This is a genomic window from Bacillus sp. FJAT-26390 (assembly GCF_001682865.1).
GTDB lineage: Bacteria > Bacillota > Bacilli > Paenibacillales > Paenibacillaceae > Pristimantibacillus.
The window spans coordinates 865072-922742 of the sequence record NZ_MAQX01000022.1; the positions used below are offsets into that span (position 1 = coordinate 865072).

A 57671-nucleotide genomic window follows, 5' to 3' on the forward strand; every position below is an offset into this window, starting at 1 on the left:
AGCAGCTCGCTCTCGCAGCATTCGCCAAGCTATATGGTAGATGGATCGATGGATACGATGTGGTCGACCAGTGATACGGGCTGGCAAACAAGCCCGATTACGGATGAGTGGGCGATTGTGGATCTTGGCGAAAGCTACGCGATTTCAAGGTGGGTCGTCAAGAGCGGTGCCGACGGCGCGCTGATAACCAGTGACTATCAGCTGGAGTACAGCACGGATACGGATAACGGGCCATGGATAACCGCCGATGCGGTGACGGCAAATACGAACCGGTTCACAGACCGTTTACTGGATCAAGCTGTGAATGCAAGGTATGTTCGCCTCCATGTAACAAAAAAAACGTCGGATGGCGTAGACTGGCCGGCAGTCAGAATTGGCGAGTTCGAGCTGTATGAAGCAGCAGCCGCCGAAATTCCCGTATTAAGCGCGGCTCCGGCCTCCGGCACTGTAGCGAAAGGCACAAAGGTAACGCTAACCAGCTCGGTAGCGGCCGCTTCGATTTATTATACGACTGACGGCAGCGACCCAACATCCTCATCAAGCAGGCTGCTTTACAACGAGCCGCTTACGATTGACAGCGACATCACCATTAAAGCGGCAGCAATTGATGAATTAGGCAGCGGCATCAGCGACATACAAACGTTGACCTATCAAATACCGAAGGATGCTGTAAAGGGAAACCTAGCGCTAGGCAAGAGTGTATCGGCGAGCAGCTTCCTCCCGCAGCATTCGCCAAGCTACATGACAGATGGTTCCATGGATACGATGTGGTCGACCAGCGATACGGGCTGGCAATCAAGTCCGTATACCGATGAATGGGCGGTTGTAGACCTTGGCGAAAGCTATGCGATTTCCCGTTGGATCGTCAAGCATGCGGCGACTGGAAACCTCACGACGAGGGATTTCCAGCTGGAGTATAGCACGGGGAATGGGAACGGGCCTTGGCAAGCCGCGGATTCGGTTACGAACAATACGGCTCACATCACGGACCGAATGCTTGCCGATTCGATTCAAGCGAGGTATGTTCGCCTTCACGTCACGAAAAAGTCGGAGGAAGGATCGGATTGGCCGGCTGTCAGGATCGGCGAGCTGGAGCTTTACTCGGAATCGGCCATAGTACCGCAGTTAACGGCATCTCCAGGATCTGGCCAGGTGATCAAAGGCAAGAAGATTACGCTCAACAGCACGCTGGCTTCCGCCGCCATCTACTATACGGTTGACGGCAGCGACCCAACGACTTCGAATAGTAGATTGCGTTATTCAGAGCCGCTAACGATTAATAGCAATGTCAGCTTGAAGGTAGTAGCCATCGATGAGCTAGGCGGCGGAGTAAGCGACATACAATCGCTGACCTATACGCTTCCAACGGAAGATATATCGATGTATCCGAATTTAGCGCGCGGAGCGACGGCAACGATGACGGTTGAAGCCGGGTGGGGCAATGTAGCAGGGCGCGCCATTGACGGCAACTTTTCAACCTATGCCCAGCCCGAGAAAGCGGGCGTATGGGATCTGATCGTTGACCTTGGCAGCATTCAGGCTGTCAATTACGCGGTGCTTCGCAAAAATCCCGACCATCAAAATTATATTACGCAATTTACGATAGACGTTTCGGACAATGGCACCGATTGGTCGACGGTTGTCACCGAAAACAGCAATACGGACCAAGAGGATAAGTATTACAAATTCCCGGTACAAAATACACGGTTCGTGAGATTGCATCAGCTAGCTAACATAGGTCTCGCAGCTGCGGTTTGGGAGTTTGAGCTGTACAACACATCCAATGCGTATCCGGTTCAAGCAGACGTGTCCGCCAAAGCAGTAGCTGAAGGGACGCGGGTTGGCTTACATTCGGTGGAGCCTGGCGCTTCAATCTATTACACGACCGATGGCAGCGACCCATTAATCTCGGAAACGAAGCAGCTTTATACAGATAAGATTGCGCTTGCTGCTGCTTCTATCGATTCGATTCTCACGCTAAAAGCGTATGCGAAGGTTGAGGGGAAGGCGGATAGCTTAGTCCGATCATTCTCTTATCAGGTAATCGCGATAGCAGCCAGCCCTGAAGCTGGAATCGTAGATGAGCATACAGCCGTAGCCTTATCCAGCTCGGTTGCAGGCGCAGAAATCTATTATACAACCGATGGAACAGAGCCGATCGCCTCGGCATCGAAGCAGCTTTATTCGAATCCGATTATCATTACGAAGGATATGGTGATTAGAGCGTACGTCAGCGAAGGAGGAAAGCACAGCACAGTCATCAATTTCCCATACAGCATTGGCAATGCAGAGTCCAATGTTGCGATTGGGAAGGCGGCAACTGCTTCCTCTGAAGAGAGTGCAAATGGTGCTTCTAAGGCCGTTGATGGAAATGCGGAAACGGCATGGGCAGCGAATACGACAAGCAAAGGGCAATGGCTTCAGGTTGATTTAGGCGGAGATTATGAATTGACCGGCACAGCGGTAACTTGGAGAGACAACAAAAACTACAAGTACAAAATCGAAGTGTCATCGGATTCCATAAACTGGTATCCGGCTGTCGATCAAACGGCTGCAGAGGATCGGGAGCAAGTAAGAACGGATCGTTTTCTTGATGCAGCAAGGCGGTATGTTCGGATAACCATTACCGATTTTGAGCTTGGCAGCAAAGCGGCTATCGCAGAGTTTGAGGTGCTCGGTTATCCAAGCGAAGCGATGCCGACGGTACCTGTCGGGCCATCGACTAACGGATGGGCAAGGCCAGTAATCGCTCCTTTGCCTGACTCCGTCATAGGCGTACAGAATCCAATTATTAATCTCGGCGGGACATGGAATTTTACGCAAACGCCTGAACAGGGCTTTTGGAAAAACAGCGTAGAGCCGTCGGCTTGGCCGGATGCGAAAGTGCCTGCGAACCTAGAGGTCCTCGGCTTCGATATTCGCGGCAAGCAGGGCGGGGACTGGTTCCCTGACCGCAATATCGAGAATGTATACAAGAAATCCGTCCCGATCCCGCAGGACTATCAAGGCCAAAAGGTTATGCTGCGGTTCGAAGCGGCGTTTAATGTCGCTAGAATTTGGGTGAACGGACAGCTGGTTCGAGTGCATCGAGGCGGATTTACGACCTTTGATTGCGATATCACAGACTATGTGACGCCCGGCGAGAGCGCATGGGTAACAGTAGGCATTACCGCTGAGAAAGGTTTCGTCGAGTACCAGCATGTTCGCGGCTTAACTGGCGAAGTGAAGCTGTTCGCCCTTCCGGTCAATTACCTGACCCGCTTGCATGCGGAGACGCTCTTTGATGATTCGTATACCGATGCGATGTTGAAAGTTTCTGCCGGAATGATTTTTGGCAGCGACCTAGCGTCAGGTTCCCAAGTTGAACTTACCCTTATTGATCCGGATGGCGAGCTCGTGCCGATCGAGCCAGGCGGCATCAGCTTGGATGCAGAGCACCCTGATCATACGATCAGCATTCCGGTTAGCAGTCCCGAGAAGTGGGATGCGGAGCATCCGAACCTTTATAAGCTGATTGCCAATGTAAAGGTTGGCGGAGAGATCGTACAGACGGTTACCAGGAAGATCGGCTTCCGCTCGATTAAAATTGTTGGCAATAAGATGCTTGTAAACGGCAAGGAGGTTAAGCTTCGGGGAGTCAATTGGCATCAATCCTCGCCGAGCGTTGGCGTTGCTGCCGATCCTGAGCATGATAAGGAATCGCTGCGGAAGCTGAAGGACGCGAATGTCAACTATATCCGTACCTCCCACTGGCCGCAAGCTGAATATGTGCTGGATTATGCGGATGAGCTCGGCTTGTATGTGGAGCAAGAAAATTCCGTCATGTTCATCAATGATTCCCGTTTGAACGATGCCCATTATTTGAGTTATTTCATGGGCCAATTCTCGGAGACCATCGAGAAGGACCGCAGCCATCCAAGCATTGTCATTTGGTCGCTTGAGAACGAGAGCGGCTGGGGAAGCAACGTGGCAGCTACCCATGATTATGTAAAGGCGATTGATCCGACGCGCGTCGTCAAATCCAGTTTCGGGTACAACGCACCAAGCCAGTACAATGATCTGTTTAGCGTTCATTACGTCGATAACAGCTTAAAGCTTGGCGGTCTTGATAAGCCGGAAATCGTCGATGAATACGCCCATTTGTACGTGTATTACGAAGACTGGTTTAATGCGGATCCTTCGTTCGAGGATTTTTATGGCGAGGGAATCAAGCGCCTGTGGGATAATATCTATCACTCAGAGGGGGCGCTTGGAGGCGCGATCTGGCACTCGAGGGACCTGACCACCTATTGCGAGACGGCCGTATGCGGCTTCAGAGCCGAATGGGGAATTATGGATTCTTGGAATCGGGAGAAGCCGGAGTATTGGAACGTGAAGAAGGCGTATTCGCCGATCCGCATTAACGCCAGCTCCTTGCCGAATCCGGGGGCGAGAAATCCGCTCAGCATCGAGGTTGAGAACAGGTATAACCATACCAATTTAAATGAGATTAAGGTCGAGTGGACAGCAGGAAACCAATCGGGCACTTTAAGCGGCCCTTCTATTGAGCCGATGTCCAGCGGGCATTTGATGATCCCGGCTAGAGCATGGAAGCTTGGCGACATTGTAGGCTTGAAGTTTTATCAAAGCGATCGCAACAAGACCAATCGTTTGGTGGATGCGTATAATCTGACGATCGGCGAGAAGAGCTTCCACTTTACAGGCGCACAGGGCAATGCTCCGGCAATCAAGAGCGATAGCGATGCGCTCACGCTTACGGGGCAAGACTTCAAGCTGGTCTTCAGCAAAGCGACGGGCATGATTCAGGAAGGGACGTATAAAGGAGAAACGATTATTACCGGCGGACCTTATCTGAATATGGGCTTCACTTCCAAGCTTGGGCCATGGACGTTTTCGAGCATCAATAGTACATCTACCGATAGCGAGGCTAATGTAACTATCGCTGGCAGCTATGGGCAGACAGCCGTTGTATTCACGCTAGCCGTTGATGGCAGCGGGCTGATCTCGACAACATATTCCGTTACTCATTTGCCTTCGGCTTATGACACCATCGGCGTTGCCTTCGATATCGCAGCCAAAGCAGATCGGATCACATGGGACCGCAGCGGGCTTTGGTCGGCTTACCCAGAGGATCAGATTGGCAGAAACACGGGAACGGCGTACAAAGCAAGAGGCGAAGGCGATGAACAATACGGCGTGAAGCCGACATGGGCATGGTCGAAGGATGAGAAAAACTTCAGCAAATATGGCAAGGATGATCCCGGGCAGCGCGGGACGGCAGACTTTGTTGCCTCCAAAAACAATTTCAACTTTGCTTCGCTGATATTGGGAGATACGGGCAAACGGATTACCGCGCAGGGAGACGGCCATGGTTCGGTAAAAAGCTCGGTTAACGCCGATGGAACGATTCGTTTCGAAATCAATTCGATATGGTCGCATCCCGCAGCTTTCCCGGGCTGGGTGGAAGCCAACTCCATCAGCAAGCCGATCACTTTAGCAGCCGCGTATACGAACACCGTTACCGTGAAGCTGGATGACCAGGATGATTACACCGTTAGCTATGCCGATGCTCCAACCTATCTAACCGACCTGAACTGGGCATCCGCGACGACAGGCTGGGGATACCTTAAAAAAGATTCAAGCATTCAAGGGAATGTATTGACCTTATTCGACGGCATGGGAAGCAAGTCTTATAAGCATGGTCTAGGCACGCATTCGAATTCGGAATTCATTTACAACATCGATGGAAAGGGCTATGAAAGCTTTGAAGCCTTCGTAGGCGTCGATCAAGAAAGCGGCGCCGGCAAAGTGACCTTCGAAGTCTGGGCAGATGGGCAGAAGCTGTTTGACAGCGATATGATGGACAGCCGCACGGCAGCCAAGAAGGTTAACGTAAACATCGCCGGCAAGCGTGAGCTTAAGCTGATCGTAACGGATGGCGGAAACGGCACAGCTAACGATAATGCCGATTGGGCGGATGCCAAATTGTTTAAGCGGCCCGTCGTCGTGGCTCCTAGCTCAGAGGCCGCGCTTAGCAGCATAACGGTTAATAATCAAGCGCTTGCTGCTTTCGAAAGCAATAAGCTGTCGTACGATGTGGCGCTGCCGGCTGGAACGCAAACGGTGCCGCTCGTTACGGCTGTTGCGACGGATAGCGAGGCGACAGTCAAGGTCATTCCGGCAGCGTCGCTGCCTGGAACAACTTCGATTGAGGTGCTGGCTGAGGATGGGGTTACGAAGCTTGCTTATGCGATCCATTTCACCGTGACGCCGACCAAACCCGATCCAGGAACGGAAACGCCGACAAGCGGAGACAATGGATTAAGCGGCGGCAGCAAGGAACAGCAGATCGTATCTGCGCTTCAAGTCAGCAATGGCAAAGCTGTAATAGCCATGCAGACAGGTGTGAAGGAAGTGCTGATTCCGCTTCAGGTGAAGGAGCTTAACGATCTCGATAGGCTCATATTCAAAGGTGATGAGCTAACGCTAGAGCTGCCTAAAAAAGTAATTGGACAGCTGATTGAGTTAGCTGCTAGCCAGAAGCAGCCGTATATTTCCTTCGCATTTACGAAGCTGGCGCCAACAGAGGTTGATCGTTTGCTTAAGGAGGCTTCGAGCAAAGCACATGCTGTTATTACGTCAGCGGGTCAACTATTTGAATTGTCATTAGCCGTTACCGGTCTCGATCATGCGGCGCTTAAGCAGCTGACTGCCTTTGCCGAGCCAATTACGCTAAGTCTATCAGCGTCTGAAGGCGGCGACAGCCATCTGAACGCGATCTATAATGTGAAGGGAAATGGCGAGCTAGAGCATCAACGAAGCAAACGGATTAACGGTAAATTAGAGGCGCAAATCAATCATTTTAGTGTCTATGGCGTACTCTCGTATAAGAAATCGTTCATTGATGTTCCAAGCCATTATTGGGCAGCAAACGTCATTGAGAAAATGGTCGCCCAAGGTGTCGTCACCGGCGTGAATGCGACAGAGTTTGCTCCGCAAGCGAAAGTAACCCGTGCGCAGTTTATCACGATGCTGGTTCGCGCTTTAGGCTTGCAAACGACCGGAACCACGTCCTTTACGGATTTGGAGAAGGGCGCTTGGTACGAGTCGGCGGTAGTAACCGCTTACAACGCAGGAATTGCGACAGGCAGAAGCTCGACCCGCTTTGCCCCTCATGAGACGATAACGCGCGAAGAAATGGCCGTAATGATCGTTCGCGCTTACGAGGTGAAGACGGGCAGCAAAGCTTCAGCAGCAAAGCCAAATTCCTTTGCGGATGATAAGCTGATCCACGAATGGGCGAGGAGCTCCGTAAATGCGGCATTTGAACTAGGCATTCTTCAAGGCGCAGGCGGAAATCGGTTCCAGCCGCAAGGATTGGCTACGCGAGCTGAAAGTGTTCAGGCGATTGCCAAACTAGTCGATTAAAGCAGAGTCGGATGAATCAAACCGGAAGCGCTGGACCTCTTCTTTAAAGCGAAGATGAAGTCCAAGCGCTTTTGGATTTGACCGGTTAGCCGGGGGATTTATGATAAGCGGACAAAGTTGATCTTGACGTTTTTTCCAGTTAAAGAGTATATTCATCATGCGGCGATGGTTATTTTTAACGAATTATGTAAACGGTTACAAAAATAAAGGACAGGGATGATTCGATGTTGAAGCCTTTAAAGCAGCGCGGGAGTTTCTTAAGTCGAATAATCGTTGCAAACGTAGTTATTTTTGTTTTATCGATCATTGTGCTATCCGTTCTGAACTACGGTAACAATACCCGAATTATTGATCAGCATACCTCGCTGATGTACAAACGCTTGCTCACGCAAACCGACTATAACATTGAAGCCTTATACGAGCGCGTCTTTCAAATTGGGGAGCAGCTTCTGAATGATACGGAGGTAGTAAAAGGACTCTTCTCCAATGAGCTAAGCCCGGTCGACTCGATGAAGGTTGCAAGCAAGCTTAACGATGTCGTAAACGCGAACAAATACATTAATTCCGTGTATCTCTATAATGGCGAGAAGGAGCGGTTTATTCATACCATCCGCAGGGACGTATCCATTCAAACGATCGATAAAGAAGCGCCGGCCTTAATCGAGGTTCGGAAGCAAATGCAGAAAATGATCTTTTTACCGCATAAGCAAAGCTATGTCTATGAATCCAAAGCGTATGACAACAACATTCTTTCGTTAATTTTTACGTATTCCGGCGGCAATAATGGCTATGCCATCTTCATTAACTTAGAGCTGAACGCGATCTTGGATCTCTTTAATAAAATGGGCAACTCCGCATATTCAAACTTCATAATTGTAGATAAAAGTGGGTTGAATATTATTAACGGCTCGAAGCCGGATTTATTCCTGCACGATACAAGTGATCAAGACTATATCGACAAGGTTATCCATGCAGCTGCCAAATCAGACCACTTCATAGGTTCTGTTGATGGCGAAAAGTCGCTGGTCACCTACGTTTACAACGATAAATTGGAATGGTATCTCATCAATACGACAAGCTATTCGTATTTGGCGAAGGATAATCTTCAAGTGCTCCAAAACATCATTTTGATATCCGTCATCATTCTCGTATTAAGCATTGCGGCGACCGTCCTGCTTACGAACAAAATTTACACCCCCTTTGGCAGAGTCGTGAAAATGATCAAGTTCAGCCATCCCGCGGTCCCTGCTGAAGATAACTACGATGATGTTGAATATGTGAGCGATGTGTTCAAGGGGCTTATCCAGAAAGTAACGACGCTGGAGGATTCGGCCGTCAAGGACCGCAATCGGCTGCGGGATGCTTTTCTTCGAGATTGGCTGAATGGGGAAGGGCGGGTGGATGAAGCCGAGCTAGCTTTGAATTTCAGCAAGCTTAACGTTCAAATTAGGCCGAGTGATCTTCGGGTGCTCTTATTGGTCATGGAAGGGCAAACCGAGAGTGCCGAGCTTGAGGAGGAGCAGCCGGATCTTAGAATGAACTTCGTAGCGGATGCGATGGTTGAGCTTGCCCTGCGAATATTTACGGAGCATGGCGAACTGGAAAAAATAGATACGGGGAGCCATTCCTTCGTGTTCATTTTGAATGATTTTGATGGAAGCAACGTCGAGGCCAAAATAGGCGAGTTTGTGTATCAGGTAGAGAAATTAATGAGCTTTCGATTAAAAATCGGGGTTGGCATCCGGGCAAGCAGCATGCAAGAGCTGTCTAAGTCGTATGAGACGGCCAAAGATGCGCTTAATTACATGTTTGTCGTCAGCGACGAAAATGTGTATGACTACGAAAACATTCAAGCCCAAATTCGCAAGCAGGCACATTATCCTGTGAAGCTGGAGCAAACGTTAATCAACCAATTGAAGCTAAATGATAGAAGAGCCTCAGAAGAAACGGTAGAAGCTTTGTTCGGAGAGCTGAAGCATTATGCCATTAAGGACAGCTATGCGACTTTAAAGCAGCTCGGTTCGAGCATTGATCATGAGTTTAACGATATCGTAGACTTTGCTCCGCTATGCAAGCGTTATGAGCAGCAGTCCTTGGCTCGCGTTATTGAAGGCTTGATTTATTTTGAGCGCTTACATCGATTCTTTTTGGAGCTTGTTGATTACATTATTCAAGATTTGAAGAGCAATCGGTACAGGGACAGCAAAGAAATCGTTAAAAATGCTTGCGAATATATTCAGCAGCAGTACCGCAAGGGCGATCTCTCTGCCGATGCCGTGGCTGCTGCGCTTAACATTTCGGTTCCTTATTTCAGCAAACTGTTCAATGAGAACATGAGAATGACTTTCTCCGCTTATGTTACGAATCTCCGTCTGAGCGAGGCGGAGTCGCTGCTGCTGCACACGCCGCTTCGGATCAAGGAAATTAGCGAGAACATCGGGTTTTTGAATAGCACTTATTTTATTACGGTGTTTAAGAAGAAGCATGGCGTGTCTCCGAATCAGTACCGGCAGATGAAGCGGGCAAACTAAGCGAGTAAATGCTAGTGCCGAAGATATGCATACTTTTGCGGATCGAATGAGAAGTAAATAAGCTTCCCCCCCATTATGATAATGACAAGGCAAGATCACATATGTGGAGGGGATTATGATGGCAAACGCAACACTATCCGAGCAAGAGGTTCAATTTTATAAACAGAATGGATATGCGCTCCATAAGAAACAGTTATTCAGCCAAGAGAAAATGGCAGAGCTGTCCGCCATATTCGAAGAGCAATGGGAGCTTGTCGGCAGAAGGCTGAACAGCGAGCTGGATACGCCGCATTTCCGCGATGAGCGCCTGCTGAAGTTCCTCTTAAGCGATGAGGTGCTCGATATGGTTGAACCGCTGATTGGGCCTAATATCGGGCTTTGGTCAAGCCACTTCATTTGCAAGGAACCGCTGATCGGCAAGCAAACGCCTTGGCATGAGGATTCCGCTTATTGGAACGGCCGCCTCAGCAACTTTGACAACATCGTGACCGTATGGCTGGCAATCGATCGCAGCTCGAAGGAAAATGGCTGCATGCGCGTCATTCCCGGCACGCATAATAACGGGTTTTCCGAATACGAAGAGGTTGACGGAAACCAGAACATTTTTAATACCGAAATTAAAAACACGGATGAATCAAAAGCCGTTTACTTCGAGCTTGAGCCGGGCGAGTGCTCCTTGCATGATTCCCGCATTATCCACGGGGCAGCAGCCAATACGAGTCCATTCCGCCGCTGCGGCTATACGATGCGCTATTTCTCGACAGAAGCACAAGTATATACCGAGAAAAACCAAAATCATAAAATATGGCTCGCAAGAGGCAAGGATATAGCAGGCAATCCATTCACAAATGTATAATGAATAAAGGCTAGAAGGAGCTGCACTTCATGGAACTAAGGCAAATAAAAGCGTTATGGGGAATGGAAGGCATGTATGAAGAGCAATTATCCCGCGCAGCAGCGGCAGGATACTTCGGCATTGAAGCTCCGCTGCCTTCCTTATCCGATGAACAATCCTTTAAAGAAGCGCTTGGGCGGCATAACCTAGCTTTTATTGCGCAGGTCTGCACGCAGGGCGACCATCTTGCCAGCTTCGAGGAGCAGATGGTCCGCGCCGCAAGCTTTAAGCCGCTCTTTATTGTGTCGCAAAGCGCAAGAGACAGCATGACGGAAGCGGAGCAGGATCGTTTCTATGAGAGTGCTTTAGCAGTTGAGAAAAAAATCAATATCGCGGTTGGGCACGAAACGCATCGAAGCCGCGCGATGTTTACGCCTTGGACAACGGCTAGATTGCTGAAGCAATTTCCGGATCTGCGCCTTACGGCTGACTTCAGCCACTGGGTAAACGTATGCGAATCGCATCTCGATAATCATGAGGAAGAGCTTGCGCTTGCGATCGATAGAACGATCCATGTACACGGCCGAGTAGGGTTTCCGCAGGGCCCGCAGGTTCCGCATCCGGCTGCTCCGGAGTATAAGGCTGAGCTTGTTCTCTTTACGAAGTGGTGGCAGCAAATATTTGATAACCAAGCGATGAAAGGCAAAGCATTCGCTACCTTTACAGCTGAATTTGGACCTCCAGGCTACATGCCGACAGTGCCATTCACCAATAAGCCGGTCGCTGATTTATGGGAAGTGAATCAATGGATGTCCGATTATATTTCCGCCAACTATGCAGAGTGGTTTAACGAATAATCAATAATCAAGGGGGGAGCAAGGCTGGAACATTACAAAACGCCGGAGCGGCTGCTTAGCAAAAACTTTTTAACCTTGTCCTCCCCCTTCCGTATTTACAAGCATGTGCTCGATCACAAAATTCAGACGCATTGGCATGAATTTTTTGAAATGGCTTTTGTCGTGTCAGGGAAAGGAACGCATGTGCTTAACGGCGAGCCATTTCCTTTGGAGAGAGGAATGGCTTTTCTGCTGACAACCGCCGATTTCCATGAGATCATACCGGATGAAGGCGAAACGATCCATTTATATGATTTTATATTTGAGGATTCGTTCATTCGGCCAGCGTTATCCGAAATGCTTTTTGAGCATGCCTCGCATTATGCGCATACTTTCGAAGGCGCTTTGGCTAACGGCATCGAAGCGGAGTTCGATCGCATATGGGAGGAAACGCAGCTTTGGCAGCTAGGCAGCGACATGGTCGTTCAAGGCAGCTTTGAGCGGATATTGATTGAGCTGTTCAGGCAAATCGGACGACAGAAGCTTGCAGCAGAGTCGGTTGCCATAACCGCAGTCCATCCCTCGATCCGAAAATCGGTCATCTATATCCAGCATCACTTCCGTGAACCGATTACGCTGCATAAAGTTGCAGAGCATGTGGGACTGTCCGCAAATTATTTTAGCGAATGCTTCCGCAAGCAGACAGGAACTTCCTTTCAAGAGCATTTGCAGGAGAAAAGGCTGCAGTTCGCGAGAGCGCTGCTTTGCAGCACGCCGCTGCCAATTACGGAAATCTGTTATGCCTCAGGCTTTAATACGATACCTAATTTCGAGCGATCGTTCAAAAGAAAGTTTGATCTCGCGCCCCGCGATTACCGAAAAATCAATAAAGGAACCCATAATTAAACCTTCCATCCACTTTTAAGTGTGTGGAAGGTTTTTTTGCGCATGCTAAGTTTTTAGACTCTTATTCATGGGACTTGTTTCTAAACTGTAAACTTTCGTTACGTTAGTTGTTAGTCAAATCGAGGCTGTGATACCATCAAGTTTGAATGGAGATGAACAGATGGAGCTAACGAAAATATTAATTATAGAAGACGAAGCGGCTATTGCGGATTTGCTGGCATACGGCTTGCAGAAAGAAGGCTTTCAAACGGCAGTTGCACATAACGGCAAAGACGGATTAAGGGAGATTGAGGAATTCAAACCGGATCTGCTGCTGCTCGACTGGATGCTCCCAGATCAAAGCGGCCTTGATATATGCAAAAAAATTATGGGGAAATATATGCTTCCGATCATTATGATTACAGCCAAATCGGATATATCAGACAAGGTGATCGGGATGGAGCTTGGTGCCGATGACTACATTACGAAACCATTCGATATGCGCGAAGTGATCGTCCGTATCCGTACGCTGCTGCGCAGAATTAATCCGGTATCGGCTGCAGCCGAGGAGCCGGTGCCTGCTTTGATCAAAATTAAAGCGATCGAAATTAATGTCATCGAAAGAATCGTCAAAAAAGACAACGAACCGGTCGAGCTGACGCCAAAAGAGTTTGACCTGCTAATGACTTTGACCAGCTCAAGAGGAAGAGTGTTTACCCGTTCGAACCTGCTGGATATCGTGTGGGGCTACAATTATTTTGGAGATACAAGAACCGTTGATATCCATATTCAGCGTTTGCGCAAAAAGCTAGATGCCAATGACATGATTACTACCGTATTTCGTGTTGGCTACAAATTCGAGAAAAATGTGGAATAAGCTATGATACAGTCAATCAAGGTTAAGTTTCTAATCGGGTTATTGGTCATTTTTGTCGCTTCGCTGCTGCTGCTGCACCATTTTGTGCTGCAAATTATCGAATCCAGCAACGAAACGACGATCACGCAGGATTTGAACAGCATAAAGAAAAATAGCAATGTTTATGTCAGACAGACGTTTATGATCAATCATTACAGCCATGATGAAATTTATTTTGAGCAAATGTCGAAGGAATTAGTAGCCGATTTGAATAAAATTACGTCCAGCAGCGTTGCCGTATATTCGGTTGACGGCGAGTTGCTTGCCGCATCGGACAAGGGTGCCTTCAAGAACCCTCCCGGAGACGACTTCAAGCACGCTTTAAAAGGAGAAACAGCCTACACCATCACCCATCAAGATAAAATATCGTCCATATACTTTGCGTATCCCGTAGTAATCGACGGCGATAAAATAGGCATTTTGCGATTCGCCAAGGATGCTTCCTTGCTCTACGGGCATAGCCAGCAAATTTTAAATGTCATTATGTATGTGACGATTGCGATTTTTGCGCTGGGCTTGCTGCTCTGCTTCGCGTTGTTTTGGAATATTACGCTTCCGATCGTCAAGATGACAAAGGTATCCACGGAAGTAATAGGCGGCAATCTAAATGTGCATATCGCATTGAACCGAAAGGACGAGCTAGGCAAGCTAGCCCACAATTTCAACCAAATGATCGAGAAAATTCGTTTGCAGATCGGCAAAATCGAAAAAGACAGGGATCAGCTTAAAGAGCTGAACAGGCATCGCAAGCAATTTTACGACAATGTCACCCATGAACTGAAAACGCCTCTGACCTCCATTATGGGTTATGCGCAGATGATCAAGGAGAACGGCCAGAGCGATGAGGTTTTTTTCGAAAAAGGCATCGACCATATTGCGGATGAAAGCGCGCGTCTTCACGAGATGGTGCTGCAATTATTAGAGCTGTCCAAGGAGACGGATTTTAAATCCGCTTTCGAAAGCATGGAGGCCGGAGCTATTTTGGAGAGCGTTTGCGAGGGTATGGCGTTTAAAGCCCAAAAATATAAAAAGAGTATTTTATGCGAGGTGGAAGGCCATCTCATGATTGAAGGGAGCGCAACGAAGCTAAGGCAGCTATTTATCAACCTTGTTGATAATGCCATTAAATATAGCGACACGTCCTCTGAAATTATCGTGAACGCGGCTCAGACATCGGAATTCGTACAGATTTCCGTTTTCAATCAGGGAGAGGTTATCCCGCCTGAACATTTGGAACGCATTTTTGAGCCTTTTTTTAGAGAGCACGGCTATCTTGTGAAGGAAATCGGCAGCCGAGGACTAGGACTAAGCATATGCAAAGCAATTGTAGAAGAACATCAGGGAACTATTCAAATCCGAAGCGAGAACGGGGAAACAAGCGTGCTCGTACAAATTCCTCGAATCGAAACCAAGCAGGTGAATGTATGATTACAAAATCTTTCTTTGTACTGCTGACCGTCGTTTTGTTGTCGGGCTGTTCATCGCTCGAATTCAAATCAAAAACGATTGTCATCCCGGAGACCGAGGCTGTACCGGAATTGGCGCACTCGAACGGCGAATTTGAAGTAAACAAAATATATCGCATGTTTGAGGACGAAGAGAGGTCGATGCAAATTTTTGGGTGGACAGATGACGAGCATCTTATTGGCAAGATCATGTCCATTGATATGGGTCAAACGATGAGAAAAATCGATTATCGGAAGCAAACCAGCGAAACGGTAACGAGCTTGAACATAAATGCCGAACCCAGCCAGCTATCTCCGGACAGACGGTATATAAGTCTTTACGCTTGGGATGAACACGAAGGCAAAACAACGAAGCTGTATGACCTGAAGAACGATGATACGACAACAATCGTTGATAATAATTTTCCATCGTCAGGCATGATCATGTGGTCTAACAACAGCCGTTATGTTGCTTTTTTTCTATGGGATGATCAGTGGCGAGAGGAGAAGCTGCACATTTACGATGTAACCACCAAGAAACTTAAGCAAGTGGAAATGCCATTGAGCGAGGAGAAGAGCTGGGTGAGGTATGCGAAAATGTCCGACGATGGGCAAACCGTTCTGATCGTCTACAATCAGTCGGTGCTGTTCGGTAAACTAGATGGCAACCAATTGGTAAAAATTTATGAGCATAAGCTTAGCAATGATGGGGCGGTAGATTACTTAAACAATGATCAAATTATGTTTGTCAGCGAAAATAATTTGTTGTTTGTGTTTGACCGCCGCAATAAGGCGACCTCGATTTTAAGCGAGCAAATCGGCGCTTTTCGTTTAACGGCGGATCGCAAGTATATTGCCTATTCCAAAGACGCTCAAAATACCTACGTTGCCAAGCTGCAAGGAAACAACCTTCTAAATGAACAGGAGGTCTTTAAAGGGATGAATCCGGCGCAGCTGGAGTGGAATCCGTCCGGCAAGAAGCTTTATGTGAATGGCTGGAAGTCATTTGATGCTCAAAGGAAAAGCAAAACGAGCGTGTTAAATGCGATGCAATACATCATTGAATTTAAATAATGTTATTTCTCAAAACTGCCCTTGCAGCCATTCGCTGTAAGGGCAGTTTTTTTGTTGCCGTTAAACGACGGGATTCGGCAAGTTTAGATACAAATTGTTTACAAGTCTGACATACGCTCGAAATGACGCTCAAGTATAACTAGAAGTAGCTGATAGACATTATATTTTTAGGAGGACAACATGCATTCGTACACGAAGAAACGAAAAGTTCGTCTCGCAAGATTTATCGTTATTTTATTCATACTATTGTTGATCGCCGTAACGATGATCGGCATTGCCGCTAACCGATTAGAGCAATCACAAGCATTGTCAGCAATTCCAACAGAAAAACCGTCGAATCAGCTTGTGGAGGTCGATCAATTAAAAAAGAAATATAAGGTAGTCATCGACGCGGGACACGGCGGCAAAGATCCGGGGGCTGAAGGGGTTAGCGGACAAAGGGAAAAGCTGTTTACGATGTCCTTATCCGCAAAGGTTTATGATCTGCTTAAGCTAGACGAAAGGTTTGAGCCTTATATGACTCGAAGTGACGACACGTTTATCGACTTGGACGAGCGTCCTGAAATAGCGAATCAGATGAATGCAGATGCATTTGTATCCATACATGCCAATACCTATACCGATCCATCCGTTGGCGGAACCGAAACCTTTTACCGCCATGACGACAGCATTCAGTTAGCCCAAGTTGTGCATGACAGTGTAGTAAAGGAATTGGGCTTTGATGACCGTGGCATCAAAAATGGGCAGCTGAAGGTTCTATCACTCAGCAAGGTGCCGGCGATTTTGCTTGAAGTTGGTTATTTGACGAACCCCGCACAAGAGGCTGCTCTCCTCAGTGAGGATGGACAAGATCGTACTGCGAGGGCCATTGTAGACGGATTGAAGCAATATTTTATGAACAAGCCGCAAGAAGCCATTATCCATTCCTAAACTTTGAATCTAGATAATCGACAAAGAGCGTCTCGAAAGGTCTGGAATGACCTTTGGGATCGCTCTTTTTTTATTGCAGATTGGCGCAAAGCCGTGTCGGTTCACGATACCCGGCAAATGGCAACCCTTTCACCATATGCCGAAAATAGAGCTGCAGCGTAGTTCTATTTCACCCAAACGAGCTGGAAATTCGTAAAGGGGCTGTCGGCACGGGCACGGTAATCGGCCATTGGCTCCCTTATTTCTGTTCGCGGATGTGCGTTAATTCTGCATTTAACTCAAACAGCCTTTTTTTGGTCAAATCATAAATCCAGTAAATCGAGACAAGCGCCACTAACGCGCCTAATGCGGGAACTACCGTAATAATGCTCTTGATTCCCGAAGCTACTTCTGCCGATTGTGAAGGCAAGCTGGAGTTATAGCCGACCGCAACCAAAGCAAACCCGCCTATCCCGCCTGCCGCAGCTTGCCCGATCTTCCTCACGAGCGAATAGACCGAGTACACCGTTCCTTCTTCACGATTGCCGGTAATTCTTTCTTGATTATCAATGCAATCGGACACGAGCGCCCAAACTAGAATATTCAAGAAAGCCATGCCGAAGCCGGAAATACAGTTTAATGCCATGTAGACATAAGGGCTAGTAATCGGAAGAAGGTACATGAGCACGTTAACGATAAAAGCGATGACCAAGCCGATAACGGCCGTTTCTTTTTTTCCATAACGCTTGGCAAGCGGAGAAATAATCGGCATTGCCACAAAGCTCGAAGCAAGTCCGATTAATCCGGACAATGCGATCAGCTGCGGAGCGTGGAAATAATCTTTAAACAAATACGGCGTAAGGGCATTAACCGTCATAAAAGAAGCTAAAAAGCCGAAGGAAGCGATCATAAGCCCAAGCAGCGCTCTATTTTTGAAGAAGCCTTTTAAGGAAGCGGCTAGATTTATTTTTCTCTGAGCGTTCCTTGCTGCCTGCACACGTTCAACGGTTAATTTGTAGGAAGAGAAGTAGAACAAATTGGCAAGCACCGCGCATATCGCAGCAATGGTTAGAAAGCCTTGGGCGGATGGCGATTTGCCCGACCCGAAAATAATGATAGGCGCTACGACCATAATGAAAACGTTTGCCAAAATAGCGCCGAGTGTTCGGAACGTAGACAAGGAGGTTCTCTCTACAGGGTCGGAGGTCATGACAGAAGCCAACGAGCCATAAGGAATGTTGATCGTTGAGTAAGCCAAACCCCAAATTATATAGGCGATGCTGGCTACGATCACCTTCCAGCTCTCATTCACGGGGAAATGCGTAAAGGTCAGCACTCCGAAAGCGGTTACAGGAATGGCGCTGAATAATAAATAAGGCCTAAATTTCCCTCTTGGCCCTACAGGCCTTGAATCGATAAACGCTCCCCAAACAACGTCGAAAATCGCATCCACCACTCGCGCCACCAGCAAGATCATGCCTGCTGCCGCAGCGGAAATCCCGTAAATATCCGTATAAAATAACATCAAATATCCGCCGATTAACGCAAAAAACATATCGTTTGCAATATCGCCGAACATATAGCCGATTTTATCCCTGCTGCCGAACTTTCTTTGTTTTATCTTTGAAGGAATAATGATTTCATTTGCGAGCTCTGCGTGTTGAAGCATATTTGTCCACCCCTATTACCGAATGATTCATGAAGGCCGGGAGACTAATAATCACTCCCGGCTGTAACGATAGCTGCATGCCAAAGCGTTTTACTTTTTATACCCGAAGTCTGGAATGGCAAGCCATCTCTTGCGCAGCTCGTGCGCCGCGTATTTAGGCTTTCGGTCCCTCGTGAAAATGCCCTTCTTATTGCCTTGCACGCGGATGAATCCTTGGCTCGTATTAAAATCAGCAAAGTTCCATACCTGTTCGCCAATGAAATGTTCAAACTCATCAAAAACCTCATGGTTAGCCTTTAAGTATTCGACTTGAAACTCCTCCGTAAACATGACAGGATCAACATCATGCAGGCCAGCTACCGTATCCGCGCCATATTCGGTCATCATAATCGGCTTACCGGGACAGCGCTCATACCAGCCATTAAATTCATTGCGCAGATTGAACTTCGCTATTTCCCAGTCGCCGCTATCCACGTACCAGCCATAGTAGCGATTGAGAGCAAGCACATCAACCAGCTCTGCTACTTTGCATGTGTCAGGCGTTGACATGAGATGTGTAACGATCGTTACAGGCCGATGCTGCGGATCATACGATTTGGCAAGCTCCACAAGCGGTTTGAAATATTCGTAGGCGCCTTCTTCTTCGGAAGCGGGCTCGTTGGCAATGGACCACATGACCACGCAGGCGTGGTTTTTATCGCGGTCGATCAGCTCGCGGATAATCTGCCCATGATACTCACCGGTCGTTAGCTCTTGCCATGTATTTCTTTTCTCGCCGCCTCCGAACATCGTGGCCATAAAGTTCAAATGAAGGCCGACAGCAGGCGTTTCGTCGATAACGACTAAACCCTCTTTGTCCGCTAATCGCATCAATTCCTCGGAGTAAGGGTAATGAGCCGTCCGGAAGGAGTTCGCTCCGATCCATTTCATCAACCGGAAATCAGTCACGTTGACCGCTTCATCAAAACCTCTGCCATGGATCGGCGAATCCTCATGCTTGCCGAAGCCTTTGAAATAAAAGGGCTTGTTGTTGATGAGGAATTGACCGTTCTTTACTTGTATCTCCCTGACGCCAAAGGGCTGTTCATACACGTCGATGATATTGCCATCCTTGATTAAAGTAATTTGAAGGCTGTACAAATACGCGTCCATCGGCTCCCAAAGCTGCGCCTCCTTGATGCTGACAACGCTTTGCGCCCCGGCCGCTTCTGCGATGACGGTTTGTTCCTGATCCAAGATGCGGGCATGCACCTCAGCGTCGCCAACGACAGCTGCTTCGTATTGTACAGTGGCGGATGCTCCTTGCAGCGTTGTAACGATGGTGACATCCTTGAGATAGGTTTGAGGTGTTGTGTAGATCTTCACTGGCCTATGAATACCGGCATAATTGAAGAAGTCGAAGTTAGGCTTGTTTCGGATGACCTTGCCAAGACCAGCAACTTCCTTCTCGCTATAATCGCCAATAGGAAGCGTCGTTTCGTCCAAAATATTGTTGACGGCCACCGTCAATCGGTTTTTGCCTTTTATCAAGAATGGATTGATTTCGGCTTCGAATGGCGTAAATCCGCCTTTATGCGTGACCGCTAGCTTACCGTTCACATAAACCTGCGCCGTATGCGTAGCAGAGCCAAACCGCAGCACGATACGCTGCGACAAGAGAAGGCTTGGAATCGTAAATTCTCGCTCGTACCAGACATAACCGACATGATTGCGAATGTCAGCAGTTACGCCTACATCATTGTAAGAAGCAGGCACCGCCATGTGCATCGTATCGGCAAGCTTCGTTTCGTTCCATTTGCGCTCAAAGCCTTCACCCTTATCCAGCTTGAAATTCCAAATGCCGTTCAATTCAATAATGCCACGTGAATCCGTTATGATCGGATATAACAAATGAAGTCCCCCTTGTCGTGTATATCACTTTGAAAATGCTTACAAAATGAGTATAATCAGATTCAAAGGACGAGAGAAGGATGGAATAAGCATATTCAGGACTGTATTAACGTTATGGAGGAATGGTGAACAATGGTGCAGCATGTACTACTGACATCGGCAAGCCAAACGATTTATCATTTGATCGATACGAATACGACCATTTTAGCGAAGGATGGGACTGTGCGGTTAGCGCATGAACGTGATTTGATTCCGGATTTTTTATTTGCGATGCAGCTTAAAGATTTCTTATTGCTAAGCAGGCAAACAAAGCAGGAGGGCAGCCGAAGCTGTTTGTATACCAATGAGATGGGACTGTCTTATTTATCAAAAATGATCGCGATCGAAGGGGATGAGGCGAGTATTTGGGTATTGGGGCCTTTTCTCATGCAAATGCCGGATCTGAATAAAATCGATTCAATCTTCCATACAGAGCCATATAAGCGAAATATCATGCAGGATTTTATGCGCGGCTTAAAACTGTTCAGCAGCTCCAGAATTCAGAGCGCCGTCAACTTGCTGGAACACGCGGGCATGGTCCGTCAGGCTCCCTATGACTGCGTTGACTTGCAAGACGAGGTTTCGGACCGGTTAGAGGGGAAGGAACTGCTGCATATTTTGCAGCAGCCGGATGAGCATGATTCGAAATTAATGGAGGTCAAATACGAGCTGGAGAAGGAAATTATGCAAGCGGTCGAAAATGGCGATAAACAAAAATTAAAAGAAACGATGTCACAGAGCAAAAATTGGTTCGATTTTTCTTCCAGATTTCCGAATCAGCCGATCAGGGCGATGAAAAACATGCTCATCGTATTTAATACGATTTTACGAATGGCAGCGGAGAGAGGGAAGGTTCATCCGTTTTTCCTTCATCACATCTCCGAGAAATTTTCAAAGCAAATCGAGCGTACGGAGAGCATTAATTCGCTTAATACTCTTCGTGAGGTGATGCAGGATGAATATTGCGATTTAGTGAAAAACAAGGCCGTTTCAGGGTATTCGCAAGTCGTGCAGAAAACGGCGCAACAGATTCGGATCTACTTCAGCAAACCGCTGAATCTGAAACGGCTGGCAGAGCATTGCCTTGTGCATCCTGCGCATTTGTCGAGGCAATTCAAAAAGGAAACTGGAATGACGCTTACTGATTTTCAAAACCGGATGCGGATAGACGAGGCTAAGCTCCTTCTCAAAGAGGGCAGCGCCTCGATCGACCGGATTGCCGGGTATGTCGGCTTTGAAGATGCCGGTTATTTTGCACGAATATTCAAAAGGCTGGAAGGCATGACGCCGACCGTTTACCGAAATACGATGTGATCGCTAGTAATAACGAAAAGAAATTAATTCATCTTGGATGTAGAAGAGCGAACGACAAGCTCGGGCTCTAGGTAAACGGTTTTGAGCGATTCCGGTTGATCTATAAGTTCAAGAATGGTTGCGGCGATCACCGAGGTTATCGTAGCGATGGCAACGCCAACTACGGTCATCGGGACGCCGAGGTCCTCCATCTGCGGCAGGTTGTCATAGCTGACGACGGATAAATCCTGCGGAACGGAAAGCCCGTGCTCGCCGATTGCCCGAAGGATGCCGCGGGTCAAATCGACGCCGCCGCTGATTACAGCCGTTGGGCGCGGCGATCTCTCCAGCATGGTTCGCGCGGCCATGTAGCCGTCGTGAAATTCTAGTCCGTTCATCAAAAGCACGGCATCGTGCGCGGCGGGGAGACCTAGAGCGTCCATCTCTTCCCGGAAAGCTTCGATCTTGACCGTCTGCAAAGGATCATGCGACTGCGGTTCCCCGATATAAGCGATATTAGTGTGGCCGAGTCCCGCCAAATGGCGAACGGCTAGGCGAACGGCTTGGCCCCGGTTAACGTCAACCGCTGAATAGGGCGTGTATCCGGCTGCGCCATAGGTGAGAATGGGGATTTGCAGCGGATTAAGCTGGTTGAAGCTGGAAAAGCTATCTTGGTCTCCGAAGACAAGGATGGCGTCGACTTGATATCTGCGGAAGATTTCGACGGCCGATTCTAAATTGCTGATCGATAGCAAGGTGACATAGCCCTGCATCTCGAGCTGCTCATTAATTTTGGTAATCAGGGAGGAAAGCGCGGCGCGTTCGATCGACGGCCATACGACGCCAATTGCCCCGCTTTTTCTGGAGACGAGGCTCCGTGCGGCAATGTTGGGCTGATAGCCCATTTCTTTGGCGATGGCAAGAATATGCTGCTTTGTTTTGTGCTGGACGAGCGGGCTGTCTCTTAGCGCCTTCGAGACAGTGGAGAAGCTGACGCCAGCGCGGTCTGCAATATCTTTAATGGTTACCATGGATTCCCTCCGGAAGGCACATATACCTGACTCTTTTATGTCGTTCACTTTATCACAGAACACCTATTTTGCAAATGAAAGCGGTATGTTTTTCGTATAGACAGCTAAGAAAGATTCGGCTATGATGAAAATAACAACGTTGTTAATTTGGAGTGGGAGTGATTCGCTGATGTTTAATTTACAGGATACCGTATCAGTCGTGATCGGCGGAAATGGCGTGCTGGGAAGCGCCATGGCAGGTGCGCTTGCCGAAGCGGGATCAAAGGTGGCTGTCGTTGGCCGGGATATGGAGAAGGCCGCATTGGTTTGCAAGCAAATCGAGCAAAGCGGCGGTACAGCAACATCCTTCCAAGCCGATGCGACTAAAAAGGATGAGCTGGAATCCGTGCTGGGCCAAGTATTGGAATGGGGAGGACGCGTGGATACGCTGGTGAATGCCTCCGGCACGAACAGCTCGACACCGTTTTTTGAACTCGAAATGGATGAATGGGACCGGATTATGGACGTTAACCTCAAGAGCGTCGTGCTGGCAAGCCAAGTTTTTGGGAAAAGAATGGTTGAACAGGGTACCGGCGGCTCCATTATTAATATTTCATCGGTATCATCCGCCCCTGCGCTATCCCGGGTGTTTACTTACTCGGCTTCAAAAGCGGGAGTCAACAGCGTAACGCAGTTTCTGGCCCGTGAACTTGCTCCGCATAACATAAGGGTTAATGCTATTATTCCAGGTTTCTTCCCTGCGGAGCAAAACAAAAAGATTTTATCGCCGGACCGAATTGAATCGATTATGCGGCATACGCCGATGGACCGGTTCGGCTCGCCGGAGGAGCTTAAGGGATCGGTTGTATACTTGGCCTCTCCGCAAGCATCGTCGTTTGTAACGGGCGCTTTTCTGCGGGTAGACGGCGGATTTGGAGCGATGACCATATGAGCGATATTTTATCACAGCTAGTTCAGGACATACCGATTCCAAAGCTTGTGAAGATTCGCCAATCATTTGACGACACGACTCTAGAGGATCCGATTGGACATCTAAGCGAGCGGCTGCGAACATCCGATTCGATGATCGGGATTATAACCGGAAGCAAGGTTGCGGTCGCCGTTGGCAGCCGGGGCATTTCCCGCATCGATGAGCTGACCAAGACAGTGATCGACGAGCTGAAGAGAATCGGCGCTGAGCCGTTCATTGTGCCGTGCATGGGAAGCCATGGGGGAGCGACAGCAGAAGGACAGACGGAGGTGCTTGCACACCTTGGCATAGACGAGCAGCGGATGGGTTGTCCTGTGCGTTCGTCGATGGAAGTTGTCCTGCTGGAACATTTGCCGAACGGCTTGCCGGTATATTGTGACAAAATCGCGGCGACGGAGGCGGATGCAATCGTCGTCATTAACCGCATTAAGCCGCATACCGCTTTTCGCGGGACGATTGAAAGCGGCATGTTTAAGATGATCTCCATCGGTCTTGGCAAGCAAAAGGGAGCGGAAGCCTGCCATCAGCTTGGCTTTAAATATATGGCTGAGAACGTGCCCGCAATGGCGAAGGTGATGATCGAGAAGCTTCCGATTAAATTCGGAGTGGCGGTTGTGGAGAACGCCTATGACCAGATCTGCCGGATCGAGGTTCTGGGCACCGATATTATGGAGGAAAGGGAGAAGGAGCTGCTCGTGGAAGCGAAAAGCCGGCTTCCCCAAATTCTTTTTACCGAGCTCGACGTGCTTGTGATCGATTACATCGGCAAGAACATTAGCGGAGACGGAGCCGATCCGAACATTACAGGCAGATACCCTACGCCGTACGCGCATGGCGGTCCTGAGGTCAATAAGATGGTCGTTCTTGACCTTACGCCAGAGTCGCAAGGAAATGCCAATGGAGTAGGCACGGCCGATTTCACGACGAGCCGGCTGGTTAGCAAGACGGATTGGCCGAGCACTTATGCCAATGGGCTGACCTCAACGGTCTGCGCGCCTACCAAACAAGCGACGACGCTTGCGAATGACCGGGATGCCATTAAAGCGGGCATCAAAACCTGCAACATTTTGGACTATACAACCTGCAAGCTGGTTCGCATCCGAGATACGCTTCACCTTGGGACGATTGAAATATCGGTAGCGCTGCTTGAGGAGGCAAAACGCAATCCGCGCATTGAAATTTTGGAAGGACCATACGACTGGACGTTTGACGAGGAAGGATATTTGCCAAAATGAATGCGGATAACCCAATTGTCATCGCCATTGATATCGGAACGACAAGCACGAAGACGCTGGCTGTCGACCTTGCAGGAAACATTCAAGGCAGCGAATCGATTGAATATCCGCTGCACACGCCAAGTCCGGGTTATGCTGAGCAGGACCCGGATGTCATCTACGAGGCTGTGCTGGACGGTGTAGCCAGCGTCATGAAGAAAGGCGGATATTCGGCTGAGCAAGTGGTATGCGTTACCTTTAGTTCAGCGAATCACAGCTTGATTCTTCTGGATGAAGGCGGACTCCCGCTTACTCCAAGCCTTACATGGGCAGATTTGCGCGCCGCTGCCCAAGCCGAGCGGCTGCTCGCCGACGGCACCGGCTTGCCGGTATACTTGCGGACGGGAACGCCGATCCACCCGATGTCGCCGCTCGTCAAGCTGATTTGGATGAGGGAAGAGCGACCGGGTTTGTTTTACGCTGCACATCAGTTCGTTGGCATAAAGGAATATATATTGAATAGGCTATTCGGGGTTGTCATTATGGATCATTCTATCGCAAGCGCAACCGGCCTATTTAACTTGGAAGCGTTGACATGGGATAGCGAAGCGCTGCTTCTGGCTGGTATCCGCGAGGAACAGCTGCCAACATTAGTTCCAACGACGGAACGGATCGATGGATTGAGGCGGGAAGCGGCCGCGCGAATGGGGCTTAATGAGCGTACGGCATTCATTGTCGGCGCACAAGACGGCGTGCTTGCCAATCTCGGAATCGGGGCTGTGGACGAAGGCGTGCTCGCAGTTACGATTGGCACAAGCGGCGCGGTGCGAACAGCGGTTAGCAGGCCTGCTTTCGATCCTGCAGGGCGGCTGTTTTGTTACGCGCTGACGGAGGAGCATTGGATTGTAGGCGGGCCTTCCAATAATGGCGCTATCGTTGCGAGGTGGATTACGGATCGCCTTTACCCAGGCAAGAGTGTTGAAGAGGTGCTTCCCCTTGCAGCAGCTGTGCCTGCGGGAGCTAACGGATTGCTCTTTCTGCCGCTCTTATCGGGTGAGAGGGCTCCCTTCTGGGACGCGCAGGCGAAAGGCGTCATGTTCGGTTTGACCCTCTCGCATAACGAGACAGATATGCTCCGTGCTGCAATGGAAGGCGTTATTTTCCAAATGACAGCGATTGTTTCTTTAATGAAGCAAGCCGGAGAAGCGCCAAAGGAAGTGCGGGCTTCAGGCGGATTTGCGCGTTCAACTATATGGTGCCAAATGATGGCGGATATGCTGGGCGTATCCGTAAGAGTGCCGGTATCGGTTGAAAGCTCGGGACTTGGAGCCGCTCAGCTTGGACTCTACGCGATGGAAGGCTGCCAAGGTCCGCTGCTCAGGTGGAAGGTCGAAGATGGAAGCGTCTATGAACCGAATGCAACGAACCATGAACAATATCAACGTTTACTTCCGCTATATTTAAGCTTATACGATCGATTGAAAGAACCGATGAGGGACATATCGAAGATTCAGCATACGTCTGTTGGATGAGTTGAGCAGTAGGAGGGAGCAGGACCATGCATGATAAATTTAACAAGCTGCAAGCGATTCTAATGGAAATGGAATCTGTCGTGGTCGCGTTTTCCGGAGGCGTCGACAGCACATTCCTGCTGGATGCCGCCATAAAAACGCTCGGAAGCGAGCGTGTCTTGGCGGTCACGGCTGACTCGGAAACGTACCCGACGGAAGAGCTTCAGGAAGCCATTCAGCTGGCGAAGAGTCTTGGCGCTGCGCACCGAGTGATCGAGACATCGGAACTTAATATTCCGGGTTACAAAGAGAATAATGCGAACCGCTGTTATTTTTGCAAAAAGAGTCTGTTCGAGCATTTGGAGCCGTTCATCAAGGACGGAGCTTACCGCCATATCGTCTATGGGCTGATCGCGGATGACATGAATGAGCATAGGCCGGGGGTTCAAGCAGCGAAGGAACGTGGCGTGCGCGGCCCGTTGCAGGAAGCGGGCCTTTATAAAGAAGAAATCCGTGACCTATCCCGCGAGCATGGGCTAGCCACTTGGAATAAGCCGTCCTTTGCTTGCCTTTCTTCGCGAATTGCATACGGAGAGACGATAACCATCGAGAAGCTTGGCCGCGTCGGAGAAGCCGAGCGCTATATCCGTTCGCTCGGATTTGGCCAAGTAAGGGTAAGAAGCCATGGCGATATCGCCAGAATCGAAGTCGAGCCCAAAGCGATGGAGCAGTTGATCGGCCATTCGTCAGCGATCTCAGAACGATTGAAAGAGCTTGGTTTTATTTATGTGGCGATGGATCTATCCGGTTACCGCAGCGGCAGCATGAACAAAGTGCTTGAACGTGGAGGGGCGGCGCTATGAATGAGTTTGAGGATTTAGGCTTTTGCAAGCTGGATATCGGGCGAAGCGAGCGAACCGGACATCCGGAGGTCGTTTTTGGACAGGGCAAAACAACGGACCAGGTTGAAACGATCTTCTCCCGGCTTGTTGAAGTCCATGGCAGGGCGCTTGTGACGCGGGCAACGGCTGAAATGGGCGAGCGAGTGGTCGCTAAATTTCCAGACGCGCATTATGACGAAGCATCTCGCCTTATTTCGTTAGGCCGCTCAGCGCGGAGGCTCCCAGGTAAGGTAGCCGTCGTGACCGGAGGCACATCCGATATTCCGGTAGCGGAGGAAGCGGCGGGAACTGCCGAGTGGATGGGCTGCGAGGTTGATCGCATTTATGACGTTGGCGTTGCCGGCATAGAGCGGCTACTAAGCCAGAAGGACAGGATCAGGGAAGCTTCAGTTGTCATAGGAGTCGCTGGCATGGAGGGCGCCTTGGTAAGCGTGGTCGGAGGACTCGTGCGAAGGCCGGTTATTGCCGTGCCAACCTCAGTGGGATACGGGGCGAATTTGCAAGGCATAACGACGCTTCTTGCCATGATGACTTCCTGCGCAGCCGGGGTAACGGTAGTCAATATCGATAACGGCTTTGGGGCAGGTTTTCAGGCGGCGATGATTTTACAATTGGTAGCGGAGGGCACTTAGCATGAGGACGGTTTATTTGGATTGCATTTCAGGCATCGCAGGGGATATGGCATTGTCCGCGCTCGTGGACCTTGGCGCAGACCCGAACTACATTATCAGCCATCTATCGAAGCTGCCGATCGATCCGTTTACGATGGAATTCGTCAAGGTGGATCGGAGGGGCATCACAGCGAAATGGCTGAAGCTAAGCTTTGATAGCAGCGGGCAAGAGGATAGCGTTGATGGGCATCACCATGCTCACGACCATAGCCACGACCATGATCACCATCATGCGCATGATCATAGCCATGATCATAAACACCATCATGCGCACGGTCATAGCCACGATCATGAACACCATCATGCACACGATCATAGCCAAGACCATGATCACCATCATGATCACGCTCATAGCCATGAGCACAGAAAAGCTTCCGATATTATGCGGATGATCGAAAAATCAAGCTTGCCGAACCGCGTTAAAGAGCGAAGCTTGTCTATCTTTCAATTAATTGCCGAAGCGGAGGGCAAAATTCATGGCATGGACCCGGCTGACGTGCACTTTCACGAAGTAGGAGCGATGGACTCCATTTTAGATGTCATTGGCGTATGTTTAGCATTCGAGAGCCTCGATGCCGGCAGCATCGTCGTTTCTCCCGTGCCGACAGGAACAGGCAAGCTCCGCATGGCACATGGCTTGTATCCGATTCCGGCTCCTGCGACGGCGGAGCTGCTTCGAGGAGTGCCGTTATCGGCGTTCACGGCGAAAGGTGAATTGACGACGCCGACAGGAGCCGGAATCGTCAAAGCGCTGGCCTCTAGCTTCGGTCCGCTGCCCGCGGGTACGATTGACCGGATTGGCTATGGGGCAGGAACCAAGGATTTTGAACATCCGAACGTTTTGCGCGCTGTTTTGTACGGGCAGGAGCATAAAGAAAACAAAGAGACGATCGTTGTACTCGAAGCCCAAGTGGACGATTCTACGGGGGAGACGCTTGGTTATGCGATGGAGCGGTTATTCGAGGCTGGGGCGCTCGACGTTTACCATACGCCGGTTTACATGAAAAAAAATCGTCCCGGTGTTCTCATCAGCGTATTGTGCCGTCCAGCGGATAGCGATCGCTGCGAGGATACGCTGCTTGCCGAGACATCCACCTTCGGCGTGCGCCGCAGCGAGTGGCAGCGCAAGGCGCTTGAGCGAAGATGGATTACGGTCGAAACCGAGTACGGCTCAGTCAGAGTGAAGCAGGCTATCGACGGCGAGAGGATCATTCGCCAATCTCCGGAATTTGAGGATGCGGCGCAAGCTGCCCGTGCATCCGGAATACCTCTTGAAACGGTTTATCGCGAAGTATATAAACGATTAAACGATTAAGAGGCCTCTAGCGAAGCGTGTTTATGGGTTGTTGGCCGCAAGTGCGTCCCGCAACCCAATGGGCGCTATTCTTTTACCTATCTATAACAACGTTGTTATAATGCGATCCTTGCTAGTAATGGATCAACTTAATAAGGGGGAAATGATAATGAATACACAATCGGTTATAAGCTTGGCAGATCTTCGTGTAACGGTAGAGAAACTGGCTAACAGCATGCCTGTCACGGATATGCATACCCATTTATATTCGCCTGGATTTGGAGAGCTGCTGCTATGGGGCATTGATGATCTGCTGACGTACCATTATTTGATTTCGGAATCATTCAGATGGTCCGAGGACGAATACGGCCATTTCTGGTCGATGTCTAAGCGCGAGCAAGCGGATTGGATATGGAAGCAATTGTTCATCGACCATTCCCCGGTAAGCGAGGCGGCCAGCGGTTTTATTACCATTTTGAAACGGCTCGGATTCGACGTGTCCTCTCGCAATCTGGACGATTACCGTCAAGCCTTGGCGAATCGCTCCGTTTATGAACAGGTTGATACAGTGATGCAGATTGCGGGAATTGAAAAAATCGTCATGACAAACGACCCTTTTGACGCTTTAGAGCGGCCGATCTGGTTGTCCGGCCAAGGAAATTCGGACCCTCGTTTTTTTGCGGCGCTTCGGGTGGATGCTCTGCTTAATGATTGGCCTCACGCCGTAAGCGAGCTGCAAAAGCTCGGATTTGACGTAACGGCGGAATGGACGGAGCGGACAAAGGAGGAAACGCGCCGTTTTCTATCGGAATGGATCATTCGGATGGATGCTCTTTACCTTGCGGTCTCCATGCCGGGTGATTTCAGGTATCCCGCTGAGGACCATAGAAGCAAAATGATGGATGAGGTCATGATTCCCGTATGCCAAGAGCAGCAGATCCCTTTTGCGCTCATGATCGGCGTTCGGAGAAGAGTGAACCCGGCGCTCGGATTAGCCGGCGATATGAGCATGCTGTCAGACGTGTCTGCCGTGGAAGCGCTATGCCGACGTTATCCGGAGCAAAAGTTTCTTGTTACGATGCTGGCAAGAGAGAATCAGCATGAATTGACGGTGCTTGCCCGCAAATTCCGCAATTTGATGATCTTCGGATGCTGGTGGTTTTTGCATATCGAATCTATGGTTGAGGAGATGACGAGGTTCCGTATTGAGCTTCTAGGCACCTCGGTCATTCCGCAGCACTCCGACTGCCGTGTCTTCGAGCAGCTGATCTATAAATGGGAGCATTCGCGGAAAATTATCGGTAGCGTGCTGGCGGACAAATATGAGAAGCTGCACCACAGCGGGTGGGAAGTGACCGAAGAGGAAATCAAAAGAGATTTGGATGATCTGCTAAACCGTAATTTCTGGCGTTTTCTGGGCAAGGATATTACCTAGCCGAATTAATAAGAAGATTGAAGCAAAAAAAGGCGATTCTTACCGGGTAGGCGGGGAATCGCCTTTTCTTTCATAGAGGAGATCTACCACTCCAACGAATGGCCAAATGCTCAATGCTCTGCGCTGTCCATTTTTCATTCTTTCATTCGGTTGCCTTCATTTGAGCATTGAGCATGGGAGTACTATAATAGAAGCAAGCAATGGCTAAGTTCATTTATAAAACTATTGGAGGTAAAATGACTATGACATATCCTACATATCAGCAATTAGAAAATTACGCAGCGCTGGCTGTTCAGGTTGGCGTCAACGTGCAGCAAGGGCAGACGGTTGTCGTTATGGCTCCGATTACCGCGGCTCCGCTGGTTCGGCTCATTGCCTCTAAGGCTTATGAAGCCGGTGCCAAAAACGTACACGTGGAATATAACGATGAGGAGCTTTCCCGCATTAAATACAAGCAAGCGCCAGAGGAAGCCTTCTCGGAATACCCGATGTGGCGTGCCAAGGCGTGGGAGGATTTCGTAGACAAGGGCGCGGCGTTTATTACGGTTTATTCCCCGAACCCCGACCTTCTGAACGATGTGGACCCGGCACGCGTTGCGACTGCGACTAAGACGGCATCTACTGCGATGAGCGGCTACCGCGGCTCTTTGATGAACCATACCAATGCATGGACACTTATCTCGTATGCCACGCCGGAATGGGCATCCAAAGTATTTCCGGATGTATCGACGGAAGAAGCGGTCCAGAAGCTGTGGGAGCGGATTGTGGATGCTACGCGCATCGGGTTGGAAGATCCGGTTAAAGCGTGGAAAGCTCATAACGCGAAGCTTCTCCAAATGGTTGAGCTGCTTAACGGCAAACGTTACAAGCAATTGCAATATGAAGCGCCAGGCACAAGCTTGACCGTAGACCTGCCGGAAGGCCATATTTGGCTGGGCGGAGCAAAAGCGAATGCCAAAGGGGTATTTTTTAATCCGAACATGCCGACAGAAGAAGTATTCACAATGCCGCATAGAGAGGGCGTGAATGGCGTCGTTCGCAGCACGAAGCCTTTAAATTACAATGGTCAAGTGATTAACGGCTTCTCCTTGACCTTCAAGGATGGCAAAGTAATCGATTATTCGGCGGAGCAAGGTTATGAGGCGCTCTCTAATTTGCTGAACACGGATGAAGGCGCAAGGCATTTGGGTGAAATCGCGCTTGTCCCTGATGACTCGCCTATATCCAATTCCAACGTGGTTTTTATTAATACCTTATATGATGAGAATGCCTCCTGTCACCTTGCACTAGGCCAGGCGTATCCGGTTAACCTTGCTGGCGGTACGAAAATGTCTCCTGAGGAGCTGCTCGCTCATGGTGCAAACCGCAGCCTTACGCATGAAGATTTTATGATCGGCTCTCCCGACATGAATATTGACGGCATAACGCAGGACGGCACGCGCGAACCCATCTTCCGTAATGGCAACTGGGCGATTTAGCTGTCATTAAATAAGTGGAATGGCTTGTTTACTCCTTCACTAAGAACACAAGATAACCAGTGATGGTTTCTTGTGCTCTCCGTGGAGGTTTTTTTGTTTATTAAGGTACAATTTATCCAGATTATAGTTGCTGATGCAAGCCTGCTTATATGCTTTAGTCGTTGATTTGCGATGAAAAGGAACAATTCCAAAAAAATTTAACATCAAACCAAAAAAAAACGTATCACGTCTACTGCCCTTACTACATGATAATTGTAAATAGGAAAGCGCATTATAAATTTTAGAATTGGGGGATAAAAAGATGAAGAAATTGATTTTGGTCATGGTAATGGCATTAGTAGCTGTAAGCTTAGCAGCTTGCGGCGGCAACAATGCAGCCACGGAAGAGAGCAGTAACCCGACTAACGGGAACGCGGGCAGCACCAAAAAAGAGGTCACGCTAAAGTTTCAAATTCATACGGCCGATGAATCTTCCGTTCAATTGAAAGCGCTTCGTCAAATTGTAAAGGATTACACAGAAGCTAACCCAAACATTAAAATCGATGTTGATGCGTTAAACAGCGACCAACAAAAATTGAAGCTGAAAACGCAAGCCGCTTCCAATGACATGCCGGATGTTACCGTAGTAAATCCGGGCGCTCAGATGAAGCCTTATGTAGATGGCGGCAAGCTTGCTCCGCTTGACGACATTTTAGACAAAGACGGTTTGCGCGACTCCTACCAAAAAGGAATTCTCGATTACTATACGTTTGATGGTAAAACGTACGGGTTGTCGGAGGCAAACGATATTGGCCTCATGTACTACAACACGGAGCTGTTCGAAAAAGCGGGTGTCGCGATTCCGACTACTTTCGAAGAGATCGTAGAAGCTTCCAAACAGCTTAAAGCTAAAGGGATCATCCCGATGACAATCGGTGAGAAAGAGCCGTGGACAGGATCATTCTTGTTTATGAATATCGTTCTTCGCCTTGGCGGACCTAGCTTCTTGCAGGATGTTATCGACAAGAAGAAGTCGTTTGATGACCCGGCATTCGTGAAAGCGATCGAAAAAATGCAAGACCTGATCCAAGCAGGCGCGTTCCAGGAAGGCGCTACGTCATTCGACTACGAGCAAGGCGAGAATTTGTTCCTGACCGGCAAAGCAGCAATGTATTATATGGGCTCATGGGTAACCGCTTCTATTGAAGGATCTGATATTCAGGACAAAGTTGTCGCGAAACCGTTCCCAACGGTAGACGGCAAAGGCGATCCGAATGAGTTTATGCTTGGGCCTGGTTCAGGTTACGTGATCTCTGCCAGCACGAAGCATATGGAAGAATCCAAACAATTTTTGCTTTACTACATGACTAATTATCCGAAAAAGATGTTCGAAATGAAAGGCGCAGTAGGTCTTGCGCAAATCGTTGACGGTGACTTCGTTAAAGCCGGTTACTCGAAAGCAGCAATTGATGTTCTCGATATTATCAAGACGGTAAAAGGCGGAACGATCGCGTTTGACAACTTGATTGATCCAAGCACGACGCAGTATCACTTGAACGCGCTTCAAGGCATGTTTATCCAGAAGGTTAAGCCTGAGGATATCGCTGCCGAGCATAAAAGCAATTTTGACATGAACAATCCTTGATTTTCAATTTTAGAACAAACTAAGGGAGCCTAAACGGTTCCCTTCCTTTATTCAATAACCAGGCCAACGCAGCCTATGGCAACACGGAGGGATTACAATGAATATTTTGAAAGTTTCGAAAACAACACTAGCGATCTTCGTTCTGCCGTGCCTGATTTTGTATGTGTTGATGGTGTTCGTACCTATTGTCATCTCGATGTTCTACTCGTTCTTCCAATGGGATGGGATGAGCTCAGCAAAATATGTAGGACTTCACAACTTTGTATCTATGCTCACGAAAGATCCATTATTTTGGCCGGCGGTTAACCGCGGATTGCTCTTTGCACTCATATCCGCTTGCGAAATTCCTGTAGCGCTGTTTGTAGCCATTTTGCTCACACGTTATCTTCGCAAACCCAATACGTTGGTTTCGATTTATTTTTTACCGGTTATTTTGTCTGTTGTCGTTATCGGGCAGCTATGGCGCTCGATTTACAACCCGGCTGAATTTGGCGGGATGCTGAATAAGCTTCTTATATCTGTAGGGCTGGAGAGCTGGACGCATACATGGCTCGCAGAACCTAAAATAGCGATTTACGCGATCTTTTTCGTCGCCTTATGGCAGTACCTAGGCTATCATGTCCTGATCCAGTTTACGGGACTACAGAATATTTCCAAGGAAATATATGAAGCATCACGAATCGATGGAGCAGAAGGCTTTAAAGCCGATCGTTATATTACGCTGCCGTTAATGGCGCCCGTTCTGAAAATTTCACTTATACTTGCAGTCATCGGTTCACTTAATGCTTTTGATATTGTTATGGTTATGACAGGCGGAGGGCCAGGCAACTCGACCGAAGTGATTTCCACTCTCATGTATAACAAAACGTTCATGTCCTTCCAATATGGCTACGGCAGCGCAATGTCCGTATTTTTGGTCGCAGAAGGATTGGTCGCAACCATATTGCTTAATTTTGCCTTCAAACGATCAGAGAATGCCGCATCTTAGTATGGCGGAATAGGAGGATGAAACAAGTGAAAATCAAAAAAACGATCGTTCGGGCATTTTTGGCCCTTCTAATATTAACACAGGTATATCCATTGCTTTGGCTGGTATTGTATTCATTTAAGACCAATGAGGAAATTTTGTCGAGCAGCTTCTTCGCTCTTCCAAAAATCATGAAGTGGGAAAACTACTCCAATGCATTTGTGAGCGGCCACTACTTGCAATATTTATGGAATAGCGTTATTGTGACAGGAATATCGATGGTGATCACATTGGTGCTTGGCGCCATGGTTTCCTACGCAATCGGACGTTTCAAATGGAGAGGCTCTAAAATTGTGATGCTTATTTTTCTAATCGGCATTATGATTCCGACGCAAGCGACGTTGATTCCGCTCGTCGTATTGTTTAATAAGCTGCACATTATGGATACGCATATTTCGCTTATTTTGCCTTATATCGCATTTTCGGTACCGATGGCTGTCTTTATTTTGTCCGAATTTTATAAGGGCATCCCGCATGAGCTTGAGGAATCGGCGGCGATGGATGGAGCATCTATTTTCCGGATTTTTGCAAGCATCATTTTTCCGATTACGATTCCGCCATTGATGACCGTATCGATCGTTACGTTCATCAGCATTTGGAATGAATACATTATGGCGGCAACTTTTATTTCGTCTGCCCATTTAAAAACTTTGCCATTCGGTATTTATAGCTTTGTTGGTAAATATACGACGAATTACGGCGCTATTGGCGCATACTTGATATTAGGCGTTATTCCAGTCCTGATCGTTTACTTCCTTCTTGCTGACAAAATTACTTCAGGCATGGTTGCCGGAGCCGTTAAGGGATAATCGATACAGGCCCGCATAAAAAAAGATTCAGGGGAGATAAAAGCATGAGGTGGGGCAAACAATGGTTTAATCGATTAGGTGTTCGTTTATTTCTATTGTTTGTTGGAAGCTCCATTATCCTCATGCTTGTATTGACCATGCTGTATTATCAGCGCTCTGCTGCGCAAGTTAATGACAAAGTAGGGGAAGTGGCCTTAAAGAGCATGTCGCAAGCAAGCGGACATGCGGAGCTGCTTCTGAAAGGTTATTCGATCTTGGCGAAATCGATTGTCAGCAGTCCAGAGATTCAAAGCTATGCTGCGCGTGAGCAAAAAGATATTCCTGCATTGCAAGCGATAAGAGAGCGTTCGATAACGAACGCATTAGGCGCTATTTTTTATTCATGGGATGACATCATTGGCATTTATGTGATAACGGATACAGGAAAAGTGTACAGCTATGGCAGCCGAAACGCGCAGGTCATTGACGTAGGTTATAAGGATTCGCTTTGGTACTATCAGATCAAGCATTCCAAAGGCGAGCCAATTTGGCTTGGCGTAAAGGAAAATTCAATCATTGATCAGATTGAGAAAAGATCCGTATTCGCCTTTGGCAGCCAGCTCGTGGATTTCACCAACCAGAAATCGATGGGAATCGTGCTGGTCGAGATGGAGCCTAAAGGGATGAATGACATCATGAAAAATTTAGAGCTGTCGAGCAATAGCGAATCCTTTCTTTTGAACAGCGAGAAGGCTATTTTAGCCCATAATAAGCCGGATCATTTTGCAACCACGACTGCTCGCGCGATCGCGGATGCTCATGATAATAAACCCGTCCAGCTCATAGACAATGATCGGTATTTAATCGTTAATGGCATGCTGAACAGCATGGATTTGCAGCTGCTAAGCCTAACGCCAAAATCGGATCTTGCCTTCGAGCTCAAGCAAACCAAGCAGTTTCTTCTGATGATTTTTATGCTGCTGATCTTCTTATCCATTATTTTGGCCTTGTTTGTATCGAGATCATTTTCCTTGCCGATCAGCCAAATGATTCGCCAAATGAAGCAGGTTGAACGCGGCGACTTTAATGGTATGATGGAAGTAAAGTCCTTCGAAGAAATCAGGGAGATGGCACAACGGTTTAACCGAATGGTCGACCGGATTAATGGTTTGATCGCACGTATTCGGGCAATTTCCGCAAGCGAGAAAAATGTGCAGCTTCAGGTGCTTCAAGCACAAGTGAATCCCCATTTTTTGTATAACACGTTGGACATGATTTATTGGATGCTGGAGGAGAAGGAAGAAGAAACCCTAAGCGAGGTTGTACTTTCCCTTTCCGAAATATTTAGATACAGCAGCAACTGGGAGCATTCATCAAGCGTGACACTGCTCGAAGAGCTTGAACAAATTAGAAACTATGCGCTTATTTGTCAAACCCGCATGAACCATAGATTAGAAATCAAAATAGAGATTGATCCCAAATGGCATGCGATAAAGCTTCCGAAGATGATTTTACAGCCCATTGTTGAGAACGCAATCGTACATGGACTGGACGAGAAGGATTCGAATGAGGCTGGGGTTGTTCTTATAACGGCCCACATTGATGCGGGTAATCTCTATATTCATATTAAGGATAATGGTGCGGGAATGGAGCCCGAAAAGCTCGCAGCGCTGTTAACCGCACTTCATACCAAATCGGAAAAGGAACGCACGTTTGAGAGGAAGGCGACAAGCAGTCTTGAAGAAGTTCCGAAGGGACAAGCAGAAGACTTAATCTCGACAGATATGCAGCGCGAATCCGATACAGGAATCGGGCTGTCTAACGTGCATCGACGGCTTTTGCTATGGTATGGGCCTGCATACGGCGTTCAAATCCATAGCACTTTCGGAGAAGGAACGCAGGTAACGATAGTCGTACCCGCTAATTTGGAGGAGGAGCGTGCATGAGAGTACTGATCGTTGATGACGAGAAACCGATATGTGACGGCGTGAAGCGAACGATTCTCTCCTCCTTTCCAGAGGCTTCGATCTTAGTAGCTGGAAATGGGAAAGATGCGCTGGACATCCTCTCCAAATCGCCGGTTGATATCGTTATATTAGACATCAAGATGCCGAAGATGAACGGATTAATGCTATTGGCGGCAGGCAAGGAATTGGATCAGCGCATAAAATGGATCATTATTTCGGCCCATGCCGATTTCTATTATGCGCAAGAAGCGCTCAGGCAAGGAGCTTCCGACTATATTCTTAAGCCGATTGGCAAACAAAAGCTGGTAGCACTAATTACGCGGCTGCGCGCTGAAATGGAAACGGAGCAACAAAAAAGGTCCGCGAGTGAACATATGGAGCTTGAAGAAAAGGCATTAAAGGCAACTCCGCCCGTTAATGATGCCGATAAAGCGTCAACCGGAATGATCGACACAGCCATTCAATACATTCATGAACATTTTCATGAGAATGTGTCGCTCGACAAAGTCGCGGCGGCCGTTTATTTGAATCCCACCTATTTCAGCTTACTGTTTAAACAGAAGGTAGGAGCGGGCTACAAGGAATACATTACGCAGCTCCGAATGGAAAAAGCGAAAGCGTTGCTGCGGGATACCCATCTTAAAGTATCAGATATCGCGGTGCAGGTCGGTTTTAACGATATGCGCCATTTCACGCAAGTGTTCCGCAAATCATGCCAGGAAACGCCAACCGAATATCGAATGTCCGAATCTCAGAAAACGGACCGCACATCTTCATAAAACTTTCGCCGTCCTATAGAAGGGCGGTTTTTTTGTTTAGCCGCAGTGGAGGTGTTCGTTGACGGAAAGAGGACTGACGATCAACGACCGCAAGTCCTCTTTTTGCTGCTCCGCTACTCTCCAATCATTCTAAAATCAATGTTGGCAGGCGGCGGGAACATCACCTTGGCTTCCGCTAGAAGAGCCTCGCTTAACGGCTCGTTTCTTGCCTTTGCCAGCTTCTTGGCCTTGTATTTGTACCAAAGCTCGATAACGAGCGTCTCTCCCTCTCGGATAACAGCAAACTCCTGAAGAAATAAGCGCTCCACAAACGCAAGCTCATCCAGCTCCAGAGCAGCGGCACCGACAATAATTCGAATGCGGTCGCTGCTTGCGAAAGCATCCGGCAAGCTATGATAGACACGCCATGCCTCAGCGTATCGCTCCATTCCTATAAGCAGGTTCAAATATTCTTCAGCAAGCGCTTGGTCAGGAAAGGAGTGTGTAAGCTGGAACGCGCGCTCCCAATAGCTCAGCGCTTGTTCGCTCAACCCTTTTCGATTCATCGCTTCAGCGAGATTTCGGTATACCCAGACCGATGGCTGAAGGCGGAGGGAGGTTTCCCATGCGGCAATCGCATCCGCTTCCTTGCCATTCTCATACAGCATCACTCCCAAATGCATATAAGCGTTCCAAGATTGGTTGCGCGCGGATTGCAGGCTCGCTTCAAGAAGGTCAAGCCATTCCTCCTGCACCATCCAGGCGCTTGGAATTTCATGAACGCCGCGCTCTGGAAAACGGCCATCATTCAGCAGCGCCTGCCAGTCGCGGCTTGGGCTGTTCCCGGCTTGCTGTCTCACGGTGAAATGAAATCCGGGAGGAATTTGGCGATTCTCCAGCTTTTCCCTGCGAAGCCTTTCCAGCTCGCCCCATTCGGAGCCGTGAAACAGCTTATGTTCAGGTTTTTTGCCAGCTAGCGTCCGAAGGGAGTGATGAATCGCCAGCATTTCTTCTTCATCGATATGCCGGTCGACGCATTGCTGAACATACGACTTTGCTTTATTCCAATCCTGCTGGTGCGTTAGCTCAGCCTCGATACAGGTCATGCCGATCGCTTGGGTAAAATCCCATTCCGAATGGGCGGGCATATCGAGTCCGTGCAGCTGGGTAGGCGCAAAGCCTCCTTGGATTTCGATATAATTGCCCTCGCCCGGATTTGCAAGGAAGTCGCACCAACGCCTTCCGCCAGCGTGATTGCCCCAGCAAAACATTTTGCGATAGCGCAGCCGCGAGGTCGAGCGTTCGTAGAACATTCTGCCGTCTTCGTAGGCAACGGCTTCCCACGGATATTCGTTGTTAGCCGGCGTTTGAAAAAAATACTCATTCGAGAACGGAAAGCTCAGCGGATACGATACATCTTTATCCGGAACGGTCGGCAGATGAGGCAGCTTGCCTAAGCCAAACCCTTTTATGCTGTGGTCAATATAGATGACTTCATCGGTTGCTGAGAAAACACGGGCTCCGGCGGTTTCCTCGACGGCAATATTGGTCCACCAATACATCGGTACGGCCCGGTTGTTGTCATTGACGATTCGTACATAAATAAGGAGCTTATCCGATCCGGCAGGCAGGTGGAAATCAATATGCCAGAATACATTTTTAGTCCGTTCATAATCGTAAATCCGCAGGAAATCGTCTCCCTTATGGTCTTTGAGAATGGCGGCATGCACGGGTGAGCAGGTCGTAAACGTATGGCCGAGCTGGCCGATATTCCACTCGATGCCCCCAGAGAACCATGCATTCAAGATAGCTAAATTAGCGGGTTGAAAAACAGGATTCGTATATAAAATATCGCGATTCGATTTTTTATCGATCAACGCATACAATCTACCCCCATACTGGGGCAAAAATACCGCTTGCAGCTGATCATTTTCCAATATAATCGTTTCGATTAAAAGCTCATTCCGTTCTCTGGAATAACGGTCCTGCATCCGGTAAGGTAAAAACCGTTCTCCGGTTTCGTAACCAAGCTTCATGCGATGCCCCTCCGTGAGGGTACCGTTATCCGCTACTTCTCTATGATGCTGGCTGTTTCGAAACATAGGCAGCGGATTTTCCCCTCCAACTTCTGCTCCCTCGAGTCGTAACGATGATTGATATACACGCAATTTATACATTCCCCCAGTATTCGTTGTCTGCGCTGTTGTTCATCAGTAACTCTACCTTGGGCGTGCGCAACAGGAAATGAACTATTTTGAACTAAACCTGTCTTATTTTGTTCTGTGCCGCTTACAAGGCGGCCAAACGGTTCGTTATAACGGAATTGTCCAACTATTCTCGCTTCTGGCTAAATAAAAAAGGGGATTAGTCATTTATGATAAAGCTAGCCAACACATTCGCGAGAGGGATTTATCGCAGTTTGTCGAATAGAAACGAGAGTATATCGATTTCCAAATGCTGTAATCGCAAGGCGGCTCTGAAAATATTGTTTAAGGAGTCAATATGCAAAAAAATCTACGCATGTCCACAATACTCCGGCTTTTTTTTATTTTAGTTGTTATCGTGCCGGTCATCTTGATCTGCGCGGTCATCTTGAACATCTATGAGCGGGATATTCTTCAGCAAAATACGGGGCGGTCTTTGCAAACCTCTCAGGCGGTTGCTTACTCCGTTAGTCAGGAAATCAATCGGATGGCGGGTTTGTTCGCTTCGATCGGGGTCGACCAGGATGTCATATTAACGGTGTTTGACGTCCATCACAAGGAAGGCATAGAGAAACAATTAGCCAGCAACAAGCTGAAAATACTGATCGAGAAGTACACGGCGTCCGTATCGGGACGCGTCCTTTCGGTCAACTTCTTTTTTGATAACGGCAAATCCTACTCCTATTTAAAAAACATGATGACTGACGAAGCGATGCTCCGCCAGCAAGAGTGGTACCACGATACCGCGAGCACGCCTAACATTGTAAGGTTTTTGGGCATGCAGCCCAATATGCTGTATGGCAATTATAATCCGTACATTATGGCGGCTGCCCTTTCTCCCAGCGATCCTAACCCTTTTTCGAAGCTAGAGATGATCTTGTTTACGTTTGAAAGCGGCGCTTTTGACCGTATTTTGCAATCCCGCGACAATTCGGAATCCGTTCTGCACATTGTAAGCGAAAAAGGCGAAATTATCGCCTCCAATACGATCGTGGATAGAGGCAGCATCATTTCGGATAATTGGAAAGCAAAAATCGGCCAAGACGAGAAGGGCTCTTTCGTCGATGATACGGAGGACAACCGCAAATTAATTACGTATGCCAGGGTCGATAATTCAAATTGGTATATCGTACAGATGCTTCCGTACAAGGATTTGCTCGAAAATTACAGAAGCGTCAATTCGTTTGTATGGTTTCTGGCGATTTTGATCATCGTGGCGTTTGTGCTCGTTTCCTTCTATCTCGTATCAAATGTCACGGAGCCGATTAGTGCGCTGCTCCGCCAAATGGTCCGCGTTACCGGCGGCGATCTCAATGCGAGATACACCGGTTCAGGCAGCTTGGAGATGGTGCGGCTGGGCCATTCCTTTAATCTAATGACGGAACAGGTTAAGGAGCTGATTGACCAGCACGAACAGCAGGAGATCGAGAAGCGCAAAGCCGAATTTGCCGCCCTGCAGTCTCAAATCAATCCTCATTTTCTAATCAATACGTTAAATTCGATCAAGTATATGGCTTTAATCAGCAAGGCGGATAATATCCGCAACATGACGCATGCGTTAACGCGCTTATTGGCGTCTTCCTTCAATCGCGGCGGCCTGCTTACGACGATAGAAGAGGAAGTTGACCACTTAAAGCATTATTTATACATTATGGAAATTCGATTCGGCAAATCGATCCAGACCGAGTGGGATATCGATGACGGAATAGCCCGCCATTACTTGCTCAAGCTGCTGCTGCAGCCCATTTTGGAGAACAGCATCATTCATGGCTTGAAGGAATTGGATTACCCTGGAACGATCGATGTATCCATCAAAGCGAAAGAAAGTGATCTGATCATTACAATCGCAGATAATGGAGCGGGCATGCCGGAGGAGCTAATGACTCGGGCGCAGGATAAAGAGCCCAGCTATGCATTTAGCGGAATGGGCAACAAAAACGTGCATAGAAGAATCCAGCTGCACTATGGGGATCGGTACGGTTTGCAGTATGAACCGAATTATCCGCATGGCACGAAGGTGATCATAAGGCTGCCCTTGATTAATGAGCCGGATGAGGAAATGGCCGACATCAATTTAAGGAAATAAGCGGGCTTTGTTCCGGGCAATGCGTGGAATATGAGCCATAAAAGATCATGTCAGAACCAAAAACGTCATATCGCCGCATCTCCTTACCATGTAAGATGGGATTTATAACGCTGAAAGCGCCAACAATACTTAGCCAATTCCAAGCATCCTAGGGAGATAAATGAATGAGATTGAGAAAAGGAGTAGGTTCCGCTTTAGTGATTAGCCTAATCTTTATAAGCTTGCTTGCGGGTTACATCGGCTACAACAAGATCGAAATAAATAATAAGTTTAATTCATTTGGAACAAATGATTCACAATCAAACATAACATCCAATAAAAATCAGCCTGTCAAAATTAAACTCGGCATTTGGGAATCGAAGACGGATATTGCGTTTTGGACCGAAAAAGTGAAGGCATATACAGCTATTAAACCCAATGTAACGGTCGAAGTGGAGACGATTCCGGATAACAGCGGACAATACTTGAAGGTGCGCCTCGCGGCCAATGATTTGCCGGATCTTTTTTACTTAAAGCCGGGCCATCTTACGATTTATAAGGATTCGCTGCTGTCCCTTGATGAATTGCAGGCAACGGGGAGAAACAGGTACCCAGCCGTGCTCGACGGCCATATCCTTGGTTTGCCGCTTGTGTCCTTCTCGGAATACGTCTATTACCACCCTAGCATTTTTCAAGAGGTAGGCGTTGAGGTGCCGCAGACCTATGACGAGTTTATGAATGTGCTTGAGAAAATCAAATCCCATGGCAAATATATACCGATTGCGATCGGCGGGAAGGACGATTGGACCTTTTATCCGTTTATCGAATTTGGCCCGCCTATACTCACGGAGGATGAGCAATATCTGGCTAACCTCGCGAATATTAAAAGGCCGTTCGGAGCAGGCTCAGCCTTCGAGAAAGCGGCGAATATGCTGAAGACCATATCCGAAAATAAGCTTGCAGGAGACGACGCGCTTGCGATCGGATTCGATCAGGCGACACAATTGTTCCAATCGGACAAAGCAGCGATGATCGCACTTGGGCAATGGTATTATTCCGATCATATGTCGAAGGTGAATACGGATGAGGATATTGATGCATTCGCTTTGCCTTGGAGAGCGACGACCAAAGAGAAGCTGCAAGCTGTCACTATGCCCGACCAATATATGGCGATAAACAAAAACTCCAAAAACACGGAAGAAACGATAGCTTTTCTGGAATGGATGTTCAGTCCCGAAGTCTACCAGCAATATATTAACAACTCGCAAAATTCTTCCACCTTAAATGACGTAACGGCTAATCTGCCCTTCTTCAACAAGGTGAATAACCGGCATCCCTTTAATCCGTTTATGTACCAAGGACTGGATGAGCAATTCGTGAAAATAAAAAACGCTGCCCAGTATGACGAGAAAAAGATGGCGCAGCAAATTTTTGCAGGCGCATCCGTGGCTGATATTGTAAGTGAAATGAATGAAAATTGGAGCAAGGCGGTTGAATACGTCGAGAGCAACAATATCCATTTTCCATTGTATTTTGACAAGTGATATCAAAAGGGGGAAATAGAATGGCGAAATACCAAGCCTTCATCATTGATGACGAACCTTTGGCTAGACTTGCACTACGGGAATACATTTCATTAACTTCAACGGATATTGAAATCGCAGGAGAGGCCGGGGACGGTGAAGAGGCGTTATCGCTGCTTCGGGAACGCCAGGACATCGATATCGTATTAGCCGATATTCAGATGCCGAGGATGAACGGCGTGGAGCTGCTTAAAGCGATTCGTGATGCTTCTTTTGCCAGGGAGCCGCTTGTCATCATGCTGAGCGCGTATGGCGATTACGGGTATGTGAGAGATTCATTCGTGCTGGGCGCCTTCGATTACATGCTCAAAGCAAAATTGGACGAGGCTTATATCGCGCCTGTTCTGCACAAGACGATAGCGGAATTAAATAGGCGGCAAAAAACAGCGGTTACCCTAGCCCCCGTTCAGGATGAAGAAGAAAGGGTATGCTCGATCCTGCACCGGCTTTCCTTGTCGACTGCCGCGAATCTGCCGGATTACGGGCAAGATGAACAATTGAAGCAGGACTTGGAATTTGTAAAAAACCATTTGGGCGAGAAAAATCAAGAGGTGGCGCTTATTCGATTGTCGGAGGTCATCCCCTTCGAGCATATCCATCGCATGGTCTTGCAGACGATACGTACCGTTACAAATACAGACCGGAATGAAGGGATATGCCGCGTTTGCCGCCATGATGACCGCCATTACACTTTATTTTTCACATTTCCTGAGCAGTGCAGCACGTTAGCCATTCGCAGCCTGACCCATAGCGTATTAACCGATGTGAAAATCAGGCTGCGCCAGTTTTTGAATCTTAATCTATCCATTGGGATCAGCGATGTGGCAAGCGGCGTGATGCAGTGGAACCGATTGTTCAGGCAGGCGGAGCGCTTGTCCATTCTAAGCTACTATCATGGTTATGACCGTTTGTTGTATCCAGAAGCGGAGCGGCCTTTTCGAATAGAGGCGGATGATTGGAAGGAAGAGTGGATGTCATTTAAGTCGGAGCTGCTGCAAACGTTAAAGGAGGCTGACCAAGCGCTCTGGAAGCAGCGGCTGCAGGAGGGCTTCGAGCGGCTGGGGCAGCGGTTCCCCTCATCACCCGACGACATCAAGTCGGCGCTTAGCGACCTGATCTGGGAAGTGGGATCGCTGATGCACCAGAATGGCGTATCTTGGGAGAAGTTTCATGAGCAGTTTCCTCATCCGATGGAGCATGTACGCCATTTGGAGACGTGGGACGAGACCATTCAGTGGGTGGAGCTGTTCGTTACGAAGCTTCATGATAAATTGCATCCCAAAGTACAATGCGCAGCTGCTTGGCTCAGCCCGGTTGTCGCCAAAGCAAAGGCGATTCTGGAAAATCATTTTGACGAGGATATTCATCTATCCAATATTAGCGAAATGGTCGGCGTCAGCGAGAGCTATTTAAGCAAGCAATTCGCCAAAGAAACCGGCATTAACTTCATTTCTTATTTGACGAATTTGAGGATAGAGAAAGCGAAGGAAGGGTTAGAAAACGGCTTGAAAATATACGATGTCGCGGAGAGGGTAGGGTACGTCAACCCAGAGCATTTTAGCCGGATTTTCAAAAAAGTAACGGGACTTAGCCCGGTCGCCTACCGGAAGGAGAAAGACAAACGTTCTTTCGTATCCTCCTATATCTAGCAGCCTATAAGAACCTTCTAATCACATCATCGTGGTTAGGGAGGTTCTTTTTTCGTTTTCGGGCAAAATTAGCGTTCAATGCAAAAATAATCAACTTTACTACAAAATAGATCATTTGTATCCGTTTCCACGGTTTGTATGATAGAGGGGTCAATAAAACCAAGGGGAGGGATACATATTGTATCGTAAAATACTGCTGAACACGTTGATCTGTACGATTTGTACCATGCTGATGATGACGGTGGCCAGCGCGGAGAAAGCATCGGATTTTGGGATGAGCTCATCGGCTAAGGAATCTGCGAACGCACAATTCACCATCAAGCTTAGCGGAGATAACATGAAGGATTTGTACGCGTATGAAGTGAAATTCAAGTTTGATCCCGAACAATTGGAGATCGTAAAAGCAGAATCAAGCTTCAAAGGCTTTTCCGTGTCTCCCATTGTCAAAAACGATGAAATTACGTTTGCCCACACGAAGATCGGAAATGTGAAGGGCGAAGCCGGGAACATCGATATAAGCACCATTACCTTCAAAGCGAAAAAGCCGGGAACCGCTAAGGTGAATTGGACATCGATGAAAATCATTGACCGAGATCTCAAGGATCAAGCTTTTACGCTGACGGAATCTGTCGATTTCACGAAGCTGTTCAGCGATATCGTTGGGCACTGGGCAAAAGACGATATTATGCAAATGGTCAATAAAAGCATCGTCGAAGGCATCGATAACGAGCGGTTTGCTCCGAACAGCAACGTGACTAGGGCGCAGTTCGCGGCGTTGATCGCAAGGGCATTAGAACTGAAGAAGGGCAGCGGAAAGAACCCGTTTGCAGATGTGAAAGCAGGCTCTTGGTATGAGGATACGGTCAAAAGCGCTTATGCCGCTGGCATTATCAATGGGGTAACAAGCGTGGCCTTTGCGCCTGACAAAAGCATTACGCGGGAGGAAATGAGCGTCATGCTGATGCGAGCCAAAGCTTATGCTGCGGGGGTTAAGGTAGACAGCCTTAAAGCAGGCAGCTTAAAAGGGTTCAAAGACGAAGGGGAAATTAGCGAATGGGCTAAAAAATCGGTCGGCTTTGCCACGGCTTCTGGCTTGTTGAAAGGAAGAACGGCAAGCTCCTTCGCGCCTAAAAAGCTCACTACAAGAGCAGAGTCTGCGGTTGTCATTAAACGGTTGCTGTCAGGCGTTTGATGATACATTTTGTATCACGACTTCTTTGATTTTTTGGAGGGGGGATGCAAAAAAAGAGATATAGAGAGGGTCAGGGTCCATTTGTTTTTAATTTAGCAAAGAGAGGATGATCGCAGTGAAAAGAAGCAACAAGCCGTTTAGCTTTCTTTTGGCCATGTTACTGGGCGTGCAGCTTTGCATGCCGTCAGCCGCTGTATTTGCAGCTGAGACCAGTGATGCCTACATTAAGGATTACAATGACGGCATGATTACCGGTTGGACCGCAGGCAAAGGAACGACAACGTTTACCGCGGATAACGGAGCAGTCAAAGCCGTTACGCAGGGGGCGGTGATCGTATACGACAAGGATTCACCGCAATACGCGGATGGCGAGTATGAAGTCAAGCTGAAGTTTAATGAGGCGCCGACGCGGTTTGGGCTGGTCTACCGTTATGTCGATAGCAGCAATTATAATGTCATCCAATACGATACGAGCAGCTGGGGCTGGGATGCCGTGAAGGCCGGCGTAGAAACCTACGGCAATATCGCTTCCACCAGTCCAGCGTTTGCAGCCGGGCAGCAATATACGTTCAAGCTGCGTTATGTGAAAGACAGCGTGGAATTGTTTGTTGACGGCACTAGCGTTCTAAGCACAAGCTTGCCGAGCGTGCCGACTGGTGCCGGCAAGATCGGACTGCGCAGCTGGTTCGCCAATAAGACGATAACCATTGATGATTTGAAGGTGACGGATGCGAAGGTAACGACTCCTGACCCTAAGCCGATTACGGTCATTGATACGCTTGCATCCGAGCAGATGACCGTCCAAATCGACAAGGAATTTCCGCGGGTGAAATCTTACGTTTGGAACAGCAGCAATGCGGAAATGAAAGGCCAGATAAACGGGTTTAATGAGATCAAAATCAATAACAAGTCCTATTTCCCTACAGCCGCCGCCTATGCGAAGAGTGCAGCAGCAGGCTCGAAAGGAGAAACGGCCGTATACGCGCTTCAAATTCCAGAGATTAACGTGGACTTGAAGGTGGCGATGGAGCTATCGCATAACGTGCTTAACTTTAACGTGGTTAGCTTGGAGGAGAAGGGCACGGTAAAGGTTAAAACGATCGAATGGCCAAATCACGATCTCGTTTCGGTTCTCGGAACACAAGCCAAGGCGCAGGAAACGGCTGCTTGGGTAACGGGCGGCTGGAATGAAATCAATGAGGAATACAAAGACCTTAAAGCAGGGGCAACCGATGTTAGCGGCGGACGCACCTATGCTTTCCTCAACACGGATCAATTAGCGGCAACAATGATCACGAACGTCGTGAACGATAACGATAAGGTTCGCGTGAAGGTGGCAACGGATGCGCAGCTTGGGACGAAGAAAGCAGCCATCTCGGGCGGTGCTTGGGTATACCGCGGCAGCGATGTGCTGGAGCCGGAGCCATTGCCATGGGCGAAAGTTATTTTGACGCCGGATGCGAACGATGACGGTCTGGTCGACTGGCAGGATGGCGCTATCGCTAATCGCGAGCACGCGGAGGTGCCGTTTGGCAGCGAGAAAATCCGCGACAATCTCTCTTATGTCAGCATGAACATTGGCTCGACGACATCCACTCCTTTCCTCCGCGCATTCGATAACGCGAAGAAAATATCGAATTTGACGGATGGATTCGGGCAGATCATTTTGTTCAAAGGGTATCAGGCCGAAGGACACGATGATTCGCATCCGGATTACGGCGGCCATATCGGCATTCGCCAGGGCGGCATCGACGATTTCAATTACGTGCTGAGCGAGGGCAAGAAATACAATATTCTCGGCGGCGTTCATATCAATGCCACGGAATATATGCTCGATGCTTACGAAACGAAGATGGAAAATATGACGCAGCCGCTCAGCAAAGGCTGGGGCTGGCTCGATCAGGCTTACTACGTAAACAAAACAAAGGATGTGGAATCCGGCGAGTTGAAGCGTCGCCTTGATATGCTCAAGAGCGACACCGGTGACAATCTATCCTTTGTATATGTAGATGTCTATTCCGGCGCGGATTACAATGCGAAGAAGCTTTCCGATTATATTAACGGCAACGGCTGGATGCTCGGAACGGAATTTGCCGGCCCGCTATTCCAGCAAGCCGCGTGGGTACACTGGGGAACGGATCCCGGTTATCCGAATCAAGGCAACAGCAGCCAAATTATCCGTTTCATGCGCAATCACGTGCTGGATGGATTTTTAACGACGCCGCTGCTTAAGGGGAACAAACAGGTTGGCGTAGGCTACTGGCAAAGCAATTCTGCATTTAACAGCTATAAGGATACGACAGCGGCATTTTTCAACCACAATTTGCCGACCAAATATATGCAGTATTTCCCGATTACAAAAATGACTGAAAACCGCGTTGAGTTTGAAAACAATGTGGTCGTAGAGCGCCGTCAAGACGCAAAAATCCATTTGAGCAAGGACGGCAATGACATAGCGATCATGACAGACAGCAGCAGCATCAGCAACAGCACGGTATTCATTCCTTGGAGCCCGGAATCGGAAGAGAAAATCTATCACTGGAATCCGGCTGGCGGGGCTACGACTTGGAAAGTGCCGGCTTCATGGAGCAATGTGCAGACGGCTCAGCTATATAAGCTGACGGACCTTGGACATGAGCCGGCGGGCAGCGTACAAGTGACAAACGGCGAGGTGACGCTAACGGCAGAGAAGGGCATCGGTTATGTCCTCTACAAAACGGCGGCTCCGGCAAATAAGGATATGCTGTGGGGCGATGGCGGCTTGGTGAAGGACCCGAGCTTCGACAGCCAAAGCTTCAATAGCTGGAGCAAATCCTCGACGGCAGCAAATACCGATCATATCCAAATTGTTAAAAACAACAATGCGGAGGATCAGCTTCAGGTAAGCGGGCCGGAGGACGCAACGATCAATCAGACGATCACCGGACTTGAGGCAGGCAAAACGTATAGCGCTTCCGTATGGGTGAAGGAAGACGGCAAACGCAAGATGCAAATCGGCGTGAAGCAAGGAGACTCCGAGGCAGTCAATTATTTGGAGGACACCGAGCACGGCTATTTGTCGCAGCAGCATAAATATTCGGGCGCCAAATTCCAACGCATTAAAGTATCGTTTGATGCGGTGAGCAGCACGGCAACTTTGTCGTTGAAGGTGGAGAAAGGCAGCGGCAACGTAGTGCTTGACGACGTGAGAATATGGGAAAACCCAACTAAAACAGATGCAGGCGCTTCCATCCTGTACGAGGATTTCGAGAATGTTGATGAGGGCTGGGGACCATTCGTTTATTCGAAAACAGGCCCAGTTCGTACCCATCTGGTCGAAAAGGGCGGCAGCCAAATTCAGAGCTATGTGCTGGATGGCAAATGGTCGCTCAAAACGAATGAAGAAGGAACGGGAGAATGGCTGCGGACGCTGCCGCACACGCTCCGGATGAAGCAGGACAATATGTATCATTTGACGATGGACTACAATTCCGACGAGCTGGATATGTACACCGTAGCTGTACGCGTTAATGAGAACGGTGTCGTGCGTGATCTCGTTACCCAAAATCTAGCGGAAGGGAAAAACAAGCTTGATCTTACGTTTGCTACGGAAGGCGCACAAAACGCATATTTAGCCATTATAAAAAACAAAACAAATAACCAAAAGGAATTAACGGGAACACTCGTCGTCGATAATATTCGCGTTGACGATGAAGGACCTATCGTACCTGTTGAAGGCGTACTCGTTACGAGTGTGACGCTTAACAAGCAAGAAATGGAATTGAATAAAGGTGAATCCGCACAAATGGTTGCGCAAGTAAAACCAGCTATCGCCTTTAATAGAACGCTGCAATGGAGCTCAAGCGATGCGGAAATCGTCTCCGTGGATCAAGCGGGCAAAGTGACCGCTCATGGCATCGGTTCGGCTACCATTACGGCAGCCTCTACCGATGGAAGCCAAATAAGCGCAGCTGTGATGATCCATGTCTATGAAGCGAATACGCTCATTCCGCAGTCGCAAATGACAGCTAGCGCATCCAGCTTCCAGCCGGGCGACGATCCGCAGAACGCGCTTGATGGCGACATCTCGACTTTATGGCATACAAAGTGGAGCCCGCCTCACCTGCCTGAATCCATTACGCTGGATCTTGGCGGAAGCTACACGATCAATCAATTTAATTACACGCCAAGAACGGGTGCGGTAAACGGCATCATTACCCGTTATAACCTGTCGGTAAGTACGGATGGCGTCAACTTCACGCAAGTTGCAAGCGGTGCTTGGACTCGTGATGAGAAGGTGAAATCCGTCAGGTTCGCGGAGACAGCAGCAACGCATGTGAAGCTGGAGGCGACGGAGGGCGTAGGCAATTTTGCCTCGGCAGCGGAGCTTCATGTGTTTAAGGTGCAGGACCCATCCGAAGTCATCGGAGCTACCGGCGTTCAGTTAGACAAGGCGGCGGTTACGCTCAAGGAAGGTGAAACGACGGAGCTTACGGCAACGGTATTGCCAGAGAATGCAACGAATAAAAAGGTAAGCTGGTCTACTAGCGACGATACGGTTGCCACGGTGGCTGCGCAAGATGGCAAAGTTGTCGTGACAGCGCTGAAGGCGGGTACAGCTGATATTGCCGTAACGACGGTAGACGGGAAATTCACGGCAACAAGCAAGGTTACGGTGCAAAAAGCGGAGGTAGAGCTGAAGCCGTCAACGATCCTGACGGGGCCGGCAAGCGTTCCGACAAAAACGGAATTTGCCGTGAAGCTTGGGCTTCGCAGCATGGAACAAACGATTTTTGCGCAGGATATTAAGCTTCAATACGACGCCGGCGTGATGGAGTACGTAGGCGCAAAATCGTTAATTACAGGTGTGAGCATCGTCGGTGACCAGCATGCAACGCCAGGCGTGCTTCGCTTCCTCGTTGCTAGTGAGGGAGCCGCGAATGCGGTCACTGGAAATGCGGATGTGCTGGAGCTCACTTTCCGCTCCAAGGATTCGGCTGGGAAAGTGATCGGTATCATTTCCGTAACTAGCGCTGACATTTCCGACGGCAATGTGGAATGGACGGCTGCTCCTTCGACGATTAGCATCGAGATTGCCGATAAGGGCATTAGCGGCGATGTTACCGGAGACGGCAAAGTAAGTATCGGCGATTTGGCGGTCATTGCAGCCCACTACGGTAAAACAACGTCCAGCACGGATTGGCAGCAAGCGAAAAAAGCGGATATTAACGGAGACGGCGTTATTGATCTGCAAGACCTTGTTATCGTCGCTAGAAAAATCGTAGAGTAAATAAATTCAACTAGGCTAGCGGCATGATGTGATTGACAGCATGATGCCGCTAGCCTTCTTTCTGCCTGCTCAAAATAAGGAATCGGGGCGATTTTTATATGAAAAAGTGGATGAGTATCATCGGTATTGCCAGCCTGATATTTTGTTCCATACCTCTGCAGTCAATCGGGGCAGCGGAAGCAGCAGTGAATGCTAAGCCTAAAGTCATACCAAGCTTGCAGGAGTGGACGGGCGGAAGCGGCTCCTACGCGATAACAGACCGTTCACGCATTGTTTTACAGTCCGCGGGCTGCAACTGCAATCTATCAGCGGCTGCGAAAGTGTTCCAAGACGATCTGAAAGAGGTGACTGGCAGAAATATTTCGATTGTCAGTGATCAGCCAGCCTCAAGCGGTGACTTCGTTCTTGCGGCAAACAGCGCGAGAGATGAATCGGTTGGTGACGAAGGTTATACGTTTGAGGTTGGCGATTACGTGAAAATAAAAGCGAACACGATGAAGGGCGTTTTTTACGGAACGAGAACAGCGCTGCAAATTTTGGAGCAGGACCCGTTGAAGACGAGCATCGTGAAAGGAATCGCGAAGGACTTTCCTAAATACCAGGAACGCGGCTTCATGCTGGACGTCGCACGTAAATTTTTTCCGATGAGCGATCTGAAGGAATATGCCAAAATGATGTCCTACTACAAGCTGAATGATTTCCAGCTTCATCTTAATGATAACGAGATCTTCTCCGATACCAGCAGGCTGAACTGGACTAAATACTCTGCGTTCCGTTTGGAAAGCGCCAAATACCCGGAGCTGACCGCTAAGGACGGGCACTATACGAAGCAGGATTTCCGCGAGCTTCAGGATCTGGCAGGCGTTCGCGGTCTCAATATTACGCCTGAATTCGAATCGCCTAGCCATGCGCTCGCCTTAACGAAGGTTAGACCGGATCTCGTGAAAAATAATTTGCCTGTCGACCATTTGGATATTACACGCCCGGAAACGATCGATTTTGTCAAAGACGTCATGGATGAATATTTGGACGATCAATGGTTCGATAGCAAAGAAATTCATTTTGGCGCCGACGAGTTTGATCGGAATGATAAAACGACCTTTGAGTTTTATAGGCAATACCTCAATCAAATGAACGCGTATTTGAAGAGCAAAGGGAAAGTGTCCCGCATGTGGGGCAGCTTGTCGTTATTCACCGGAACGACGCCAGTCGACAAGGACATCATTACCCACATTTGGAACAATGGCTGGCAAAATCCAGCCGATTCAGTCGCACAGGGCTTTAAGGTCATCAATACGCTGGACGGTTACCTGTACATGGTGCCAAAGGCGGGTTATTACCGCGATTACTTGGATACGAATTGGCTCTATAACAATTGGGAGCCAACCTACTTCGGGAACAATCTCCGTTTGCAAGACGGGGAGCCTAACCTGCTCGGCGGCATGTTCGCGGTGTGGAACGATCTGCTTGGCAAGAAAGTAAGCGCGGCGGATGTCCATGACCGGGTGGCGCAGGCGATGCCGGTGATGGCGGAAAAAATGTGGAGAGGGCAATCTAGCGATTCTACTTATGCCGAGTTCAAGCAGCTTAGCGATCAGCTAGGCATTGGGCCTGGAAACGATCTGTTCCATGAGGTGGATTCGGCTGGTAAGACGGTCGTTCACTATTCCTTTGAAGAGGGGAATGAATCGGCAGCGGATCAATCCGGCAATGCATACAATGGCACGCTCAAAGGCGCGGAGCGGACGAATGAAGGGAAGCTGGGCAAAGGGGTTAAGTTTAACGAGAAGACGGATCGGATCGAGACTGGCCTGACGGTTAAAGGTTTCCCTTGGACGGCGGCTGCTTGGGTAAAGCTTGCTGACAGCTCGTCATCGGATGAAGCGATTTTCACGGAATCGGAGTACGGCATGCTGAAGCTGAAGCAAAAAGGCAGCGCAAATGCGGGCTTCTCGCGCGAAGGCTATGATTTCGCCTTCAATGCCCCTATTCCAACGGGACGCTGGGTGCATGTCGCTTTCCGTGGCGATTTGAAGGGAACTTCCTTATTTATTGACGGTGAGCTTAAAAGTACCGTATCCGAAACGACGCTGCTGCCTGCAGCCGCCATCGGCAGCAAGACGGGCTCCTTCCTAGGAGCTTTGGATGAATTCAAAATCTATGACCGCGTTCTAACGGGGAAAGAGATTGGCGAGGAAGCAGGCTCACCTCCATGGACCGTCAACGCTGCGGCTCATAAGACGGCAACGGCTTCTTCCGTAGAAGTAAGTTCCTTTCCAGCAAACCTGGCATTCGATGAGGATGAATCAAAGACCTCGCGCTGGTCCTCGAAGTATACGGATAATGAATGGATTTATGTGGACTTGGGGCAAACCCTCGACATTGGCAAGGTCATTCTCAAATGGGAATCATCCTACGCCAAAGGCTACAAGCTACAAGTCTCGGATGACGCGCAGGCGTGGCGTGACGTTTATTCGACTGGGGCAGGCATCGGCGGAGTGGAGATCGTTCGATTCCCAGCGGAAAACGCACGATATGTGCGAATGCTGGGTACGAAGCGGATCGGCCAATACGGCTATTCCTTATACGAATTTGAGGTTTATCCGGCGAATCCGAATGATCCTGTTCCGGTTCCGGTGCCTGTGCGCTATAAGCAAAATTTCGAAGAGAACGCGCTGGACGGCTGGAAACATGCGATCGGTGCCGGCGTCGGCAGCATGTCCCTTGTGGACGATCCGGGGAATGCAGGGCAGCATTCGCTAAAGCTCACTGCAAATAACGTCAGCAACGTGTTTGTGGATGAAAATGCTCCGGCGATTCAGAACGGCGAAATTGAATTCAAAGTGACTCCGCAGAGCGATGTCATTCGCGCGGGCATTATTTTCCGGTATGCGAATGAAGGCTCATGGGCTTCGGTTGGCTTTGACCAGCGCAGCTGGTACTGGGTGAACGCGCAGGACAGCTACGGGGCGATGACCTCCGAACAAGGGGCCATGCTGCGAAAAGGCGAAACGGCAACCGTTAAGGTCAAGTTCGAGGGGAGCTTTATTACGCTGATCGTGAATGGCACGACCTATTATGAAGGCGTTCTGCCTAATCTCCCAGTTGAAGCGGGCAAGATGGGTGCTCGGGTATTCGGTTCAACGACAGCTGTTTTTGACGACTTCCAGTTTAAAAATAATGTTGCCGAAGTTGCGGTAACCGGCGTTAAAGTGGATAAACCGTCGATTCAATTGAAAAAAGGGGAAACGGCTGAGCTTGTTGCGACTGTGCTCCCGGGAAGCGCGACGAACAAAAAAGCGGTATGGGCGAGCAGCGATGAGGCTGTGGCTAAGGTTGAACTCGTGAATGGCAAAACAATCGTTACGGCGATTGGAGCGGGCAATGCCGATATGACGGTCACGACCGAATCTGGCGGATTTACGGCTGTTAGCAAAGTGACGGTTGTACCAAATACGGAAGCTTTATCTACGTCAATCTCGGCTCCGAGCAAGGTAACGTACGGTGAGCCGTTCAAAGTCAGCGTAGGTCTCCGAAGTGTAACCGAGTCTGTCTATGCGCAGGACATTACGATTCGGTATGATGCCAATCTTATGGCATTTAAATCAGCTGAATCGCTGATCGAAGGCGTTGCTCTATTGGAGGTCAAGCAGGGAGCGGGTTCCGTGCGGCTGCTGATGGCGAGCCGAGGGGCAGAGCATGGCATAACGGGAGATTCGCTGATCGCGGAGCTGGCCTTTACGGCTAAGAAGCTGGATCAGCCTTTAATCGGGACGATTGCCGTGTCTGACGCATGGATGGGCACCGACAGCGGAGAAGAATTCAAAGCCGCTGCATCCTCTGCCGAGATTGGCTTCGAGAATCAGGAACCAGGACTGCCGGGAGACATGAACGGAGATAACAAAGTCAGCATTGGCGACCTTGCTATCGTCGCGGCGAGCTATGGAAAAACATCGGCCGATTCGGATTGGGAGCAAGCGAAGCGGGCAGATGTGAACAAAGACGGCATCGTTGACATTCAAGATCTTGCGTTTGTCGCTCAAAAAATGTTGGAGTAGTTCATTAACCGAATGGGGGAGATTATGTGGCCATTTTCAAATACCGCTGGGGTTTTGCGTTTGCTTTTATCGCCATGCTGGCGGCAACGCTCTTATTGTTAAATCCGCATGCCGTCAAGGCTGCCGCTGTAGGAAAGATTACGAGCTTTGAAAAAACGGATGACAAGACGTTCACGATCACCTCTGGCAGCGACAAGGTCAAAGTTATTTTCCTTAAAGAGGATATGGTGCGCCTATGGCTCGGAGTCGGAGGCCAGTTCACCGAGTTGAAAGGGAAAACGTCAGCTAAACCCGCTGAGCCAATCGTCATCAAGGAGGACTTTGGACCAGTCGCGGTGACATGGTCCGATGAGGGCGCTTATTACAAAATGGAGTCGGGCAAATTCGTATTGCGCGCTTATAAGAATCCTTTAAAGTTCGCTATGTACAAAAAGGATAACGCGACGCTCGTATGGGAGGAAGCGAGCGGATTAACCTACAATGACTCGTCTACAACGCAAAAGCTCGTTCGCGGCGATGATGAATATTTTTATGGCGGCGGGATGCAAAACGGTTTTTTCTCGCACCGCGGCCAAAAAATTGACATCGCGAACAAATACGGCAACTGGGGAAGCGGCACCGTGTCGAACCCATCCCCATTTTACCTCAGTACAGCCGGGTATGGCGTGCTGCGCAATACATTCCAAACCGGAACGTACGATTTCGATAATGTCCTTTCATTGACGCATAACGAGAGCCGCTTTGATGCTTATTATTTCTACGGCGATACGATGAAGGATATTTTGAACGGCTATACCGATCTGACGGGCAAGCCGAGCTTGATCCCAAGATGGGGGATGGGCTTTGGCGATGCGAATTGTTACAACCGAGCGCCTGGAACGACGATTGACGTCGTAGACAAGGTTGCCAAAGCGTATCGGGACCATGACATGCCTGGCGCATGGATTTTGCCAAATGACGGTTATGGCTGCGGCTATACGAATCTAGGCGACACGGTGGATGAGCTGCAAAAGCTAGGTTTTTATACGGGCTTATGGACGCAAAACGGCGTTGATCAAATCGCGCATGAGGTTGGCGTGGACGGAACGAGGCTAGCCAAGCTTGACGTGGCTTGGGTCGGTCCTGGCTATGACTTTGCCTTAAACGGAAGCAAACAGGCGTATCAAGGCATTGAAAACAACTCAGACGCTAGGGGCTATGTCTGGTCCGTCGGCGGCTGGGCGGGGACGCA

The 57671-nt window shown here is 48.8% G+C and carries 34 protein-coding genes (2 of these 34 only partly in view); 30 read left to right on the plus strand and 4 right to left on the minus strand.

The genetic code is table 11. From position 1 onward, the window contains the following. The 9 genes from A7975_RS20545 to A7975_RS20585 form a co-directional block, all read left to right on the plus strand. Nucleotides 1-7428: the 3' portion of a glycoside hydrolase family 2 gene (locus tag A7975_RS20545; protein WP_065386323.1), read on the plus strand. 147 nt of this gene lie to the left of the window's left edge; 7428 of the gene's 7575 nt are visible here — the last part of the coding sequence; its start codon lies off the left edge, out of view; the stop codon is at nt 7426-7428. 224 nt (nt 7429-7652) lie between these two features. Next, nucleotides 7653-9959, plus strand: coding sequence for a helix-turn-helix domain-containing protein (locus tag A7975_RS20550; RefSeq protein WP_065386324.1), 2307 nt, complete (start codon nt 7653-7655; stop codon nt 9957-9959). Nucleotides 9960-10074: 115 nt separating this feature from the next. Then, entirely contained in the window at nt 10075-10815 is a 741-nt protein-coding gene (locus A7975_RS20555) for a phytanoyl-CoA dioxygenase family protein (RefSeq protein ID WP_053375103.1), read from the plus strand. Between the two features lie 29 nt (nt 10816-10844). Continuing rightward, nucleotides 10845-11651, plus strand: coding sequence for a sugar phosphate isomerase/epimerase family protein (locus A7975_RS20560; protein ID WP_065386325.1), 807 nt, complete (start codon nt 10845-10847; stop codon nt 11649-11651). A gap of 75 nt (nt 11652-11726) precedes the next feature. Continuing rightward, entirely contained in the window at nt 11727-12536 is an 810-nt protein-coding gene (locus tag A7975_RS20565) for an AraC family transcriptional regulator (protein ID WP_082198325.1), read from the plus strand. A 160-nt stretch (nt 12537-12696) separates the two neighbouring features. After that, entirely contained in the window at nt 12697-13392 is a 696-nt protein-coding gene (locus A7975_RS20570; protein ID WP_065386327.1) for a response regulator transcription factor, read from the plus strand. A 3-nt stretch (nt 13393-13395) separates the two neighbouring features. After that, the gene (locus A7975_RS20575) at nt 13396-14859 is read left to right on the plus strand and encodes a sensor histidine kinase (RefSeq protein WP_065386328.1); all 1464 of its coding nucleotides are present in this window, start codon (nt 13396-13398) and stop codon (nt 14857-14859) included. Next, entirely contained in the window at nt 14856-15950 is a 1095-nt protein-coding gene (locus A7975_RS20580) for a TolB-like translocation protein (protein WP_065386329.1), read from the plus strand. Before A7975_RS20575 ends, A7975_RS20580 begins: the two co-directional genes overlap by 4 nt. A gap of 180 nt (nt 15951-16130) precedes the next feature. Then, a complete protein-coding gene (locus A7975_RS20585) occupies nt 16131-16880 on the plus strand; it encodes an N-acetylmuramoyl-L-alanine amidase family protein (RefSeq protein ID WP_065386330.1) in 750 nt (249 codons plus the stop codon). Nucleotides 16881-17118: 238 nt separating this feature from the next. Here A7975_RS20585 and A7975_RS20590 read toward each other — a convergent pair whose 3' ends face one another. Together A7975_RS20590 and uidA are read right to left on the minus strand one after the other, a co-directional pair. Then, a complete protein-coding gene (locus tag A7975_RS20590) occupies nt 17119-18528 on the minus strand; it encodes an MFS transporter (RefSeq protein ID WP_065386331.1) in 1410 nt (469 codons plus the stop codon). Between the two features lie 90 nt (nt 18529-18618). Further along, a complete protein-coding gene (gene uidA / locus A7975_RS20595) occupies nt 18619-20418 on the minus strand; it encodes a beta-glucuronidase (protein ID WP_065386332.1) in 1800 nt (599 codons plus the stop codon). A gap of 132 nt (nt 20419-20550) precedes the next feature. Between uidA and A7975_RS20600 the strand changes: the two genes are divergently transcribed. After that, nucleotides 20551-21771: a helix-turn-helix domain-containing protein gene (locus A7975_RS20600; protein ID WP_065386333.1), complete on the plus strand. Its 1221-nt coding sequence runs from the start codon at nt 20551-20553 to the stop codon at nt 21769-21771. Between the two features lie 23 nt (nt 21772-21794). Here A7975_RS20600 and A7975_RS20605 read toward each other — a convergent pair whose 3' ends face one another. Next, the gene (locus A7975_RS20605) at nt 21795-22781 is read right to left on the minus strand and encodes a LacI family DNA-binding transcriptional regulator (protein ID WP_065386334.1); all 987 of its coding nucleotides are present in this window, start codon (nt 22779-22781) and stop codon (nt 21795-21797) included. A gap of 169 nt (nt 22782-22950) precedes the next feature. Between A7975_RS20605 and A7975_RS20610 the strand changes: the two genes are divergently transcribed. From A7975_RS20610 to A7975_RS20670, 13 genes are all read left to right on the plus strand, one after another. Further along, nucleotides 22951-23712, plus strand: coding sequence for an SDR family oxidoreductase (locus tag A7975_RS20610; protein ID WP_053375114.1), 762 nt, complete (start codon nt 22951-22953; stop codon nt 23710-23712). Continuing rightward, the gene (locus A7975_RS20615) at nt 23709-24986 is read left to right on the plus strand and encodes a nickel pincer cofactor-dependent isomerase, group 22 (RefSeq protein WP_065386335.1); all 1278 of its coding nucleotides are present in this window, start codon (nt 23709-23711) and stop codon (nt 24984-24986) included. The genes A7975_RS20610 and A7975_RS20615 overlap by 4 nt, the downstream gene beginning before the upstream one ends. Further along, nucleotides 24983-26497: a gluconokinase gene (locus A7975_RS20620; protein WP_065386336.1), complete on the plus strand. Its 1515-nt coding sequence runs from the start codon at nt 24983-24985 to the stop codon at nt 26495-26497. Before A7975_RS20615 ends, A7975_RS20620 begins: the two co-directional genes overlap by 4 nt. A gap of 26 nt (nt 26498-26523) precedes the next feature. Beyond that, a complete protein-coding gene (gene larE, locus A7975_RS20625) occupies nt 26524-27339 on the plus strand; it encodes an ATP-dependent sacrificial sulfur transferase LarE (RefSeq protein WP_053375117.1) in 816 nt (271 codons plus the stop codon). Continuing rightward, nucleotides 27336-28010, plus strand: a complete 675-nt coding sequence (larB, locus tag A7975_RS20630; protein WP_065386337.1) for a nickel pincer cofactor biosynthesis protein LarB — start codon at nt 27336-27338, stop codon at nt 28008-28010. The genes larE and larB overlap by 4 nt, the downstream gene beginning before the upstream one ends. Before the next feature lies 1 nt (nt 28011). Then, a complete protein-coding gene (gene larC / locus A7975_RS20635; RefSeq protein ID WP_065386338.1) occupies nt 28012-29364 on the plus strand; it encodes a nickel pincer cofactor biosynthesis protein LarC in 1353 nt (450 codons plus the stop codon). A 148-nt stretch (nt 29365-29512) separates the two neighbouring features. After that, entirely contained in the window at nt 29513-30778 is a 1266-nt protein-coding gene (locus A7975_RS20640; protein ID WP_065386339.1) for a hypothetical protein, read from the plus strand. A 242-nt stretch (nt 30779-31020) separates the two neighbouring features. Next, nucleotides 31021-32256 carry an aminopeptidase gene (locus tag A7975_RS20645; protein ID WP_065386340.1) on the plus strand — a complete coding sequence of 412 codons (1236 nt, stop codon included), beginning with the start codon at nt 31021-31023 and terminating at the stop codon, nt 32254-32256. Between the two features lie 301 nt (nt 32257-32557). Continuing rightward, entirely contained in the window at nt 32558-33880 is a 1323-nt protein-coding gene (locus A7975_RS20650; protein ID WP_065386341.1) for an extracellular solute-binding protein, read from the plus strand. 97 nt (nt 33881-33977) lie between these two features. Next, nucleotides 33978-34868 (plus strand): carbohydrate ABC transporter permease, encoded by an 891-nt coding sequence (locus tag A7975_RS20655; protein WP_053375123.1) that lies wholly within the window; start codon nt 33978-33980, stop codon nt 34866-34868. A gap of 17 nt (nt 34869-34885) precedes the next feature. Further along, complete coding sequence (locus tag A7975_RS20660; RefSeq protein WP_053375124.1) at nt 34886-35716, plus strand: carbohydrate ABC transporter permease; 831 nt, start codon at nt 34886-34888, stop codon at nt 35714-35716. Between the two features lie 44 nt (nt 35717-35760). Further along, nucleotides 35761-37641 carry a sensor histidine kinase gene (locus A7975_RS20665; protein ID WP_065386342.1) on the plus strand — a complete coding sequence of 627 codons (1881 nt, stop codon included), beginning with the start codon at nt 35761-35763 and terminating at the stop codon, nt 37639-37641. Further along, nucleotides 37638-38441, plus strand: coding sequence for a response regulator transcription factor (locus A7975_RS20670; RefSeq protein WP_065386343.1), 804 nt, complete (start codon nt 37638-37640; stop codon nt 38439-38441). Before A7975_RS20665 ends, A7975_RS20670 begins: the two co-directional genes overlap by 4 nt. Before the next feature lie 113 nt (nt 38442-38554). Here A7975_RS20670 and A7975_RS20675 read toward each other — a convergent pair whose 3' ends face one another. Next, complete coding sequence (locus A7975_RS20675) at nt 38555-40588, minus strand: DUF5107 domain-containing protein (RefSeq protein WP_176707773.1); 2034 nt, start codon at nt 40586-40588, stop codon at nt 38555-38557. Between the two features lie 334 nt (nt 40589-40922). Between A7975_RS20675 and A7975_RS20680 the strand changes: the two genes are divergently transcribed. The 7 genes from A7975_RS20680 to A7975_RS20710 all read left to right on the plus strand — a co-directional run. After that, nucleotides 40923-42710 (plus strand): sensor histidine kinase, encoded by a 1788-nt coding sequence (locus tag A7975_RS20680; RefSeq protein WP_053375128.1) that lies wholly within the window; start codon nt 40923-40925, stop codon nt 42708-42710. A gap of 164 nt (nt 42711-42874) precedes the next feature. Further along, on the plus strand, nt 42875-44233 hold the full coding sequence (locus A7975_RS20685; RefSeq protein WP_065386345.1) for an ABC transporter substrate-binding protein: 1359 nt from the start codon (nt 42875-42877) through the stop codon (nt 44231-44233). A 20-nt stretch (nt 44234-44253) separates the two neighbouring features. Then, nucleotides 44254-45921 carry a helix-turn-helix domain-containing protein gene (locus tag A7975_RS20690; protein ID WP_065386346.1) on the plus strand — a complete coding sequence of 556 codons (1668 nt, stop codon included), beginning with the start codon at nt 44254-44256 and terminating at the stop codon, nt 45919-45921. A 178-nt stretch (nt 45922-46099) separates the two neighbouring features. Further along, complete coding sequence (locus tag A7975_RS20695) at nt 46100-47113, plus strand: S-layer homology domain-containing protein (RefSeq protein WP_053375131.1); 1014 nt, start codon at nt 46100-46102, stop codon at nt 47111-47113. Between the two features lie 115 nt (nt 47114-47228). Further along, nucleotides 47229-52382 carry an endo-alpha-N-acetylgalactosaminidase family protein gene (locus A7975_RS20700; protein ID WP_065386347.1) on the plus strand — a complete coding sequence of 1718 codons (5154 nt, stop codon included), beginning with the start codon at nt 47229-47231 and terminating at the stop codon, nt 52380-52382. A gap of 98 nt (nt 52383-52480) precedes the next feature. After that, nucleotides 52481-56440 (plus strand): family 20 glycosylhydrolase, encoded by a 3960-nt coding sequence (locus A7975_RS20705; protein ID WP_065386348.1) that lies wholly within the window; start codon nt 52481-52483, stop codon nt 56438-56440. Nucleotides 56441-56466: 26 nt separating this feature from the next. After that, nucleotides 56467-57671: the 5' end (the start) of a discoidin domain-containing protein gene (locus tag A7975_RS20710; protein WP_065386349.1), read on the plus strand. It continues 3682 nt past the right edge of the window; the window shows 1205 of its 4887 coding nt (coding positions 1-1205); its start codon is at nt 56467-56469; the stop codon falls past the right edge of the window.

What these genes read in the sequence shown, in the direction of transcription:
- A7975_RS20550 (WP_065386324.1), top strand. Translation starts at nt 7,653, where the DNA reads ATGTTGAAGCCTTTAAAGCAGCGCGGGAGTTTCTTAAGTCGAATAATC.
- A7975_RS20555 (WP_053375103.1), top strand. Translation starts at nt 10,075, where the DNA reads ATGATGGCAAACGCAACACTATCCGAGCAAGAGGTTCAATTTTATAAA.
- A7975_RS20560 (WP_065386325.1), top strand. Translation starts at nt 10,845, where the DNA reads ATGGAACTAAGGCAAATAAAAGCGTTATGGGGAATGGAAGGCATGTAT.
- A7975_RS20570 (WP_065386327.1), top strand. Translation starts at nt 12,697, where the DNA reads ATGGAGCTAACGAAAATATTAATTATAGAAGACGAAGCGGCTATTGCG.
- A7975_RS20575 (WP_065386328.1), top strand. Translation starts at nt 13,396, where the DNA reads ATGATACAGTCAATCAAGGTTAAGTTTCTAATCGGGTTATTGGTCATT.
- A7975_RS20580 (WP_065386329.1), top strand. Translation starts at nt 14,856, where the DNA reads ATGATTACAAAATCTTTCTTTGTACTGCTGACCGTCGTTTTGTTGTCG.
- A7975_RS20585 (WP_065386330.1), top strand. Translation starts at nt 16,131, where the DNA reads ATGCATTCGTACACGAAGAAACGAAAAGTTCGTCTCGCAAGATTTATC.
- A7975_RS20590 (WP_065386331.1), bottom strand. Translation starts at nt 18,528, where the DNA reads ATGCTTCAACACGCAGAGCTCGCAAATGAAATCATTATTCCTTCAAAG.
- A7975_RS20600 (WP_065386333.1), top strand. Translation starts at nt 20,551, where the DNA reads ATGGTGCAGCATGTACTACTGACATCGGCAAGCCAAACGATTTATCAT.
- A7975_RS20605 (WP_065386334.1), bottom strand. Translation starts at nt 22,781, where the DNA reads ATGGTAACCATTAAAGATATTGCAGACCGCGCTGGCGTCAGCTTCTCC.
- A7975_RS20610 (WP_053375114.1), top strand. Translation starts at nt 22,951, where the DNA reads ATGTTTAATTTACAGGATACCGTATCAGTCGTGATCGGCGGAAATGGC.
- A7975_RS20615 (WP_065386335.1), top strand. Translation starts at nt 23,709, where the DNA reads ATGAGCGATATTTTATCACAGCTAGTTCAGGACATACCGATTCCAAAG.
- A7975_RS20620 (WP_065386336.1), top strand. Translation starts at nt 24,983, where the DNA reads ATGAATGCGGATAACCCAATTGTCATCGCCATTGATATCGGAACGACA.
- larE (WP_053375117.1), top strand. Translation starts at nt 26,524, where the DNA reads ATGCATGATAAATTTAACAAGCTGCAAGCGATTCTAATGGAAATGGAA.
- larB (WP_065386337.1), top strand. Translation starts at nt 27,336, where the DNA reads ATGAATGAGTTTGAGGATTTAGGCTTTTGCAAGCTGGATATCGGGCGA.
- larC (WP_065386338.1), top strand. Translation starts at nt 28,012, where the DNA reads ATGAGGACGGTTTATTTGGATTGCATTTCAGGCATCGCAGGGGATATG.
- A7975_RS20640 (WP_065386339.1), top strand. Translation starts at nt 29,513, where the DNA reads ATGAATACACAATCGGTTATAAGCTTGGCAGATCTTCGTGTAACGGTA.
- A7975_RS20645 (WP_065386340.1), top strand. Translation starts at nt 31,021, where the DNA reads ATGACATATCCTACATATCAGCAATTAGAAAATTACGCAGCGCTGGCT.
- A7975_RS20650 (WP_065386341.1), top strand. Translation starts at nt 32,558, where the DNA reads ATGAAGAAATTGATTTTGGTCATGGTAATGGCATTAGTAGCTGTAAGC.
- A7975_RS20655 (WP_053375123.1), top strand. Translation starts at nt 33,978, where the DNA reads ATGAATATTTTGAAAGTTTCGAAAACAACACTAGCGATCTTCGTTCTG.
- A7975_RS20660 (WP_053375124.1), top strand. Translation starts at nt 34,886, where the DNA reads ATGAAACAAGTGAAAATCAAAAAAACGATCGTTCGGGCATTTTTGGCC.
- A7975_RS20665 (WP_065386342.1), top strand. Translation starts at nt 35,761, where the DNA reads ATGAGGTGGGGCAAACAATGGTTTAATCGATTAGGTGTTCGTTTATTT.
- A7975_RS20670 (WP_065386343.1), top strand. Translation starts at nt 37,638, where the DNA reads ATGAGAGTACTGATCGTTGATGACGAGAAACCGATATGTGACGGCGTG.
- A7975_RS20680 (WP_053375128.1), top strand. Translation starts at nt 40,923, where the DNA reads ATGCAAAAAAATCTACGCATGTCCACAATACTCCGGCTTTTTTTTATT.
- A7975_RS20685 (WP_065386345.1), top strand. Translation starts at nt 42,875, where the DNA reads ATGAGATTGAGAAAAGGAGTAGGTTCCGCTTTAGTGATTAGCCTAATC.
- A7975_RS20690 (WP_065386346.1), top strand. Translation starts at nt 44,254, where the DNA reads ATGGCGAAATACCAAGCCTTCATCATTGATGACGAACCTTTGGCTAGA.
- A7975_RS20705 (WP_065386348.1), top strand. Translation starts at nt 52,481, where the DNA reads ATGAAAAAGTGGATGAGTATCATCGGTATTGCCAGCCTGATATTTTGT.